Raw genomic sequence first — 57,671 nt, forward strand, 5'->3', positions numbered from 1 at the left:
CCGCAAGGCGCCTGCGCTTCTGATTTTGCATCTATCGTCGGTAAAGAAAATGCTATTTGTTTTTGGGAAAATATCGAACTCGGTCAGCAAAAACGTATCCAACAGGCTATAGCTTCTGGAAATTCACCCAGTTGTATTGTCTATCCCCGCAGCCAAGAACAGCTAGCCGCAGTCATTACCACGGCTCACACAAATAACTGGCGCGTCCTTCCTTGTGGTAGTGGTAGTAAACTCACTTGGGGCGGTTTAGTTAAAGGCATTGATGTTGTAGTTAGTACAGAACGCATTAACCAACTGATTGAACACGCTGTTGGCGATTTGACTATCACCGTAGAAGCTGGGATGAAGTTTTCCGATCTCAAAGCACTTTTGGCAAAGTCGCGGCAATTTCTTGCCCTTGACCCCACAGCACCAGAGTCAGCAACCGTTGGTGGTATTGTTGCCACAGGTGATACAGGTTCTTTGCGGCAACGCTATGGTAGTGTACGCGACCAGTTACTAGGTATTACCTTTGTCCGCGCTGATGGACAAGTCGCCAAAGCTGGAGGAAGAGTAGTTAAAAATGTCGCCGGATATGACTTGATGAAGTTGTTTACTGGGTCTTATGGCACATTAGGAGTTATTAGTCAAGTAACTTTTCGCGTGTATCCGCTACCAGAGGCATCGGCGACGGTGGTACTAACTGGCAGTGCAGAGGCTGTATCCCAAGCGGCTGATATTCTTAGAGGTTCGGCGTTAACACCAGTCCAAGCTGATTTGCTATCAACTAAACTGGTGTCTAGCTTAGGTTTGGGTGAAGGACTGGGATTAATTGCCCGCTTTCAAAGTATTAGTGAGAGTGTTAAGGAACAGTCAAATCGAGTTTTGGAAGTAGGGGAAAAGTTGGGTTTAGATGGGGCAATTTTTGCAGATAGTGATGAAGCCAGTCTATGGCAGAGATTGCAAAAACGAATACATTTTACTGCCACAGATTCTGTAATTACCTGCAAAATAGGAGTATTACCTACTGCTGCTGTAGAGATTTTAACTCAAGTGGAGTTAGGTTTGATTCATATTGGTAGTGGTTTAGGTTTGTTACAATTAGAGGATAAAAATCAGGTTTTGGAAGTGCGCGATAGGCTAGGTTTTACTGGGGGTGATGCCTACGGCGGGCTGCGTCTACGCACTCAAGCTAATAAAGGTTTTTTAACAATTTTGTCAGCACCAAAGGCGGTTAAAGAACAAATAGATGTTTGGGGGTATACGGGGAATGCTTTGCCGTTGATGCGCCGTATTAAGGAACAGTTTGATAGTAAAAACATTTTAAGTCCTGGTCGGTTTGTGGGTGGAATTTAAGAAACAAACCGCAGAGACACAGAGAACGCTGAGATAGAGAGGGGAAAAAGACAAATATGCAAGTTTCAAAAAATTCTGTTAATAATACGGCAAGTTTAAAGAATTTGAATGGCTTTGATGAGGGGCATCCGCCTGACCCGAAGTTGATTGATAGTTGTGTACATTGTGGATTTTGCCTCTCAACTTGTCCCAGTTATCGGGTACTTGGTAAGGAGATGGATTCTCCTAGAGGACGCATTTATTTAATGGATGCGATTAATCAGGGTGAAATTGCTCTCAATACGGCAACAGTAGAACATTTTGATTCTTGTTTAGGGTGTCTTGCTTGTGTGAGTACCTGTCCTTCTGGTGTGCAGTACGACAAATTAATTTCTGCAACTCGTCATCAAGTTGAACGGAATTATCCCCGCAGTTTACCAGACCAATTTTTTCGTCAACTGATATTTTCTTTATTTCCCTATCCCAATCTTTTACGAGTTTTATTAGTTCCGTTGTTGGTTTATCAAAAGTTGGGGTTAGCTAAATTCCTTAGGGCTACGGGTTTACTCAATAAAATATCCCCCCGTTTGGCAGCAATGGAATCAATTCTGCCAAAAATTACTCTCAAATCTTTTCAAGATAATTTGCCGACTGTGATTCCTGCTAAAGGTGAAAAACGGTATCGCGTTGGGGTGATTTTGGGTTGCGTCCAACGGCTGTTTTTCTCACCCGTGAATGAAGCGACAGTTCGCGTTTTAACAGCGAATGGTTGTGAAGTTGTGATTCCCAAATCTCAAGGTTGTTGTGCAGCACTTCCCGAACACCAAGGACAAACAGAACAGGCGAAATCTTTAGCAAGACAAATGATTGATAGTTTTGCCAAGACAGATGTAGATTTTGTAATTATTAATGCTGCTGGTTGCGGTCATACTTTAAAAGAGTACGGTCATATTTTAGAAGATGACTTAGAATATCGGGAAAAGGCAAAGGATTTTGCAGCTAAGGTTAAAGATGCTCAAGAGTTTTTAGCAACTGTTGGATTAACAACGAAACTTTCACCGCTAACTAATAAACCATTGAATTTAGTTTATCAAGATGCTTGTCATTTATTGCACGGACAAAAGATTAGTGTCCAACCGCGTCAGGTGTTGCGACAAATTCCAGGAGTAAAGTTGAGAGAACCAATAGATGCAGCTTTGTGTTGTGGCAGTGCCGGGGTTTATAATATGCTGCAACCAGAAGTTTCTGAAGAATTGGGTCAGCAAAAAGTGCAGAATCTGTTGAATACTGGTGCTGAGTTAATTGCTTCTGCTAATCCTGGGTGTACTTTGCAAATTACTAAACATTTGCAGTTGCAAGGTAAGAAGATGTTAGTTATTCACCCGATGGAGTTGTTAGATTATTCGATTCGCGGTGAAAAGTTGAAATTGTAGACATTTTTTGTGGGTTGAACATTTTGTCATTGATTTTAAAGCAAAGAGTCAAAGCTACGTTTTTACTCCCCTTATTGCTTGCCTACAGTGTACACACAAGTCCTCAAAACCTAGCTTGATAAGACTTTTCTGGTTCCTCGTTCCCAGTCTGAGACTGGGAATGCATTCATTGAGTCAGAGACTCAATGTCTGACTAAAGGCAGCACTCCAGAAGATTAAGTAATGTTTTACTTAGTAGGCATAGAGACTTCCCAAATTCCTTGATTTCCACCATATTCTAGAACATAAATCTTATTGTCAATAATCTCAGCATCAATGGGATTACTAAAACCTATGACAAGGCGCGTAGCGTTAAGTTTATAGTTAGTATTTCCTACTTTAGTTAACTTTAAATGCAATAGATCTTGGCTAGCATCTTTAAAAGGGCCTGTTAGTGTTTCGCCAGTGGGGTCGCCTGGTGTCCAACTCAACATAAATCCATCTCTGCTGAATTCTCGACTCATTACTCCTTGTGTATCAAAAACTAATCCTAAAGGAGAACGATGTGTTGTAAAAGTGCTAATACTTTGTCCAAGAACACTGGCATCTTTGATTTTTCCATCTACAGGATCGCGGTAATTATCTGCGTCCGGGCCAAGATTAGGAATTGGTTCAATCAAATTTTCAGTAGGTCGAATAGGAAAGGTTGGATCGTTACGATAGTAACCCTTTTTGATGGCGTTAAATTGAGGGCTTAACAATTGATCAGTAGTAGGATTATAATTGGGAAATTGTTGGGGATTGTCTGTCCCACCAATACGCCAAGGAAAGCCGTAATTACCACCTAAACGTAGCCAATTTAATTCTTCTGACATGTCGCGATCTGGACCATTTTCTGTGCCAAACAAATCCCCATTGGGCGCAAAAGCCATATCGAAAGTATTACGTGTTCCTTCTGCAAAAATATAGCCAGATGTCTTTAAAGTTGCTCGATTGTTTGCCAGAAAGAGATTATTGCTATTACTAGGAAGACGGAGTATACAGGCGGTTAACCCAACTTCGCGAGTATTGGGATATAGACCATTAACAGACTGAACCTCACCATGATCGGTACGAGAACCGCTATTCACATAGATAAATTTACCATCCAGGCTAACAACTATACCGTTGAACCGATGGTCATAAGCTGTTTTGCTTTTAGGATAGTCTGCACTCTGAGCTAAAATAGACCAGATACGCTTTCTTGTACTCGAATTAATTACACCTTTAACAATAATTGCTTTAGTCTGGTTATTCACAACGTCTGCATTGCCAACTAAATAAATTGTGCCGTTAGGGCCAATGGCCATACCTTGAGTTTCACTTAAATTATGATTACTAGAATTGTACACAAGTGTTTTAGTAGAAGAATCTAAATCGACTCGATAAATCTCACCATTTTGTTTGAGGTAATAGAGGGTATTGTTTCGTGGATCTTTTACAATCCGAACAGAAGGAGAGACTGATAATGTATTAATAATATTGCGAACCTTAATATCAGGACGTAGGGATTGTGGGACAATATTTACTCCAGTAGTACTATGATTTAATAAAATTATTGTAAACAATAGTGTTATTGTAAATAATAGCGTTTTAGTAGCAAACTTACCGATAAATCTGCCTTTCATGTAGTTATATAATTTAGTATTATTCATGATTTTATTGATAAAATAGTCAGTTAATTTTGTTGCAAAATTCTCTTGAGCAGGGAAAAATTTTTAGATATTACGGGTGAAATAAACAATGGGTACTATTCTTATGCCAAACTGACTTCTAGCGTATATAGATTATCGTTACCAGCCACACCATTAAGGGTGTCGTTACCGGAAAGACTATTGGCGTTACCACTATTAGTTCAACTATATATCGTGTCATCTCCCGAAGTCCCATTTATTATATCAGGAGATGTAGTACCATAAATAATTTCCATATTTATTATTTTTCCTGAATTTCTAACTAATGCCTAAGTTCGGACTCAGTCAAAGAACTCTTCATAAATAAGTTCAATATTGATTAATTACAACCGTAAGTTTAAATACAGATGCCTTTGCTAGCCTAATTAATATCAATATACTGAGAAAATATTAGTTATTGATTTGGTTAGTTGATTATGCGAATGATAAGTAATTGGTTCAAAATTAATTTACTTTAATTACTCATTTTCCCCAGGCTTTTTGATTTTTAACTCTCTTATAATTATTTATTATCATGAGTGAAAGGTAACGTCAAATCCTTTACCAAATCTTAAAAATGCAAATTCTTTAATTTTTAGTACTATTAAAAAAAAATGTAACCTTTAATTAAGCTTTGTGAAAATATACTATTTTTTTGGTAAAGATTATAAGATTTTTTAGCTTAATTACGACATTTTTGTTAAGTTAGGTTTCAATATCAATTTTTGTTTGGAAAAAAATACTTTTTCTATTAAAGAAATACATCTGAAAATATATAAGTTAACGTGGCGCTACTGGTGCTCGCATTGTAGAAATCTTGCGGCTCCAGAGCCTCTCTGTAAAAGCTATGGTTCACCGCAAGGACAAGCGGAGTTTACTCCTGGAACAGATGGGAGCAGAAGTTGTTGAGGGAGACTTTCACAACTATCCTCACTTGCCAATGCTCTTTGCGGTGCGACCCGTTGGCTAAAAACTAGTCTCAAAAACTAGGGGATTAGCGCAAGTAAAAACAATCAGTTCAAATTAGGAGCTTGCCATGAAAGCATCCAAAGGATCAGCCATTGTCACCGGAGCTGGTGAAGCGCAAGAAGGCTTCATAGAGATTAGGCACTCAGTGATTCCGGTTCTGTGCGTGATATTTCCAAAACTCGCTGTAACCAATATGAAGTTTGAAGAGATGCAGATTGCTTTTGTTGGGCATCAAACCAGATGCCGTCCCAATCAAACAACCAATTAGTCAGCAAACGAACTAAGTCAACTAACTCACAGGCTCGGTCAATATCGTCTGCTTTTACCATGTCGGGTACAATCCACTCAATAAAGTACCGACTTTCTTTTACCAAAGGCAACATCAAATCCCTTGATGAGTCTCCAACCCACATAGACTGAATTTGCGATAGATGATTTGCCAAGTGATGCAACCGAGTGGGAACATCATCTTGTGTAAAATTTTTCTGCTCTGGTGTCATTTCGATCATAAGTTTCCCAGGAACTCCATTAGAAGTTGAGCAACCCTTTCTCTAATATTAGGGTCTAAAATCTCTATTGACCTATTTTGCCGAGGACGAAGATTAACCATTGATTCAAAAATCATCCTTCCAGTTATTGGCATAAAACTGGCAGCCCAAATATCTTTTTGCCTACTACCGTCTTTCAATAGCTCTTTTTCGCAATCAGCGTGCAGTTCGCCACCACCAACCAGTACCCTTTTTTCGATATCAACTGCGGTTTTGATGTAGAACTTGTGTTCTTCCAACATTTGTTCAAGTTGAAGAGGGATAGCGCGATTACGTAATAGCAAAATCATTCAAATCATAACCTCTATTAAGGAAAGGGATTTTAATTATGAAACCCAATCAAGTACAAGTAATTACTGTAAGTCTCACTGGCACATTAGCGGCCATATCTATCGGGTATTTAGGAACTCAAATATGAAGGCAGAAATGCAATGTACATAATTGCTACGAATTTGAAATGTTACTGTGAAAACTGTGAAATATAGTTATATTGCGATCGCCTTCGGTGGGCGGTTACGCCATCGCTAAATTATTGGCAATTCTTCGTTATGTCTATATTTGAGTTTAATTTCTCGCTTGTAAGGCTGAACGCCACATATTCGCAGACAGTTACGCCAAGTTCGAGGGGAAATATTTTTACCTAAAACGTGTTCGCAAGCTGTTTTTACCCAAGCAAGATTGTACATATTTTGATACATATAGGACTCATATCTGATTTTTGAACAAGATTTTAGATAAAACCCTGATAAAACAGGCTTTTCAGTCTCAGTATGTTTTCATAAATCAAATCGGAGTCCTATATAAGCGTTACGAGTTAGCAATATTGCATCCGTCAGTTCAAAAGTTGCGTCATGCGCTCTACCTAAAAGGCTGTACGCCGCACGGGCGTAATTCTTCTAGTAAGGCACGTTTCATATTCAACTTGCTGATCATCCGTTTGGAGGTTAGTAACTTTTACTCAGCATTGGCTCAACGCCGTGCTACCGCTAACAGCACTCTAGAACACTGTTTGGCGCAGTTCTGGAAATACTTTGGAGACTTTATTCAGAAGATAATCGCCATAAGTCCCGCGAAATTCGTGGACACTAGCTTTATCCCAGCGATCGCTTTGATCGTCATTCACTACTATGCCGTTGAGTTCAATGGGTTTGACTTCAATGTTGAAATTGGGATCAAAGAAGAATGGAAATGATAAGCGACTACTTGTTGATCGGTTCTGAACGCGGTGGGGTGTTGAGCGATACAGTCCTCGTGTCATACGATCGAGCATATCCCCAATGTTACATACGAATGAACCAGGAATAGGAGGTGCATCTATCCAACCAGACTTTAATTTGACTTGTAATCCCCCGACATTATCTTGTTTTAGTATAGTTAATACTCCATAATCTGTATGTTCGCCAACGCCCCATTTAGATTCAGATAATGATGAATTAGGAGGGTAATTGAAAATCCGAAATAATATCAATGGGTTTTTTGTATAACGGTCTGCAAAGTAGGACTTTTCTAACCCCAAACTTAGAGCAATACCAGCCATTAGAGTGTGTCCAAGTCTGGTCATTGAGTCTATATAATTCAGCACTGTTTCCCGAAATTGGGGAATATTGGATGGAAAAAGATTTCGACCGTGCATTGGTATACCAATTTTCACAAGTGGGTGGTCTTCTTTTAGTTCTGTGCCGAAGTAAATACCTTCTTTTAAGTCCGGTCTACCTGATGTCAACTCATTACCTACAGGGAAATATCCTCGCCATGCTTTACCACCAAGAGCCATACGAATCTTCAGTTTTGTTTCTACATCCTGCGCGAAAAACTGTTGGCTAAGATGTTCTAACTGCTTTTGTAATTGCTCATCAACTCCATGTCCGACGATATAGAAGAAACCGTAATTATGGAGAGCTTGTCTAATTTGGTCTGCAATTACATCAGAATAGTTGTTAGTTTGAGAGACCAATGTACTAATATCAATGACGGGAACTTTTGAAAACTCTTTATCCACAACTTGTAAGATTGTCATACTCTGTTTTTTTAGTCGTGCGTAGACTAATAACTAGACTACATAATAAATAGTATGTAATTGAACTGGTATGCGATATTTCGCCGCGACTAACGCCCTTTTCTACCTTGTGTCACCTTCGATTCTTCTTGCTTACTAGAGTTAACCATTTGCATCAAGTGTTGGTTTAGATAGCTTTGCGCCGAGATATACAAACTTTCCCAAATTTCTTGATTGCGGCTGATTTTTGTACCGACTGTATTTCCTGCTGTTTTCTCCGACACCAAATATTTGCGGAAATAGTTAGTACACAGGTGCTGGAGAAAGTCTTCGGCAAATTCATTAAATGGCAGAATCCATTTATAGTCTTTATCCAAAAATACTCGATAGGACGCAATTATCGGTAGGTTTTCTTAACAATATGGTCTCCGTCATCAATAAAACATGGATAAACTGGATAACCATCCGTGACATAAAAATAACTTTTCCAGCATCTTATAATTCTCCATAGTTTTTCAAATGTCTTAGCACTACGGTCTCCCAAAACCCAGGCTAAAATCCCTGGATAGCTTTTATTCACGGCTGTCCACAGCCATATTTTGTTTTTTTTTTGAGCAATAAAAGTTTTTAGTTCATCTACTTGGGTTATTTCGGGAATTTCTGAATGCTCAGGTGCATCTGCTAATGGTTGAACCGCCTTTTTAACCCACTGTATGATCGTGTTATGGTTAACTCCCGTTTGCCGTTCTATGGCACGAAATCCCGTACCGTTAACGTACATTGTTAAACATTGTTTTTTGATTTCATCTGAATAACCACGCGAGTAAATATGATTCTATAAATTGGCGTTAGCGTACCCCTCCGGGGAAGCAAGCTACGCGTAGCGTCTCGTAGAGAAGCGGGGCGGAACGCACGTCGCATGATACGCAAATGTAATTTTGCTTACCACGTCGATGCCCGTTCTTACGAATATGGGTGGATGCACAATGAGGACAGTTCATCCCTTTATTATGCAACGCCAAATCTGGCGATGAAATTAATTGGTTAACGTTACTGTATCTGTTATCGTTGTTTCATTGTGGCATTGTTGCTCTGGTTAACCAAATGGCTGCCCCCAACGCCACCAGTTTTCGGTAGTTGAAAGGTGTGAGCCATTTCAAAATCAAGTTCAACTCTAACTTTTGCCGTAGGCGCTGCTCAATCGGTATATCCAACCAAAATGTTGCATTCACTGCTTTCTTCAACCCATAATGGCAAAACTCATTTTAATTCGTCACGGTCAAAGTACTTGGAATGCAGCCAACCGATTTAGCGGCTGGGTTGATGTCCCCCTGAGTCATCTAGGTCGCCTTGAGGCGATTGCGGCGGCAAAAAAAATAAGAAATTATCGAATTGACGTGTGTTTCACTAGCCTACTGGTTCGTGCCATTGAGACAAGTGCTATTTGTCTAACTGAATGTGAAAAAACTTGCGCTGGTAAAAGCCCTGTATTCAAACATAACGCCTCAGATCACGATTGGCATGGTTGGGATAATTATGAAGGAGATAAAAGTCAGGAAATTCCCATTTTCATGTGTGCAAAACTTGATGAACGCTATTACGGTAATTTACAGGGATTAAACAAAGCTCAAACGACAGAAAAGTTCGGTGAAGACATGGTGCATGAATGGCGGCGTTCATTTATCAAACGACCACCAGGAGGAGAAAGTCTTGAAGACACTGCCAAAAGGACGATTCCATTTTTTCAAAATCGAATCTTTCCCCATATAAAAGATGGAGATAACGTCCTGGTTTCTGCCCACGGCAATTCTCTACGGTCAATCATCATGTATATAGATAATCTTAGTATTGAAGAAATACCCAACCTTGAACTTGCGACTAGTGTTCCAATTGTCTATGAGATTAATCAGCAAGGAAAAGTAATAAGTTCTGTAATCATCTAGCTCATCAAAAATTGAGATTCTAGTATTATGTCTGTGAAAGTTTAATATTTTGTGGGTTTCATCAGGAAAATTGTTGATCAAATTTAATTTCTAAATCTACAAAAAAAGCACGAGCAATTGTTGTGCAACGACTAAATGAGTTTGAACTTGAGGGCAAAGGTACTCACATCTTGATATTTAATTTTAAATGGAGTTCCACAGCTTGATTACAGAACTCAAAATTCTTCTGCCCATTTCAGTGGCGATAACATTGGGACATTAACTACTGTTTAACACCAGCTGTCTCTGACAAATTAGTTACAGCAATCATCGTACGTTGTATAATAAGGCACGAATTATCTAGGCAGAAATTTTGGCTTTATCCCAGACGATAGTGGGGTAAGTGTACTACTTAATTAGCTGTCGCAAATAATCTTCCACGACTCGAAATGCTTTAGGACTTTTACCATTACCCGGATTACTTCTTAAAAATACTTTTTTCTCTTGATTGTTTAAACATACTGAAATAGAATAAGGATAGTACCTTTGATTAGTCGCTGCACCATACTCTGCTGCTAAATCCATAAAGCCACTTGATTGAATCAGTTTTTTAAGTTGATTAAACTGATAGTTATTAAGTTTTTTGTTTTTTATATGAGTTGTGACTTGACTAGGCGTTGCAGATATGGGATTTTTGTATGATTCGATTCTTTCACTCCAAATTAGTGACAACTTTTTAACTGTAATTGAAATAGTAGGTGCAGAATATTTGACTACAAAATTTTCGGCTTGGTTCTCGCACTCAATCTCAGGTGAACTTTTGCTAATTATTAAAACAGTGGGAATAGAATCAAAACTTTGCACAACTAATGTCTGTGCCATATAACAGAACTGAAAAATGATTGCTAGGGGAAATAAGAAGAATTTCATATCGATATATAATATACAAAAAATTCCTATATATGTTATGTCCTTTGACCCAAAAACAGCCGCTAAGTCCCTTTGCACAATGGAGTTAAAGCCGGATTAAAGATAAATGTCAAGTTCAGTACACGACTGTAGCAGCAGTAACTACATCAACTAAAGCTTTCAACAATCGTAAGGAGGATTGCTTTTCTTTGAACGTACAATTATGTAATTATAGTTGATCTAACGAAGTGTAATCGCTTGACCTGCTGTAATCATAACCGTCTTACAAACAGAAGCGATACGAAACATTTCCATCCTCATTTACTTCAAAACTAGCGCTGAGTTCTTTAGCTTTCTCATCTAGATATTCCTTAGCCGACCGAGTTGGTATTTGGGCATTTCTTGCCAGTTGCAATACTGTTATTGTTCCAGAGTTGTTTTCAATTAGCGGGACTTAAACAAAAATTAAGCCCAAATGTAACCCAAACTAGCTTTATAAGCAGCAAACAGTTCACGATTGAGGGTCAACCAATCGAAAAATCGATAAGACATAGCTGTTCTAAACGCCTCTAAAGCTTCGGTAAAAGTGTTTAGAGGTTTGTTAGCCCACCTTCGCCTTAAACCCCCAGTCAACTGATGCCAAAGAATAAAAGTGTAAGCACAAAAAACTAAAATAAAATGTCGAAGTAAACTTCTTTGCTCTCGAACTTGATATTCTTTTAACCCTAACCAACCTTTGGCTTCCCTATAGAAAACTTCTGTTAAGTTAAATTGATAGATTATCCAAAACATTTTGAGCTTAATAACAGTTAAACTTTACATAAATTTTATATAGTTATTGTGGGAAGAAATACCTCAAAAAATGAATCTAAACGTTAATTACTTGTTCTTGTAAACTAATGTTGTGTTGAAGTGTTAGGCATAATTGCTTCTTGAAGATTTACGCCCCTGAGGTTAGCTCCCCGAATGTCGGCTCCTCTAAGGTTAGTTCCTCTAAGATTCGCCCCTGCCAGATTTGCACCTCTAAGGTTAGTCCAACTTAAGTTAGCTTGACTCAAGTCAGCTTCACTTAGGTTAGCTCGCAATAGGTATGCACCACTGAGGTGAGCCTTGGTCAGGTTAGCTTTGTATAGATCAGCTTTGTAAAGATAAGCCCCTAAAACTTCTGCTTCGTATAAACTCGCCTCACTGAGGTCAGCCGCAATCAAGTTAGCTTCAATCAGGTTGGCAAAAGAGAGGTTAGCGCGAATCAACTTCGCTGCACCTAAATCGGCATCTTTCAAGTTAGCGCCTCTTAAGTCAGTGCCAATTAGATTAGCAGATGCGATCGCAGCACCTCTAAGATCCACCTGACTTAAGTCAGCTCCAATCAAATTAGCATGACTCAAATCTGCCTGCGTAAGTACAGCGCCACTCAAGTTAGCAACACTGAAGTTAGCCGCACTCAAGTTAGCTTCATTCAGGAAGGCTTTATAGAGGTTGGCACTACTGAGGTCAGCACCACTGAGGTTTGCTCGCACAAGTAAAGCATTACCCAAATCAACTCTTCTCAAGTTTACCCCTTGGAGGTTTGCGCCTCTGAGGTTATCGCCTTGCAAATCAGCGGCGCTGAGGTCTGGTTCAATCTGGGGATTTTTCTTTCTCCACTCAATCCATGTAACTGCACCTGCTTTGAGTAAAGTTAGATGCTCACGATTTGCCATTTTCTCTTTTTTACTCCTGACGCCCACCCAGAGAATTTACCCGACCAGCAACACTTTCAATGGCCGTTAATGCTCCCGCTGCTCCTGCTAGAATATCCTGTTCTTGTCCACCTAAGTAAAGCCGTCCAAAACTACCTACAGCTTGAACTTCAAGAATGTTAATCCTCGCTGCTTTCTCCGCTTCATTGGCAGCCAGTGCAGCGTAGGCAGCGGGCTCTACTTCTAATACATACAGCGTTTGACCTGCTAGTAGTAACTGTCCTCGGCGCGTGCGATTAATCAGTTGTGTTTGATAAGCATCGATATTGCGGATAATCTGACTAGAAATAACCCGCGGTTTCAGACATTCTTCTCTTCGGACTCCCAGTGCCGCCAAAATAGCTTGACCAGCAGCTCTGGTTTCGCCTTGGGAGCTAGAATGAACTTCTAATAGTCCGTATAGTCGTTCAACTACCAGTACTGCCGGACGGACAGAGGCAGATTTCAGGGCTATATCCGTAATTTTATTAATTTCGATACCAGGAGAGATTTCAATCCACAGTGATGTATCTCCTGGTAATGGTAAGAAGCCTTGGGCTACTGTTCCCATATATGCTGCATGTTGAGGTTGCAGGCTGTCGAGAAATACGAAACTGCGTAATTCTATGCCCAAGATTTTGCTCTCCAGTCGTGAGGGTAAAAGTTATCTATATACAAGATATAAGCGCCTAACTTGACAATATAGGGTATAAGGGAGCGCAAAATCCGTTAAACGGATCTACACCCGTGTGTCAAATCGCAATTATAGAAGCTAATGCTTATTTAGAAGACCATCGTCGTCTTGGGATAATATCTACTTTGCTCGGACGACATAATTTTTGTTTAACACAGCTGCTTTGTAAACATCTTGACCCTTTTAGATTACCTCAGTTTTACCTCAAATATTTCCCCAACATCTCCCAAATGAATATGGCTCTTTCTAGCTCAACTTGTTTTTCCTAAAGTATTTTCACAAACGTCCGTAACTTCCTCTCCCTATCCCTCCAATCAAGCAAATAAGCCTCTCCAAAAGCACTTAAACAGCTTGCCGTGCTTGGGAGAGGCTTGACGGACTTTTTTGACGCAATCGCCAATGTTCGAGAAAAGAGGCGATCGCGATTTTTCTGGTTGATTTATCAGGTACTGGGCAAGTCCCCTTCAGGTAAGATATTATCTATGCTGAGTACCCACGGTATACCTTTGTCAATTGGAGAACTGACAGTAATTTTAGCTCTATTGGCAAACTGTTTTAAGTAGTTAGCAAATTGGGGAACAGTTTTCATGATATTGCGATAACTTTCCATATTATTACAAATCACGATCAACGTCAAAACGCCACTATTGATTTGGAAATACCAATGACAACTCGATAACAAAATCCGTGTCATGCGATCGCACGTTAGGAAAAAGCTTTTTTTGGTTGCTTCTTCAAGCTGTCTGAATAGTATTTCACTCACCTTGATTGTTTTAGGTGAAGGCAAATCATCTGGATGTAAGCATGGTTGATTCATAAGATTTTGGCAGACTTCAAAAGTAACGAAGCTGCGGTGAAGATTGGTACTTTTGATTTTTTGGATGGAGATTGAATCTTGCAGAAAAATCAGGTTTACTAGTACCGCAAGGCGTAAATAAACATACCATTCAAAATGACGCGAAAGCCCGGAATACAATACTTTTGACTTTTGACTTCCGCGCAGCGGTACTAGGTTATTGTTCTTGAGTGACAATCCACAACAAGTCTAACCACAACTGGGGATAAGCTTGCTTAAGAGTTGAGAGGGGATCGCGCATCAAGTTATTGGCATTTAAGCAAACGACTTCAACTAGCCCCAAGTATTCTGCTACTTCTTTAAGTAGGTTTTTTTGTTCTACTACAGCACTAATTAGTCTATCAGGGCAATAAATACCAATGTATTTTGACTGACGGACGCATATTTTTATATTTACTCTTGTTAAGTGAGGATGAGGATTGATTATCTTCACATAACATTGGCTTAACAATTTCCATACCCGTGGGTGAGTGTGTTCAATAATTACATTAAATTGCTGAGCTAAGTCTTCTTCGGTAATCATTACTCTCTCCATTACTTTGTTGCCATCTATTGCATACTTTGGTAAATACCTAATTGATTGTGCAAAAAATCAAACAGCAATTATTCGCTGATGCTATGTGCATATTTACTTTAGTCAAATAGGTAATTTTTTGTCAGGGCAAAATTTACCCCAAAATGCGAAATTGCTTCGTATGTTTTCTACTGTTTGTATTACTCGCCTATCAAGCATCAAAGCTGAAACTAATCTCTAAAACTGTATTAAATATTACTATTTACCAATTAAATTGGTAAACTTTGATTGCTAGACAAATGCTCTGTTTATTGGAATTTGGGGCTTTTAAGCCAAGATAGCAGGTAAAAAGCAAACACCCGCAAAAATAATTTGCGTTTGGCAAGCAAATTGGCAATTTCTGTGATAGTCTTTTTATATGGGGAATCAAAACAGCGAAAGCACAAAAAGTCTTTAAAGAGAAATGATATAAACTCAAAGACAAGACTTTCGCCTTGGCAGATGTTTTGTTAAATCCGCTACGGCTTTTTAAAACTAAGAGACAAAGCCAATGAAGCAGGATAGTGACCTCCGTAATAACTTGAAGTCGATTAGAACTCGTTTAGGCATGAGCCAACAAGATTTGGCCAACATCGCTAATGTGACTCGTCAGACTATTAGTGGTGTAGAGTCGGGACAATATGCTCCCTCAGTAGCCATAACACTTCGTTTGGCCAAAGCGCTTGGCTGTCAAGTTGAGGATCTATTCTGGTTAGAGCGGGATTTACTTGAAATTGAAGCTGTTCTTGCCAAACCTGTTCCTAATGGTCAGCAACTGCGAGTTAGCATGGCTCGTGTGGGAGGAAAATGGATAGCTTATCCCTTGATTGGTAAGGATGCTTTTCGCCAAGATATGATTCCGGCTGATGGTGAGGGTGAGACTTGCACAGGTACAAATAAAATTCGAGTCCGTCTTTTAGACGATAATCTCGACACACTCCACAATACCGTTGTGATTGCTGGTTGTGCCCCTGTGATTTCACTATGGGCAAGAGCCACTGAACGCTGGCATCCCCAATTGCGAGTCCAATATAACTTCGCCAATAGCATGGCTGCATTGCACAGTCTATGCAAAGGTGAAGCGCACATCGCTGGGATGCATCTGTACGATCCTGAAACTAGTGAGTATAATACTCCCTTTGTTCGAGATGTTCTGGCTGGCAGGGAAGCAGTTTTGATTACCCTTGGTGTCTGGGAGGAGGGACTTTTATTGAAGTCAGGAAACCCAATGGGAATTAGAACAGTTACTGACTTAGTGGCTGGGGGAGCGACTATTGTCAACCGCGAAATAGGTTCCGGTAGTCGAATGCTTTTGGAACAAACACTCCAAAAAGAGCAGATACCGTTCGATGCTGTTCAGGGCTTTGATAATATACTCAAAACTCACCAAGATGTTGCCCAAGCTGTAGTCGAAGGAGTTGCTGATGCTGGTATGAGTACGGGATCTGTAGCTACCGCTTTTGGGCTGGGATTTATTCCTTTAAATCAGTCACGATATGATTTGGTGATTCTCAAGGAATATTTGGAAGAAGCATCTGTACAGCAGTTACTCAATACTTTGGGACATCGAATGGTTCACTCCCAATTTGAAATTCTCGGCGGTTACGATATCAGCAAAATCGGGGAAGTTGTCGCGACTGTTTAGAGTGGATTGCAATGGTTGGTTGTGTGGTTAAAGGAAAATTTGGCGTAAATTTAAATCCTGCTGCAACCACTCTTGAGGTATGAGCAACCTTCAGGGGATTACAACAACTGATAATGCTGAATTCATAATTCGGGTTGAATTTGAGTTTCCGGCTTGGAATCTGTAGCTTTCTTTTTTCCAATTGGTATAATACCAATTCAATTCATGACTGCAACATATCCTTAGGTAAGAAGCGATGAATTGCGTCTCTACAAATGGTCTATTTGTCGCTTTCTTTTTTCCAATTGGTATTACTACCGCTAGAAAAATCATTTGAGTGAGTGTCTGATAATACTTGCAATATTCCTTAAGTGATGTCTTATCGCTCTAGCCATTAGTCAGAAAAAACAATGACTAATGGCCAATGAAAACTGACCAAAACTTGAATATGTTCTTTCTTCGGACTCTTTTTGGTGTAGAACGAGCACCTCCAACAACGTTCTACATAAGGTCGTTGCTGTAATTTCACAGCGCGAGTACCTCCGGCACAATGTGTCAACGCCTGATCAACTGACAGACCCACCAAACAAACAATTGCAGGATAAATTATCATGTCCGACGAAAAAATTAGACAGATTGCTTTTTACGGTAAAGGTGGTATTGGTAAATCTACCACCTCCCAAAATACCCTAGCCGCTATGGCAGAAGTGGGTCAACGGATCTTGATTGTCGGATGTGACCCGAAAGCTGATTCCACCCGTTTGATTCTGCACTGTAAAGCTCAAACTACCGTGCTGCATTTAGCTGCTGAACGGGGCGCTGTAGAAGATATCGAACTTGAAGAAGTGGTGATTACTGGTTTCCGCGATATCAGATGCGTAGAGTCAGGTGGGCCAGAACCAGGTGTAGGTTGCGCCGGTCGGGGTATCATCACCGCTATTAACTTCCTTGAAGAAAACGGCGCTTATTCAGACGTAGATTTCGTATCCTACGACGTATTGGGCGACGTTGTGTGTGGTGGTTTTGCAATGCCAATTCGTGAAGGTAAAGCCCAAGAAATCTACATTGTTACTTCTGGTGAAATGATGGCGATGTTTGCAGCTAACAACATCGCTCGTGGGGTTCTCAAATATGCTCACACTGGTGGTGTACGTTTGGGTGGGCTAATTTGTAACAGCCGGAAAACTGACCGAGAAGACGAACTGATTAGCACTCTAGCAGCTAGATTAAGTACTCAGATGATTCACTTCGTCCCCCGTGACAATATTGTGCAACACGCCGAATTGCGTCGGATGACTGTAAACGAGTACGCACCCGACAGCAACCAAGCTAATCAATACCGTACACTAGCAGACAAGATTATCAACAATACAAATCTCGCTGTTCCTACACCCATCGAAATGGACGAGTTAGAAGAGTTGTTGATTGAGTTTGGTATTCTCGAAAGTGAAGAAAATGCTGCAAAAATGATTGCCACAGCTAATGCTCAAGAAGAAGCTACTAAAAAGCAAGAAGACGCTCAAGGTGAAGCATTAGAAGCATTGAAAAAAGGAAACGTAGAAATAGTTTCCGGTAGCGAGAAGAAATAAGGTTCTTGTTTAGACTTAAGTGCTAAACACAGAGTAAATATCAGGTGGGCAAAAATAGCCCACCCTCTCACCGAAATAGTGCTGTTAGCGGAAGCGGGGCGTTTAGCCCGTGCTGAGTAAAAAGTAAAATTAGACCGACTAAGCATCAAATTAGTTTTGAGTAGCGAATACCTCGGCTAAGAGTAGGAAGATTCATTAATACTACTTATTCATTACTTCTTACTCAGAACTCAACACTCATCACTCCTGAAAAATCCTTTAAAATGGAGGTAATCGAATAGCCAATCTTAACTTTTGTTTGTTTCAACTTCACCGTGCTAACACTATTTTCTCAAAGTCTACACAGCAACATTAATACTTTAATAGTCTAGTTAGTGTTTTTGTTTTCTCCTTCTCTAACCTAGTTGGTGTTTATGTTTTAGGGAATGGGAAATTCTTTTTCTCATTCCCTTTTATTTCATCCTTTAGATACACGATTAATAAATAAAAACCTATGAAAGCTTTTGGAAATTCTCTTAACATCTGATAACTTCTACCTATTGTCACCAAACCAATGAATCCCACCCCAGGAAAAATCAACGATTCGCTCAGTAACTCCAATTCTGAAGATGCTCCTCAGCAGCAGAAACAAAAGAAAAAAAAGTCCTCCACCCAATTACCCCAACCTGGAACTACTCAAGGGAGTTGTGCTTTTGATAGTGCAATGATTACCCTAGTACCAATCACCGATGCTGCTCATGTAGTTCACGGGCCAAGTGGCTGTGCTACCAGTATTTGGGGAAGTTACAACAGTCTCTCCTCTGGTTCGATGCTATACAAAATACGCTTTACCAGCGATATAGATGAGAACGATATCATCTTCGGTGGAGCTAAAAAGCTGTACAAAGGCATTTTAGAATTAACAAGACGGTACAAACCGACGGCGGTATTTGTTTACTCCACTTGCATCACCGCCCTGATTGGGGATGACATTGAGGGAGTTTGCAAAAATGCCACCGAGAAAACAGGAATACCTACTATCCCTGTACATTGTCCTGGATTCATTGGGAACCAAAATTTGGGCAACCGTGTTGCTGGTGAAGCAATGCTAGAACACGTTATTGGAACAGCTGAACCAGAGATTAGTACACCATACAACATCAACCTAATTGGTGAACATAATATCGCAGGTGCAATATGGAATGTTCTACCATTATTCGAGAAATTAGGTATCAAAGTTTTGGCAAAAATTACTGGCGATGCTGTCTACAAAGAAGTTTGCTATGCTCATCGTGCCCAACTTAACGTCATATTCTCCTCCAAAGCACTAATCAACGTGGCAAAAGGGATGGAAAAAAAATATGGCATTCCCTATATTGAAGAGTCTATCTATGGTATAGAATCAATCAATCAATGTTTAAGGAATATTGCGACAAAGTTAGGTAATTGTGATTTGCAGGAACGTACAGAAAAGTTAATTGTAGAAGAAACTGCTGCAATAGATGAAAAACTCGCTTTGTATATTACCCGATTACAAGGTAAGCGCATTATCCTTTCTATTGGAAGTTTTAAGAGTTGGTTGATTATCTTTGCTGCTAAGAAATTGGGGATGGAAGTTATTGCTATTAGTACTAAGGATAATACTGAGGAGGATAAAATTAGAGTCAAAAGTTTGTTGGCTCGAGATGGCATAATTTTAGAACAAAATACTCCTGAAGAAATTTTACAGATAATTAATGAAAATCAGGCTGATATGTTAATTGCTGATAAACGCCATCAAGATACCTCTCTCACAGCTAAAATTCCATTCCTAGATATTAATCAAGAACGCAACCATCCTTATGCAGGGTATATAGGAATCTTAGAGGTAGCACAAGAACTGTATGCCGCTTTTTACAACCCTGTGTGGGAGCAAGTATACCAGCCAGCCCCGTGGTCAGCAGAAAATTCTTCTGAGGAGAACATTTGATGGCAATTATTAGCGTTACAAGTACATCTGTTGCAGTTAATCCCCTAAAGCAAAGCCAAACTGTGGGTGCAGTATTAGCCTTTTTGGGGTTAAAGGGAATCATGCCTTTATTACACGGTTCTCAAGGTTGTACTGCTTTGACTAAGGCGGTATTGGTACAGCACTTCCGTCAGACGATTCCCCTTTCCAGTACAGCAATGACAGAAGTTGCAACCATTTTGGGTGGTGAGGAAAGAGTTGAACAAGCAATCTTGACTTTAGTGCAGAGATCCAAACCAGAAATTATTGGTCTTTGTAGCACTGGACTGGTGGAAACCAGAGGTGATGACATGGTACGTTTTGTCAAAGAGATTCGCCACCGTCATCCAGAACTAGATTATCTACCAATTGTGTTTGTCTCTACACCAGATTTCAAAGGTACATTACAGGATGGCTTTGCTGGTGCAGTTGAGAGTATAGTTAGGGAAATTCCTCAAAAAAGCTGCAAACAAGACGCTTGTCCTACACAAATTACTATTTTAGCTAGTTCTGCCTTCACACCAGGGGATATACAGGAAATCAAAGATATTGTCACCTCTTTTGGACTCGTACCTATTGTTGTACCTGACCTTTCTAGCTCACTAGATGCTCATATAGAAGATTCTTCTAGTGCTATTACAGCTAATGGTACGACTTTGGCACAGTTGCGCTCAATTGGCAATTCTGTATTCACTTTGGCACTAGGTGATAGTATGCGGGCTGCGGCGCAAATTTTGGAGCAAAGATTCAATATACCTTATGAAGTATTTGGTGAATTGACGGGGCTAACAGCAGTAGATAAATTTCTGCAAGCATTGGCGGATATTAGTGGTGTCAGAATACCAGAGAAATACCGCCGTCAACGCCGTCAGTTACAATATGTAATGTTGGAGAATCATTTTTACTTTGGTTGCAAGCGAGTTTCTTTGGCACTGGAACCAGATTTACTTTGGTCAACAGTTTCTTTTTTGCGATCGCTAGGAGTTGAGATTCACTCCGCAGTGACAACAACACGCTTTCCTCTGCTCGAAAAACTTCCGATTCCTAGCGTCACTATCGGCGATTTAGAAGACTTTGAGCAATTGGCGGTTGGGTCTGATTTACTAATTACCAACTCTCATGGAGTAGCGATCGCTCAACGCTTAAAAATTCCTCTTTACCGTCAAGGGATTCCCATTTTTGACTGCTTAGATCATTGTCAGTTCAGCAAAGTTGGCTATCGAGGTACTATGCAACTTTTATTTGATATAGGCAATCTGTTTTTAGAGCAGGAAACAAAGGTTAAGCATTAATATTAGTTATCATGCCTATGTTACCTTGAGTGACACAGACATTTTAAATAAAGATGAAAAGGTTTGTAAAGTGGTGTGTTGAGTTTTCTTGTTGGTGGAATATTCGCCAAAGTCGAAAGTCTCTTTTGTTTGTCGTTATGCTTACCTTAAGCACGATCGCTACGGTAATGTTGTCGTTCCCATTGAACGCCCAAATTAATCTGCCGTCAAAGCCAGCATCTGAATTAAGGGGAGTGTGGTTAACAAATATTGATAGTGATGTGTTATTTGAGCGCGATCGTTTGAAGAATGCCTTACAAACTCTTGATGAATTAAACTTTAACACCGTCTATCCTACGGTGTGGAATTGGGGTTATACACTTTATCCTAGTAAAGTTGCAGCCAAAGTTATTGGGCGATCGCTCGATCCCACACCTGGACTGCAAGGGCGAGATATGCTCAAAGAAATTGTCAGTGAGGGACATAAAAAAGGGTTAACCGTGATTCCCTGGTTTGAATTTGGCTTCATGGCTCCTGCTGATTCGCTTTTAGCTAAAAATCGTCCCCAATGGCTTACCAATCGCAGCAACGGTACACGGATTGTCAAAGAAGGCACACATGACAGGGTTTGGCTAAATCCCTTTCGCCCAGATGTGCAACAATTCATCCAAAATTTAATAGTTGAAATCGTCAAAAACTACGATATTGACGGCATTCAATTTGACGACCATTTTGGCTTGCCATCAGAATTAGGTTACGATGCCTACACAGTAGCGTTATACAAAAAAGAACACCGTGGTAAAGCTCCCTCTGTGAACCCTAAAGACCCGGAATGGGTACGTTGGAGAGCTAACAAAATTACCGACTTTATGAAGCGGGTATTTACAGCCATCAAAGCCACTAAAAAAGACTGTCTTGTTTCCGTTTCACCTAATCCTCAACGTCTTTCTTATGAATTCCTTTTAGCAGACTGGCAGAAATGGGAGCGGATGGGACTGATTGAAGAGTTGGTATTACAGGTATATAGTAAGGACTTGAATTTCTTTATCAGTGAATTAGAGTATCCAGAAGTCAAAGCAGCACAAACTCACATCCCTGTGAGTATCGGCATTTTAGCTGGTTTAAAAAACAGAGCAATACCCATACAACAGATTCAGACACGAGTGCAAAAAGTACGCAATCGCAACTTTGCCGGAGTTTCCTTCTTTTTCTATGAAACCCTATGGAACCTGAGCCAAGAAACAGCTATCAAGCGTCGGTCTGGCTTCCAGGAAATCTTCACCACACCAACGGCTTACCCGAATTTGCTCACAGGTTGGAAACCCTCTAGTTGATTTTTTTAACAACTAGAACTTACGCACCGCAATCAAATTGTGTCATTGCGATCGCGTAGCGTGCCTGAAAGGCATACGCAGCGATAGCTAAGAGTAGCAATCTTACGTTCTAAGTGCGTAAGTCCTAACAACTTGTCCATAAACACATCGCTTCACTAACTTAGCCAATTTGTCTTACCATCGCTCCTCCTTCCCCATTCAAACAGTAGACTTTGAATGGTTAGGTTCCTTTGAGGAGAGCTAGGAAAGATCAGAACTCCCACGAAATCGTACCCTGCACAGTGAATGGCTGACCGGGGAAAACACGCAGATTGTCACGGGTAGCCTCAAAGTAGTCCACATTAAATAAATTTTTAAAATTGATCTGTGTGCGTAACTGCCCTCGTTTATAGAAAATGGCAGCATCCGTAGTGACATAGCTGGGCACTTTAAAGGTATTTTCCAAATCACCCTGTCTGTCTCCTACAAAGAAAAATCCCACACCAAACCCTAAGCCTTGCATAGAACCTTTTTGAATTTCATAGCTTGTCCACAGGTTAATGGCATTCTCCGGCGTATTGTACAATCGATTACCTACTGGAAGGTTATTATCCTCTGTAATTCGGGCATCGGTGTAGGCATAGCCCGCAAAGATATTCCATCCTGGCAAAATCTCACCTGCCAGATTGAGTTCAATGCCTCGGCTACGCTGTTCTCCAATCTGAATCGAAAATTCACCTGGGGGTACACCGGGTCTAATGTCCTCTGTTAAGATATTGGATTTGGTCAGGTTGTAAAAGGCAAGGGTTGCAGAAAGTTTGTCACTGATATCTGCTTTGATTCCTACTTCGTATTGAGTCCCGCGTTCTGGTTGGAATAGATTGCCCTCAAAATCCGTTCCACTGTTTGGGGTAAAGGAGCGGCTGTAGCTAGCATAGAGGGAAATCGGCTCTATGGGTTGATAGACAATGCCAACACGAGGAGTGAAGGCATCATCCGCTTGACTGGATTCTGTGTTGGCAAGCTCATCTCGACTTGTAGAGGTGGAGATGTCAAACCGTCCACCCAGTAGTAACTTCAAATTATCAGTCAACGTCACCTGATCCTGAACATAAACCCCTAGTGCATCGGTTACAGAAGTACTACTAAATTTCTGGTCGAGAGGATCTAACGGTTGACCATACACTGGATTGAATAGGTCAAGCGATGGCGCAGTGCCAGAAACTCCACTCGAATCAATGACATCCGAGCGACTGAGATCGACTCCAAATAGTAATTGATGTTTAATTGAGCCAGTTGAGAATTTACCAATTATTATCATCAAATAACTCAACTGTAGGCAAGGCTTTCTCACCCATCACCGTCACTCGCACAGTATTCGCATCAATATTAGTAACTGTTATTTCACGAAGATCCGCTATTGGCTTGTCAGAGCGGAATGTGTATGACTTACCATTAGGCAAGCGCAATTGCGCGTTGGGAATATCAACAATAAAATTATTGCCAGTACTGCGATTTACCAGTTGCAACTGTTGCCCAAGGGAAGTTTGTAAAATCACCTCCACACCCTTATCGGTGGGATTTGCCTTGACTCCCGTAACTTGAACTATCTCTGCTGGTTGATTATTTCCAGATTCACTCTGAGACAGCCATTCTTTAACCGTCATCGCCGGACGTTGAAGGTTATGCACACGACGAATCGTAGCAATTGGTAACTCATTGCTTGCTGTTGAAACCTGATTAACGACTTCTGCCAATGTGGGTGGAACACCAAAAACGGAAACCACGCTTACGAGAAAGGATAGCGATCGCAGCCACAATTTCAACATCACTCACACAAAAACTGAGAAGAATTGTCAAAAACAGTACAGCATAATCTGGTGTGATTTCAAGGCGTTTTAGAGGCTAGACGGATTTTTTTTGAACGCTAGACGGATTTTTTCTGCTGGATCTGATATTCCTTGGGGGGTAAACCAAATTTTTTTCTAAAGGCTGCGGCAAAGTAACTTTGGTTAACAAACCCAACGGCTTTAGCGACCTCTGATACTTTCATGTTTTTTGTCTTTAAGAGGTGATGTGCTTGTTCTAGGCGATAGTGATGCAGGTAGCTAAATGCTGTTGTGCCAAAACAGGCACGAAATCCCTGCTTGAGGAGATAGTCATTTAAACCTACCTGTCGTGCTAATTCTATTAACGAAGGTGGATTATCTAACTGTTGCAATAAAATTTCTCTGGCAAGGTGAATTCTGTCTACCACATCTGGTTTCAGGGGGAGAGGGTTGCTGTTGCCATTTTGGATTTCAACTTCCTGTGCAACCAAGATTCCCATCAACTCCAAAACTTTGCCTTCTAGATACATCCGTTTAGCAGTACCCCTATAGGGACATTGCAAGATTTGTCTTGCTACAGTCTGCATGGCTTGTGTAGCAGTTCCAGAACGGCAGCAATACTCCTGATCAGACTGTCGAATCAACGATTGTAATTCTGACGGTGATTCCCCGTCTGGGTCGCCAACAAAGGAGCGCAGTAGTTGATTCGATACTTCAGGTTCTATTTCAAAACCCACACCTAGAGCGGGCTGTATACCACAATCTATTGTCTCTTTAGGAGCTAAACCACTCCCATAAAAAATGTATTGTCCATCACTGATCGCAGCAAGTTTATTCTGGGATTGTCCGGTAAAATTAAAGTTCCACTCAAAACCATGTTCGCGTTCAGGGGCTTGGATGATTAGGCGATCGCTCAGTTGTAAGTTGAGGATGCTCAATATCAAGCCCTCTCGCAACTCAATTTGTCGCAAATAACCCTGTCCCAAAGGTTGCGGGTATTTATAAACCACATCCATTGCATCATCAGGATCTGGGTGTTGAGAACGTTCGATTGTCTCCTGAAATAGTTCCCAATAGGCTTGCCATGAAATAGTGATAGTCATGCTGGCACTTCAATGCAGATAAAAAGCTTCAACTCTTAATAAAAAATTATCTTATTAAGCTCTCTTCATCTGATTTTAGTGCCATTCGACTCAGAACATTATCCTATTCCCAAACGCCCAGCCAAGGCGGGAGTTAGGGGTAGAAGCGTGGTAATCATCAAAAATAGAGCCAAAAGCCCCAAAGCGGCTCTAGCATCATCAGGTTCAGTGATTTCATTCAAACTGGGGCGTTCTTGATCCCGTTGCAATAAGAAAATGACGATCGCCCAGTACATGGCAATCATATTACCGAGAGACACTAGTGCCAGTAAAATTAAAGTTGCGATCGTTGCCCGTCGTGCGGTTTTGCGTCCATAAATCGCCTGCATAATCCGTCCACCATCTAGTTGTCCTGCGGGCATTAAGTTCAAAGCGGTGATAATTAACCCCAGCCAACCAATTATCACTAGGGGATGAACACTTACCAGGGATGATTGCAACGCCGAACCAAGGACAACTCGCGCCAAACTTCCCACCAAAATCGACCCTTGGAAAAACTGATTTGGCAATTGAAATAAACTACCTGGGTGCGAAAGCAGCAAGCCCGTTACCAGCATTACCAAAGAGACAATACCACCTGCGGCTGGCCCGGCTAAGGCAATATCAAATAATACTTTGCGGTTGGGCAATAGAGACTCAAAGCGAGTAATTGCACCAAAGGAGCCAATTTGCACTGCCGGTAGAAAGAAGGGCCAGCTAAGGCGAATTTGGTGACGCTGGGCAAGTAACCAATGACCGATTTCGTGAGCTACTAAAATCGAAAATATTCCAGTGCCTATGGGCAAAGCTTCTTGAAACCGACCTGGATTGCCAAAAAAATCAAAATTCAGCAGTAATCCCGCAGCTTCTAAATTAGTAGCAATAGTTGCTATCAACAGAATACCTGCAAAGACTTTTTGCGATAACAACATCGGCCGGGGATCGTTACGGCTTGGTAGGACAATTACCACAGGTCTGCCATCTGCATTTTCCACTAAAAACAGACGATAGCGATCGCCAAGGCGTTGCCGTAAACTTGCAGTTAGACGGTTGTGAGTTTCTTCTGGTTCTCCTCGCAAATTGCCTTTGAAAATAGCTCCATCTTGGTAGGCGATGGTTTCTGTGGCAAAAAATGTATCGATACCAAAAATGCCTTTAATTGCATTCAAGTCATCTTCCGGTATTGGTGGAATCTCCGCTTTCAGTTCTGCGACTGCTAATTGTGGAGAATTTGCTTCAGGTGAGTCAGCAGCAGCCAGTCTTTCGGTTGCGCGTTGCTTGAGGATGGCATCTTGCCCAGCTGCGCGTAACTGTCTGCTCAAATAGACGTACAATCCGGCGGATGTCACCACTAAGAACAATATACCCGCTATATTGATGTAAATCCCTACGGCAAACAATCCGAAAAACAAGAGCCAAGGAGTCATCAACACCACCGACTGTAACCAGGCTAAGATTCCCAGCTTACCAAAAGGTCTGGCGCGATAAAAGCCCCAGCCCAAAATGCCTAAAGCTACCAGTAGGATTGCTGCCAGAATAGAAGTTTCTGATAAAGTGAACATCTCCAAACCTTTGCTATTGAGACTAAGCCAGAACAAGTCCGGTATTGCAGATACACTTATTAATTTATAACGCCGCCTGTCGTCTGCCCAAATTATCCCGCTTAGCGTAGTGATAAAGCACAAAGTTTTGTAACAATTATGGTTGGTTTGTGTAAAAGTCGCGATCAATACATGAGATATAGATGAATTTGCAACTTAGTACGTTCTGATTCGAGGTCTTTTATGAGTAATAACTGGAGAAAACAACTAGATGAACAACTTAAAGACTTAGCGATCGCAGCCCAACAATACACACACCTAACTAAGGAAAAGCGAATAGCCTTAACACGTTTGATTAATGCTATTTGGCAATCAGGTAAGCTTGTTCGTCCTTATAAAGGTCAATTTCAACTACTTTATCAAGATATCTATGATGAAGCAGTACAAAATTTATTTTTCTATCTTTGTCAAGATAACAATATTAATAAGTATGACCCAGAACGTGGTGAAGTGATGATTTGGATAAATATGCTATTAACTAAACGTTTTTTTCCAGAGGCTATACCCAAAATTATCGGCAAAGAAAATGAAATAAATATCGAAAACTCTCATTTGGAAAATATACCCTCCTCTCAATCTATATCTTTATTTGAACAAGTAAGAGAATGTATAGAAACTGACCCAGAATTAATTTTTTGCAAGGAACATATCAAAGGTCATCCAGAGGCAAATTTTCAAGCTATAGCAAAAAGAAGGTGTTCTGGCATTTCCTGGAAAGAGATTTCGGCAGAATGGGGTATTGGAATCACATCTCTTCATAGTTTTTACCAACGTTGTTTAAAAAAATTTGCTACTAAATTTCATGAATATTTATATGTTTAATGTTTCATATCATCTAATCAGCTAGGCAAAAATATGAGCAAAATCATCAACGTTTTAACATTTTCAGCACCAATACCTGTGGATGGAAGACATCGAGCAGAAGAGTTACGCAGACAACAAGCCACGCAAGCAAAAGGCGAACAAGTTTATCTCAATACTTTGTCTGTGTCTTTCGTAAATTATTATCTATGTTGCATGGGATTTGAGACAGACTTGAATAAAAGTGATAGTTGGAATGTCATCCAACAGACACTTATGGATATTGCTGATTTGTCGCTAAAAAACTTAGGCTTATTAGAATGTCGTCCAGTATTGTCAGATGCACAATTTGTTTATGTGCCGCCGGAAGTACAGTCAAATCGAATTGGCTATGTAGCTGTGCAAATTGGCAAATCATTTAGAGAAGCAACGCTGCTGGGATTTGTCAAGCAAGTACAAACTGATTTATTACCCATTAACCAATTACAACCTTTAGACAATCTCTTGGAGTATTTAGAAGAACTTTCTCAATTACAGGTTGCTGAAATAGCCGATAATTCACTGGACTATAATCATAATTTAGTTAATTTGAAGCAATGGTTGGAGAATATTTTTGAAGCTGGTTGGCAAGAGGTTGAGACTCTTTTGGGCACTCAAAGTGTCAATTCAGCTTGGAGTCTAAGAAGTAGCAATGGTGCTTTTCTTAGTCGGGGTAAGTTGATTGATTTAGGAGAGTTGTTGAGCAAACGTGCAGTGGTTTTAGTCGTTACCTTACCTCCAGATAACGAGGAAGAAATAGACATTATCGTAGAATTACATCCGACAAATGGACAAGATTATCTGCCACCAAATCTTCATCTAATGGTGCTAGATTTTGAAGGAGCATCTGTAATAGAAGCTCAAACAAGAAGCAGCAATAAAAATATTCAATTGGAATTTAGTTGTGAAGTGGGAGAACGTTTCAGCGTTAAACTTGTTCTGGGAGATATCAGCATCACAGAAAATTTTGTCATTTGTTAAGAAAAACAGCAGGGGTACTGCCAATGAGAAAGTTAGTTGTGCTGAAGCTAGATGGCGATTTGCACTTAGGCGTGCAGGTAACGCTGGAGATTGGAGAAGAGGGCAAACGCCCGACTACAGAAATTACTGGCAAGCTACCCTCCAATCTAGATATGGCAACAGCAATTGACCAATGGCAATCCACATATCGCAGCTTGTGGAAATTTACCCGCATCAAAGCCAAAAAAATTATTTACGATGGTTCTATTTCCCAGCGACGTCAGGAGTGCAATACAAAAGCTAGTGAGGTGCGGGAGCATCTGAATAACTGGTTGTTATCAGAATCTTTTCGTCCCGTGCGGGAAAAATGGCTCAAACACTTGATGCCAGATGAAGAAGTGCGGGTGTTGATTCGCACTCATTGTTTGCAACTCAAAAAACTTCCCTGGCATTTGTGGGATTTGATAGATCGAGATTACCCGAAAGCTGAAGTTGTTCTCAGTGTTCCAGAATCAGAACCAGTAACAGCCACATTGCAGACATCCATAAGCAGAAATAAAATTAGAATTTTGGCACTTTTAGGCAATAGTGACGGTATTGATGTAGAGCAAGACCGCCAGTTATTAGAGAAATTACCTGGTGTGACTACAACTTTTTTAGTAGAACCTGAATATTCAGACATCGACGACAAATTGTGGAAACAACCTTGGAATATCTTATTTTTTGCAGGTCATAGCAACAGTGAGGGTGAAGCTGGTTGCATTTATATTAATAAAACAGATAAATTAACAATTGATGAACTCAGATATGCCCTGAGAAATGCTGTTGCCAACGGGTTACAATTGGCAATTTTCAACTCTTGTGATGGATTAGGATTAGCGCGAGAACTACAAGATTTACAGATTCCCCAAATTATTGTCATGCGGGAACCAGTACCAGATAAGGTAGCTCAAAAATTTTTAAAGCATTTTCTAGAGGTTTTTTCATCAGGACAATCTATATATGCTGCGGTTCGCACTGCTAGACAAAGGCTCAAAGGAATAGAAAAGGAATATCCCGGTGCAAGTTGGTTGCCAGTAATTAGCGAACATCATACTGTAGTACCAATGACTTGGGCAAAGCCGCGAATTCCCAACATTCGCCGCCTTGGAAGCTTGCTACTGTTGAGCTTACTGATAACTGTTGGTGTACTGGGGGTAAGACATCAAGGAGGATTGCAAACATGGGAGTTGCTCTTATATGACAAATTTATGCGATCGCGTCCACAGGAAAAGCAAGATTCACGCCTATTGATCGTCACTGTAACTGAAGACGATCTTGACCTCCCAGAGCAGAAGCAAAGAAGTGGCTCACTGTCAAATCTTGCACTGGCGCGACTGTTAGATAAACTTGCACAGTACAAAGCGCGAACCATTGGCTTGGATATTTATCGTGATGAACCGGTACAACCCAACCAGTCCTCTTTAACCACTCGTTGGAAAACTGATGACAATTTCTTTGCAATTTGCAAAGTTAGCGATCGCACCCAAAACTATCCTGGAGTTTCACCCCCAAAAGGAGTTCCACCAGAACGCCAAGGATTTAGTGATATTGTTCTAGACTCAGACAATGTTTTGCGTCGTCATTTATTGGCAATAGGGCCAGCTGACCCAACGTCTCCTTGTACTACACAGTATGCCCTGAATGCCCAACTGGCATTTCACTATTTGAAGAAGAAAAAAGGGATTATTGCGAAATATCCCCAAGGAGATTTGCAGCTAGGTAACATCGTTTTCAAACGGTTGCGATCGCAGATGGGAGGTTATCAAAAAGTGGATATAGGGGGCTATCAAATATTGCTTAACTACCGCTCTTACCAAGGTTCACCTTTAGAAATTGCCCCTAAAGTCACACTCACAGATGTTCTTAGAGGAAAAGTCAACCCCGAACAAGTCAAAGACCGAATTGTTCTCATTGGTACTACTGCCCAAAGCTTCCGTGATTATAGTCCTACCCCCTACATGACCGAACAGGGTTTTTCTCAGGAAGTACCAGGAGTGATTCTACAAGCGCAAATGGTGAGTCAGATCGTGAGTGCTGCGCTTGATGGCCGACCTTTGATATCAGTTTTACCTGTTTGGGTTGAAGTGTTATGGATTTGGAGTTGGTCTGTAGTTGGAAGTGCGTTCGGCGCAGCCGTGTCGCAGACACTCGGCTACGCTGTATCGCAGTCAATCACTTGGCGCTATCGATCAAGACTATATCTATTAGTAACGGCAGGAGGCGTACTTGGAGGCTTATACATTCTTTGCTTAATTTTCTTTGATCAGGGCATTTGGGTTCCTTTAGTTCCGTCAACCTTAGTTTTAGTGCTTACTGGTAGCACAGTAGTGATTTACCTATCTACACAACAAGGTCAGCGACAACTGATTTCTACAACTTGAGGCATAAAATAAATGAAATTATCTGTGCAAAAGATTCAACTTTTCCTCGCCATTAGTTTATCACTCCTTAGCTGTATGCAAGTGCAGGCACAGCCTGAAAACCCCAAAGGACAAATAAATCAATCACTGATTTTCGCTGCGCCGCCCCCACCACCAGACATCGGCGAACCAGGGAAGCGAGGAGAAGCAGGTAGCCGTGGCTGTAGTCAGGATATAAATAAGCCCATGACTTCTTCTCAAAAGCGGCTCACAGCTTTAGTACCTATTTATTCAAACTCAGAATTGGTGTTTGGAACAACGATCGCAGAGCATCCTAGTTTCTTATTCTATGTTCCTTATGCATCCGACTTTGCAACTGGAGAGTTTGTGCTAGAAGATGAAGCAGAACATCAGACTACTTACAAAACTTCTTTAACGGGGACACCAGGAGTTGTTAGCTTTCGTTTGCCCTCAAAAGCAGCACCTTTAGAGATAGGTAAGCGGTATCGTTGGTATTTTAACATCTACTGTCAGAAGGATAACCAACCTTTTGCTTATGTTGAAGGCTATGTAAAACGGGAGCAACTAAAGCCTACTTTGAAAACTCAATTGGAAAAAGCAACACCACGCCAGCAAGTAAACCTTTATGCGGCTAATGGTATTTGGTATGATGCGTTGAGCGTTGCTAGTGAATTGCGTCGCCCCAATTCGCAAAATACTTCTTGGACGGCGTTGTTGCAAGCTGTTGGTTTAAATGATTTTGCAACTGAACCAAAAGTAGAGTGCTGCAATTTAGAGAATTAGGGCGTTGCATAGTTGCGAGATAAATCCTGCAACTATGCAACGCCAGAATTAGCAGTAAAGAGCGATCGCCTTTCGAGAAAAGTCAGCGATGCTCTATGCTTACTTAATGGTTAAGTTGATTAACTTGCAGCCGCAACTGACTTTTTACGGTTAGAACGCTTGCGCTCTGATTTTTTCTTTAGTCCAACTGCTTGAGCTTGATCGCTGTCTGACCCATACTGCCCGCGCACAACTTCTTTCATCGCTAATACAGCATTGTGAAATTCCCATTCTGCTAATCGCGCAGCATCAGAGGCAGCACGGTATAAAGTTAGTTTCTCGATTTCGGCTTGTTGAAAACTCAACATAGTTTGATAAGCTTGCTGTAAGTTTGCAGCAGAGGCATCAGCACGGGTTGTATTGTATGTGCTGATGGTTTGAAAACCGTGCAATGAAGTAATATCTTGACTAATTGATTGAGGAGGCAAACGGCGTGTTGTATCTTGGGTAGGCATAGATGTATACCGTAATAAAGTATACATTTAATATGCCCATTACAACTCTAAAGCTAACAGGAGGCTTTTACAGCTATTTTCGGGTAAATGTACCACATCTTTTTTATCTCACGCAAAGCCGCTCCAAGCGCACAGAGGAATCAAGAGTGTGGTCTAAAAACATGAAAACTGCTGTAAATTATGCAAGCCGATGCAATGGCATTGTCAGGCGATACAATCGCATTGTAAATCGATGCAATGGCATTGTCAGGCGATGCGATCGCATTGTAAATTGATACAATCGCATTGTAAATCGATGCAATGGCGTTGTCAGCCGCAACAATGGCATTGTCAGTTGATGCAATGGCATTGTAGTCCGATGAAAAAAACCCAGATTACAATCTGACGAATCTTAAATTACGAATTACGTTAGCGTAGCAGGACGTAGCCCATTACGAATTACGAATTGCTCTGCAAGATGCAGGCCTCAACCAAGGAGTATGAGGCGTAGTGCTGGGAAGATTTGCTGTCAGTACGACTTCCCCTTTTTCGTTTAGCGCCAAACTAGTAGCTTCTATGATCGGTTCTGGTGCAGGAGTAGTTATTTTGCTGGGAACGAAGGAGCGATCGCCGCGATCGCCTTTTGGATTGAGACTCACCAAATCTACTTTCACTGCATCAGCGTTAAGAGGTTCACCTGGATTAGGTGGCAAGCCGCCGCGTCCAGTGATTGTAAAACTGCTTTTAGCTAAATTTCCACCAGCTTGACAAGTCTGTGCTACTTGGGTATCAACTGGTACAGATGGTAAGTTGATTAAGCCACTGTTGGGGTTTACATCTGGCGTGTTAAGTTCTACAGTGCCACTTACACCAAACTCAGAACTAGCGGTGATGTCCGAAAGAGAAGTTGGGTTAGGGCGGGGTTGAATGCCATAGATACCAATGGCTCGAATATCTACTCTGCCACCACTGCCTGTGTAAGCATTAGCAGTGATGTCGCTATTTTCGCTTGGGACAGCAACAATGAAGCCCGATGGGGTATTGATGGTGATGTTGCCACCATTACCACCAGCTTGGTCTGTGCCTGCGGAGGTGGAAATGGAAGCGCCACGACGCAGAAGGAGTAAATCAGTTTCTAACTTGATGTCGCCACCGTTACCCGATGCAGATTGGGCGTTGAGTGTGCCACTGTTGTCTAGGGTAACTCTAGGTGAGGTGACGAGAATATCTCCAGCAGTACCCGTCGGACTTTGGGAGTCAACGAACAAGCCACTGTTAAAGTTAGAACTGTTGCCAGAAATGGTGAAAAAATCAGCAGCATTGACTTTAATTGTGCCTGCATTCCCAAGTCCCGAAGTTGAGGCAGCAAGTTGAGCGCCATTTTGTAATGAGAATGAACCAGAATCGATAGTAATGTTACCCCCATTACCTTGTGTCCCCGTTTGCACCAAGCTGCCAATCGCACTGAAAAGATCGTTTTTCTCCCCAGCAATGTTAACAGCGCCAGTAACATTAACATTGACATTCCCCGCATCTCCCCGTCCTGCTGGCTGGGTATCAAATGCACCACGGGTAAGGGTTTGCAGTTGAGCGCCATCAATTAGTGATAATGTTGCAGCATTGATGTCAATATTGCCACCTTTCCCAACACCCCCTGCTGACACCGTGCTGAAGATGTAAGCAATATCTGCAAGGGAAACAGCATCTCGTGCCCGCACTGTTACATTCCCCGCATTTCCTTGTCCACGGGTTGAGGCTTCAAGTTGAGCGCGATCGCGTAACGAGAAAGAACCAGAATCGATAGTAATGTTACCTCCATTGCCAACTGTCCCCGCTTGCACCAAGCTGCCAATCCCACTTTTATTCCCAGCAATGTCAACAACGCCAGTAACTTTAACATTGACATTCCCCGCATCCCCCCGTCCTGCTGGCTGGTTATCAAATGCACCACGGATAAGGGTTTGCAGGGTAGCGCCATCAATTAGTGATAGTGTTGCAGCATTGATGTCGATATTGCCACCTTTACCTACACCTCCGGCTTCCACTGTGCTGAAGATGCCAGCATTATCTGCAAGAGAAACAGCATCACGTGCCCGTACTGTTACATTCCCTGCATTCCCTTGTCCACCGGTTGAGGCAGAAAGTTGAGCGCCATCTTGTAACGAGAAAGAACCAGAATCGATAGTAATATTACTCCCATTACTTTCTGTCCCTGTTTCCACACTGCTGTAAATCCCACTGGCAATATCTTTTTTCACCCCAGCAATGTCAACAGCGCCAGTAACATTCACATTGACATTCCCCGCATCCCCCCGTCCTGCTGGCGCTGTTGTAGATGCTTTACTAGTTAGGGTTAAGAGTTGAGCGCTATCAATTAATGATAGTGTTGCAGCATTGATGTCGATATTGCCTCCTTTACCTACACCTCCGGCTGCCACTGTGCTGAAGATGTAAGCATCTGCAAGAGAAACAGCATCAAGTGCGCGCAATGTTACATTTCCCGCGTTTCCTTGTCCAAATGTTGAAGTTTGTAATTGAGCACCATCTCGTAATGTGAAAGAACCAGAATCGATAGTAATGTTACCCCCATTGCCAACTGTCCCCGTTTCCGTCCGGCTAAAAATCGTACTGGGAAAATTCTTTTTTGCCCCAGCAATATCAACAGCGCCAGTAACTTTAACATTGACATTCCCCGCATTCCCCCGTCCTGCTGGCTGGGTAGCAGATGCGCCACGAGTACTGGTTACCAGTTGAGCGCCATCTTTTAGCGAGAGGGTTGCAGTATTAATGTCGATATTGCCTCCCTTACCTACACCCCCAGATTCCACCGTGCTGAAGATGGTAGTTTGTCCACCTGCAAGAGAAACAGCATCTCGTGCTCGCACTGTCACATTCCCCGCATTCCCTTGTCCAAATGTTGAGGCTACAAGTTGAGCGCCATCTTGTAACGAGAAAGAACCAGAATCGATAGTAATGTTACCCCCATTGCCAACTGTCCCCGCTTCTACCAAGCTGACAATCTCACTGATAAAACCGTTTTTATTCTTCCCAGCAATGTCAACAGTGCCAGTAACATTAACATTGATGTTCCCCGCATCCCTCCGTCCTGCTGGCTGGTTATCAGATGCACCACCAGTAAGGGTTTGCAGGCTAGCGCCATCAATTAGTGATAGTGTTGCAGCATTGATGTCGATATTGCCACCTTTACCTACACCTCCGGCTTCCAAGATGCCAGCATTATCTGCAAGAGAAACAGCATCACGTGCCCGCACTGTTACATTACCCGCATTCCCTTGTCCAAATGTTAAGGCAGAAAGTCGAGCGCGATCTTGTAATGAGAAAGAACCAGAATCGATAGTAATATTACCCCCATTACCTTTTGACCCCAAACGCACTTCATTGCGAACACTACTCCCAGTGCCAACAACTTTGATTTCCCCGGTAGCATTCAGCGTTATATCTCCTGCAACAGTTTCAGGTGTCCCCAAACCTTGCCCAATACCACCGCTTAAAATACTTCCTTCTAAAATATTTAGATTCCTAGCATTCACTGCAATATTACCGTCACCAGCGCCTTCTACATATATCGCAGCTTGATTAGTAAGGGATACCGAAGTTTTCGCAACATTCTCAGGAAATTTCAAACTTAGATTATCATCATCTACACCCAGCGCTACACTACCAGGTTCGCCTAATCCTCCTAATTCAACTCGTCCACCATAAGCATTTAATTCTCCCCCATCCATGCTGACATTTCCACCTACCAGCAGTAAACTTTTTCCATCTGGTACTCGTAAACCAAATGCATCAAAGCCTGCTGGATTTGTTCCGGCAAATGCAATTGAGTTATTTTGAATCGCTGCGTTTTGATTAATCTGATTAAACAACAATGCTGAAGGATTAATAGTCAACAACGGTGAAGGGATATTTTTCTCAGTAGCGCTAAAAAATCCGATATTTCCAAATTGCAGTGCATTCGCACTAGTCGCCACAAAGGAACCACCAACATTTAATTGAGCATTCTGACCAAATACAATTCCATTGGGATTAATTAGAAACAGGTTAGCCGTAGGATTAGTGCGGATTATCCCATCAATATCAGAACGTGACCCACCCGTTACCCGACTAATAATATTTTGAATATCCGCAGCATTATTAAAGAAAGCAGTGCTGCCATTTAAAACAGAAAACTCCTGAAAACTGTGGAACAAGTTGCTTCCTGCTTGAGTTCCTCCAGTGATATTGAAGATGTTCCCATTCTTTGTAACATTAGAGTTATTAGGTAAAGTCCCATCTGGGATAATTTGGGCAAAAGCACAATTTGTACTCCAAATGCTTGAACCAGATATTGCAATTCCTAAAAACCAGCCCCAACGAATACTCATTTTGGACATTGTACCCCTCTAAGCAAACAGCGATCGCTAAACTTTTGGTTATGTCACACCATTAATTAATGTGGGTTTACAGTGGTTGAAGTCATCTCTGGATAATTCTCAGTTGCGATCGCATTAGTTTTACGCAAAACTTGCTAATTTCTTTACATAAATTTATACAACATAATTCATCAATCGATGCGATCGCATTGTTAGTCGAAACAATGGCATTGTCACCCAGTACAATCGAATTGTTAGTCGATGCAATCACATTGTCAGCCGATACAATCGCATTGTCAGCCGATACAATCGAATTGTTAGTCGATACAATGGCATTGTTAGTCGATACAATGGCATTATTTGTCGATGCGATCGCATTGTCAGTTGATGCGATCGCATCTGCGTAAGTAAATAAACAAAAAGTTAACTCCAATTTCTAGCTTGAATCTTACCACTTAAAGTGGTGAGAGTGGTTCAAAGCCAGTTGCCTAGCAGAACATAAGGGGCCCAAAACAAGGGACGTTTGTATCTGGAATTTTGCAAAAGAGCGAGCTGGGCGCGACGGAGTACTTCAGCTTTAGTCAGGTTTTTGTTGGCTAACTCTTGGTAAAATTTACTCATCAACAAAGCAGTAGACTCATCATCCAAGTTCCACAAAGAAGCGATGGTGCTGCGTGCTCCTGCCTGAAAAGCGACACCAGCAATTCCCAGTGCAGCTTGTTTGTCCCCGGCAGCTGTTTGACAAGCACTAAGAATGAGTAATTCAATTGCTTCGGGTCTATTTTGCTCTAGCGTTCGCACTAACTCATTTAACTTTTTGACATAAATACGCTCATCCCAAGCGACAATAAATGTCTCCTCAGCCTTAGAGCTAAACTGACCATGAGTTGCAAGATGAACAATAGGGAAAGATAAAGAATTAATCCGGTTTTGCAAAGTTTTGCTGGTAAATTCTTGATTCAGAAGGATGGTGCTAGGGACTTGAGAGCGGATTTCTTCTAATTCGCGTTTGACGTTGGGTAGTGCAGAAAATCCCGAACTTGCTTCAGTCAATCCTGCGGCTATTGCTTTTAATCCTTTCTCCAATGGTTTGAGTTCAATCAGTTGCAGACTGGGGGTGAGTGCAATGTTATACTTCTCAACTAAATACTGTTTGCCATCATAGAGAACTGCCATCGGAATATTCCGCAACCAACCATCTAGCACAAACACCAAGGTAGGAATTTTACTTTCAGCCAAGGCAGCTTCAGCAGGTTGAATCACCCATTTGTAAACCTTCTGAGATAAAGATTGAACCTGTCGCAGCGTCTGTGGTTTGGGTAGATTTTCCTGTAGTTGCGCTAAAGTAGTTTCCACTTCTTTTTCAACTACAGGGGTAGTGTAGTGCAACCAACGTTGTTGAGGCAACTCAACGATCACCTCTAGTCGGTCTGGCAAAATAAATGGATAAATAATTGCTGCTGTTGGATCTTTTTTTGGATTACGGATTTGAGCATTCAAACAGTTGTTGCGAAAGAAGTTTTCTAGTTCTGCTATTTGGAGTAATTCGATTGTATTGCTAGCTTTTGCGAGATTTTCTGAGCTAACTTCAGAGTTACTCTGAGATTGCAAAAGTAAATCAACTAACTCTCGATAAACTGGTTCAACTACCTCTCGAAAGGAAAATTTCACCGCAGAATTGACAGCAACTAAATCACTACGGAGGGCTTGGAGGTCATTAACTGCTTCTGTGTAAGCTGCTACTGCTCCTTTGATATCTCCCTTAACTTTAAGCAAACGTCCTAGTTGCCATTGCCATTGATAGCCAATGTCTTTAGCATCGATAGCTTGAGCAATGAGCAAGGCTTGTTGGGTAAGCTTTTGGGCATCAGACCACTGTTGAGTTGCTTCGTACACTCGCCCTAAAACACCAATAGCATAAGATTCTGTGCGTCTATCTTGCAAACTTTTTGCTTGCTCAATAGCAGTTGCCAGTAATTGGGCAATGTCCAACCATGAGGGAGAGTCTGCGGCGGTTTTTTTTCGGAATTGCATTAGACTTTGGGCAAAGTTAATCCGGGCAGAAATTGTTGCCCGACTAAGGGGTAAGTCGTGAAGCTGAGTTTTAATTTGCGAGGATAATGCTTGGAAAGCTGATAATTGCTCAGTTTGCAGCAGTAGTCTTAGTTGATTGGCTTGAGCTTGGATGCGTGTAGTGGGTGAGGTTGCAGTTTTGATAGTTTGTTGATAATATTTTATCGCTGTTTGCGTGTCTTGCTGAACACGGGCTGTGTTACCCAGACTGAGGAGAATATCAGCGATCGCTTCTTTATCTGGCAACGATGAAGCTATTTCTAAACTTTGCTGCAATATCCGCCGAGATGTTTCTAAATCACCTGTAACTTGCACGACATTGCCGAGACTATGCAGGGCTGCAACTTTAACAGGTGAGTTGGGTTGACTTTGGAGAATTTGGGTACTTTCTCTTAAGGTCTTCTCGGCTTGACGATAAAACCCTAAAGCTTGCAAAGCTTGTGCTTGGTTAATCCGATTTTGAATAACCGCCCTCTTGTTGCCGATTTTGGTATAAATGTCAAGTGATACTCGCCAAGTATTCAGGGCATCTTCAGCTTTGCCTTGAGCCAATTGCAGGCGACCTTTGATATCTAAGATTTGGGCTATAATTTGCTCTTTAGTATCTATATTTTTTTGATGAGCAGTTTGTAATAAGTTGAGACTTTGAGCGATCGCAGTTTCTGCCTCTGACCACTGTCCCATTTGTTGATAAGCTAATGAGAGATTACCTAGTGCGATCGCTTGCCTCAGTTCATCTTCATTAGCTTTGAATGCAGAGATAGACTGTTGCCAAGAAGTAGCAGCTTCAGCAAACCGTTCAGCTTCATAAAATTTACTGCCCTGTTCCAGCAAACTTTGGGCATAGGACAACTTTTGAACAATGGAGTTTTCCGCAGTTACATGTGCGAAAGTCGGGGGCAACAATCCCGCGCCTAAGAACATAGTCAAAAGCAGCAGTATACTTAAAAAGCCTTTGATTTTCCGTAATCTAATTTTTTTTATTGCCATGTTTTTGCCCCCACTGCACCGCGTTTTTACTAAAAATAGACAGTGTAAGTTGCTCAACCTCCATAGTGTTGATTCAACGCACGACAATCGGCTGTCCTCTGCCAGGAAGGATGAGGCGTGACGGTGGGTGCACTAGTAAGAATTACATCGCCATTAGCAGCAATTACCCAACCAGTAGCTTCTACTATGCGATCTGGTGTTGGGTTAATGAGATTTGTGGAAACTGCTGGAGTAGAAGGTTTACCTCCTTCTGGCTTGAGACTCACCAAATCTACCTGCACTGCGTCAGCGCTGAGGGCTTCACCTGGATTAGGTGGTAAGCCGCCGCGTCCAGTAATTGTAAAACTGCTCTTAACTACAGCGCTACCTGCGGTACAGCCCTGTGCTACTCGGGTATCAACTGGTACGGTTGGCAAGTTGACTAAGCCACTGTTGGGGTCTACATCAGGTGTGTTAATTTCTACAGTGCCGTTTACACCAAACTGAGAGGTGGCAGTGATGTCACTCAAAGAAGTTGGGTTAGAGCGGGGCCGGATACCAAAAAGACCCTTAGCTGTAATGTCAACTCTGCCACCTCTACCTGTGAAAGCATTAGCGCTAATGTCGCTATTTTCCGCAGAGGCGGCAACAATGAAGCCGTTGGGGATATTAACTTCAATATTTCCGCCATTTCCGCCCTGTTGTCGAGTACCCGCAGTGGTAGAAATTTCACTGTTTTGACGCATCAGCAGTAAGTCTGCAACACTCAACCCTAGATTGCCACCATTACCAGAGAAAGTTTGTGCGCTAATCGTTCCATTGTTGAGTTCCACAGATTTAGCAGTGATGTCGAGGTTGCCTGCTACTCCTCCTGCAAAGCTGCTGACAGTAGCTTCTGCACCGTCAGATATCAGTAATTGCTGTGTATTGATTTTCAGATCTCCTGCCTTTCCTGTTCCTTGAGTTTGAGCAGACAAGACACTAACAGCCTGACCATCAGCTGAAGTACCAATTACTTGTACTCTTTTAGAGGCATTAATATTTAAACTTCCCCCCTCAGCTGAACCCAAGGTACTAGCATCAACGTGTCCTCCATTAAGGACAAATAACTCCGGAGAGTTAATTGTCAAAGAACCTGCCTTTCCTGTACCTTCAGTTCTGGTAGTCAAGACACTAGCAGACTGACTATTGGCTGAGATGCCACTTACTTGCACCGATTGTGAGGCATTGATATTCAAACTTCCTCCCTCACCAGCGCCAAAGGTACTAGCATCGACCTGTCCCCCATTTAAGACTAGTAATTCAGGAGTATTTATCGTTAATGTCCCTGCCTTGCCTGTTGCTGTGTGGTTAGCTTGAGTAGACAAAATGCTGACAGCCCGACCACTAGCTGATTCTCCAATCACTAAAACTGATTTGGAAGCATCAATATTTAAACTACCTCCCTCACCTAAACTTCGGGTAGCAGCTGAGATTAATCCTCCATTAGAGACAAGTAACTCAGGAGTATTAATCGTCAAAGAACCCGCCTGTCCTGTACCTTTAGTTTCAGTGAATAAGCCGCTGGGAGACCTATCATTGATTGAGGTGCCAATTACTTTCACCGACTCTGAGGCATTAATATTCAAACTTCCCCCCTCGCCTGCACCTTCGGTACTAGCATCAATCTGTCCTCCATCAAAGACAAACAAATTGGGAGTGTTTATGGTTAAGGAACCTGCCTTTCCCGTGGCTGTCTTTCCAGCTTGAGTAGTCAAGGTGCTGACAGCCCTACCATTAGCTGATTCTCCAAACACCAGTACCGATTCTGAGGCATTGATATTTAAATTCCCTCCTTCACCTGAACCTAAAGTACCGGCATCAACCTGTGCGCCATCATAGATAGACAATTCAGGAGTGGTAATTGTTAAAGAACCTGCTTTGCCTGCACCTTCGGTTCTAGTAAATAAGCCACTATTAGCTTGACCATTGGCTGAAGAAGTGCCATACAGTTGCACCCATTGTGAGGCATTGATATTCAAACTTCCCCCCTCACCTATACCAACAGTACTAGCGTCAATCTGCGCTCCATCAGCGAGGAGTAGTACAGGAGTGTTAATTGTTAAAGAACCTGCTTTTCCTGTCCCCGTAGTTCTACTAGACAAGCCAGTGGTGGAATTACTATCAGAGGAGATGCCATACATCAGCACAGATTCAGAGGCGTTAACATTCAAACTTCCTCCTTCACCAGCGCCAAGAGTACCAGTAGTAACCTGTGCCCCATCAGAGAGGAATAAAACGGGAGTGTTTATTGTTAAGGAACCTGCCTTGCCTATACCCGCAGTTCCGGTAGACAAGCCGCTGACGTGTTTATCTGAACTGACTCCAAAGATATCAACCAACTCAGAAGCATTAATTTGAATAGTTCCTCCCTGTCCGCTTCCAGTGGGAAGATTGTTACGTGAATTCTCAACATTTGCCCGGATTTGCGACCCATCTCGCAATCGGAGCGATCGCGTTTGAATATTAATATTTCCCCCATCTCCTGTAGATCCTGGTGCTACGGAGCTGGTAATCTGGCTATTGTTTGCGAGAGTCAAAAAGTCATTAATTTGCAAAGATATATCTCCAGCATTTCCTTTTCCACTGGTGGCAGCAGCAAAAAGGCCATCATCTAAAGCAAGAAAATCAGCAATAATACTGATATTACCTCCTTTACCTTCTGCTTCCGTTTCTCCGATACCTGGAGAATTTAAGCTAGTAGTAGCACTCAAGATATTACTACCACTAGCAAAGGAAACAGAATCATTGGCACGGATAAATACGTTACCTGCATCTCCCTGACCATAAGTACTGCTACTTAGGCTAGATTCATCACTTAAGGAAAGCGAGCCAGTGAGAATATTAATATCTCCTGCCTTGCCTGCTAATTCTCCTATATTATTGTTGAAGATTTCGCCGTCACTATCACTAGCAATGTTACTGTTTACAAGCGAAATTGAGTCATTTGCTTGAATTAATACGTTGCCAGCATCTCCTTCTCCATCTGTGGCAGTACTCAATCCAGAGTCATACAAAGATAGCGAGTTGGCTTTAATTTCAATATTGCCCCCTTTTCCCACTGCTGTTGGTAGCAAGTCGCTACTAATCGAGCTATTAAATAGTAAAACTGAGTCATTCGTTTGCACAGAGATACTACCAGCATTTCCTCTGCCAACAGAACTAGTACTGAGTCCAGCGCTGTCTAAATCAAGGTCATTTGTCCATAATAAGGATGTGGCTTGAATATTTATATCACCTCCATTGCCAATGGCTGGCTGTGTCATACTGCTAGAAATAAAGCTACTTTCACCACTAACCAAGTCACTCGTTTTGATAAAAATACTGCCAGCATTTCCCCGTCCCGAAATGTCAGCATTTAATGAAGCATTGTCTGTCAAAAACAATGACGTGGCTTGGATATTTATGTCTCCTCCATTACCTACAGCTTCCTTTCTCACATCGCTATTGATCAAGCTATTAGTTAGAAACACAGAGTCTCTGGCTTGCACAGAGACCTTACCGCCGTCTCCTCGTCCATCAGTACTAGTATCCAGTTGTGCTTCATTGTCTAAGGAAAGTGACCCAGTTTGGATATTGATATCACCGCTTTTTCGCACTGCTTGCTCTACTACAGCGGGAAAGTCGCTCAAAATTACGCTATTAACGCTACTATCAAAAAGTGCAACCGAATCATCGGTCTGAATCAATACGTTACCACCATTTCCCTGTCCGACAGAAAAGGTATCAATAGAAGCTTTATCATTCAAAAAGAGTGATCTAGCTTTGATTTCGATGTTACCGCCATTACCTACTGCTTGCTCCAATACACTGGTGGTCAACGAGCTATTGGTGAGGGAAATTGCATCATTAACTTGTATGGACATACCGCCAGCATTCCCCTTTCCGGCAGTTAAACTACCCAGTGTAGTGTTATTGAGGGAGAGCGATCCAGCTTTAATGTTGATGTCGCCGCCTTTACCTACTGCATTTTCCAATACACTAGTGGTGAATGAGCTATTAGCGATCGCTACCGAGTCGTCAACCTGTATAGAAATAGTACCTGCATTTCCCAAACCATTAGTAAAGGTACTCATTCTAGTATTATCAAAGGAGAGTGACTCAGCTTTGATTTTGATGTCGCCGCCTTTGCCTACTGCATTCTCATCTAAAACGTTAAAAATCTGACTAAAAAAGTTTTCGCTACTACTAGCAACTGTCATGGTTCCTGTGGCATTGAGTGTAATATCTCCTGCTTGAGTATTCACTGATCCTCGGTCTGAATCGATTCCAGCAAGCAGAGAACCTCCCAAAATATCTAAATTCCGGGCGTTGATGGCAATACTACCACCGTCCCCAGATACATTAATAAAAGCTGGATTTGTGAGGGCAACATCAGCTAATGTTACGCCATCAGGAAAACTTAAGCTTAGACTATTGCCCTCTACATTTAACCCAACCGTTCCTGCTGCGGTTAATCCTCCAATTTCAACTCGTCCACTGGGAGCAAATAGAGAGCCTTCATTTAATATTGCTCCAGTCGCAGTTAGAGTTGGGGAGATTTTGCCCCCTATTAGTAACAGGCTTTGACTATCACCAACTGAGAGAAATCCTCGATTCTCAATAGAACGAACTGGCTGAGATGTAATTTGATTGAACAAAAAAGCTGAAGGATTGACTGTCAGCAACGGTGGAGAATTCGGGTTAGAAGCACTGAAAAAACCTTGATTGTCAAATTGCAGTGCATTAGCTGTTGTCCCAATAAAAGAACCACCAATATTTAATTGAGCATTCTGACCAAAAATAATCCCATTAGGATTAATTAGAAACAGGTTAGCTGTTCCATTAACGCGAATTAACCCATCAATATTAGAAGCTGACCCACCCGTTACCCGACTGATGATATTTTGAATATCCGCAGCATTATTAAAGAAAGCAGTGCCGCCAGTGGGGACAGAAAACTCCCCAAAACTGTGGAACAAGTTTCTTCCAGCTTGGGTTCCCCCTTCAATGGTACTGATATTGTTTTGTGTTGTAACACGAGAATTATTGGGTAAAGTGCTATCGGGGGTAATTTGGGCAAAAGCGCAATTAAAAGAGAAAGCAAATGTCTGCAATACAGCTTCGCCAATCGCACTACCCATCACCAACCAACTTATCAGTGCGAATTTCCAGCGCCAACGCGGTCTGCATTGGGTCATTTTACTAACTTGCTTTGAGAGAGGTGTGTCTTTTTTTGTTTCATGCAACAAAGCCATGTTTGTAACAAAAATAATGAATTTAGTAACCATTTCCGTAGGTCATGGCAATCATCCCTAAGTCTTTCTTCGGTATGATTACCACTGGCGGCATATTTAGCAACTGCTGCTTGTGGCGAGTTCCAAACTTGAAGTTTTGTGTTTCCAGCTTGAAACTCGGTGTGTTAAACGAACTACGCTTGCAACACAAAATCAGATGCCGCCAGAGTTGGCGCACCAGTTAAAGTTGCAAATACACCACCATTACCAAAACCAGTCGCGCTGCCATTAGGGTTGTAGAACAACTGTCCACTCACAGGATCGTACACAATTTTCGCCGTGCTAGTGCCTGCTAAATTAGTGATTTGAAAATCACTGGCGTTGCTAAAACCATTTCCCGCAACAGAGGTAATGGCACTAAAGGTAGTCTTATCCAGTACAATCTTGTCACATTCAGAACTATTGAAGTCAGCGATCGCATCTACACCAACAGCAGTCAGGGCAAAGGCTGCATCGGTGTTGTAAAGGAATCTGTCAGCACCCGCACCACCAACAAGGATATCATTGCTTGCACCGCCTACAAGAATATCATTACCTTCTCCACCGATGAGAATATCATCGCCTGACCCGCCCCGCAACAAGTCATTGCCACTCAAGCCATTAATAATGTCGTTACCCCCTTGACCATTAATCACATCATTGGAGTTGTCGAAACCAGCGATGTTATTGTTTAAGTCATTCAGGAAAGTGACAGTATTTTTATTGAAAATGTTAGTTTGAGTCGAGTCGGCATTAATCACATCAAAGCTGTCGGTGATGCTGCTTTGTCCATCAAATAGGATATTGCCTAGTGCAGGTCTTGAAGAAGTTGCTAGCAGGTCATCCAGGTTTTCTAACTGAAAGTTTTGCAGAGTGACTTTGGTATTAGCAACATTTTCAAAAGTGACTTCTAAGTTGTTGGAATTTTGAGTTAGTTGCAGATTTCGGGCAGTTAAGCTATTACCTGTAAATTGCAGTGTATCAACATTGGCAATGACTGCTGGTGATGGGTTTGAGCCTTTACCTACGCCAGCAAAATCGGTGATGATGTCATTGTCATCGCCAGGGCGATATACAAATTTATCTTGACCGCCGTTGCCTGTTAGGGTATCGTTAGCAGTTAACCCATCGATGTTGTTGCTAGGTGTGCCAAAAAAGGTATCTGCACCAGAAGTTCCAGTCAAGTTGCCAGGGGTGCCGCCACTGCTCAGATTCGTCCCCCCAAACACTACATAGCTTCGCCCAGCTAGATCTTTGCCGTTGGGGTTGGCAAACCCTGCCCCAATAATCAGGTCGTCAATGCCATCGTTGTTGATGTCCCCCCCATTGCTGACTGAGTTGCCTGAAAAGTCAGATGTTGTGCCGTTAATTATTAAGCCATTAGTGCCATTTAAATCAGAGAGGTTGAGGGTACCGCCACTGCCCAGATTTGTCCCCCCAAACACTACATAGCTTTGCCCAGCATTCTCTTTGCCGTTGGGGGAGGCAAAATATGCCCCAATAATCAGGTCGTCAATGCCATCGTTGTTGATGTCCCCCCCATTGCTGACTGAGCTGCCTGAAAGGTCATCTGCTGCAATGCCGTTAATTATAAAGCCATTAGTGCCATTCAAATCAGAGAGGTTGAGGGTGCCGCCACTGCCCAGATTTGTCCCCCCAAACACTACATAGCTTTGCCCAGTCCTAAAGTTGGGGTCGGCAGTTGGTGCGCCAATAATCAGGTCGTCAATGCCATCGTTGTTGATGTCCCCCGCATTGCTGACTGAGCGGCCTAATCCGTCAAAATTTCCAATGCCGTTAATTATAAAGCCATTAGTGCCATTCAAATCAGAGACGTTGAGGGTGCCGCCACTGCCTAGATTCGTCCCCCCAAACACTACATAGCTTTGCCCAGTATAAGGGGGGATGCCGCTGTTGGGGGAGGCCTGATATGCCCCAATAATCAGGTCGTCAATGCCATCGTTGTTGATGTCCCCTGCATTGCTGACTGAGCCGCCTGATGAGTCAAGTTTTCCAATGCCGTTAATTATAAAGCCATTAGTGCCATTCAAATCAGAGAGGTTGAGGGTGCCGCTACTGCCCAGATTTGTCCCCCCAAACACTACATAGCTTTGCCCAGCCCTAAAGTTGCCGTTGAGGGAGGCACTATCTGCCCCAATAATCAGGTCGTCAATGCCATCGTTGTTGATGTCCCCTGCATTGTTGACTGAGCCGCCTGAGAAGTCAAGTTTTCCAATGCCGTTAATTATAAAGCCATTAGTGCCATTCAAATCAGAGAGGTTGAGGGTGCCGCCACTGCCCAGATTCGTCCTTCCAAACACTACATAGCTTTGCCCAGCATTCTCTTTGCCGTTGAGGTCGGCAGTTGGTGCCCCAATAATCAGGTCGTCAATGCCATCGTTGTTGATGTCCCCTGCATTGCTGACTGAGCTGCCTAAGCCGTCATATTCTGCAATGCCGTCAATTATAAAGCCATTAGTACCATTTAAGTCAGACAGGTTAATGAAATTGAATGATAAATTAGCCATGATTTTCTCATATATTGGTAGTGATTGAGCATTCGTCAGCCTTGGTCAATAGAATTCGCGCGCCAGTTGCTCATGGGGAGCCACTCCATTGCGGGGGTTCCCCGCGTTGTAGAAAGTGGCGTGGAAACCCCCTGTTCTGAGTACTGGCAAGGCTAGACAAACACCAAAAAGCCTGTGCAAACTTACAAGAAATTCCCTATTTAAACCTGCGATCGCTCAGTGTCGCGTTTGTAATTCGTAATTCGTAATTAAGAAATTTAATCACGAGTTACAAGGCTTACAATTACCAGTTGTATTGATCGCGGTTTTTTAGTGTCAGCTAGTCAACAGATTTAACTAACCTCTAAACAAAAATTACTTTGATAACCGTTAAATCATTAAAATATTCTGATAACATCTAAGCATTGTCAATAGGCTAGATGAAATTATGGTAAAGTTAGAGTTAATTTTATGATGTGCCAAGTAAAGTTTTTGTTGCAGCTACGCCCGTCAAAGACATGGCGCTATTTTTATACATTGTATTGAGGAACGAAGCCTAATATTTGTGCGTTTGTTGGCTCAAGGACGACGTTCAACACAACTTAAACCACAGCGTTAGTAACGAAAATAACGACTTTAGTAACTAAAATGATTATGTTGTAACGAAAATTCTGATGTTTGTAACGAAAACAACGACTTTAGTAACCAAAATGGTTATTTTATAACAAAAGTTTTAATGTTTGTAACAAAAATAATGATTTTAGTAACCAAGATGATTATTTTGTAACGAAAATAACTATTTTCGTTACAAAAATGGTATGTTGTAACTAAATATCAGGGCTAATGTTCAGAGAATATCGCGCTTTGCCAGATATTGGTACATTTGCCAACGTGTATCTACTTCAGCTTGGGCTTGTTCTAATAAGTGTTTAGCAACGTCGGGTTTACTCTTGGTGAGCATCTTGAAGCGATTTTCTTGATACATCGAATGTTCTACAGATTGCTGAGGCGATCGCATATCCAATTGCAATGGATTTTTTCCCTGGTTAAGCAACTCTGGATTATGCCGATACAGCAACCAACGACCCGATTCTACCAAAGTTTTCTGATGATTCATCCCTGTGGTCATATTGATGCCGTGGGCGATGCAATGGCTGTAAGCAATAATTATTGATGGGCCATCATAAGCTTCTGCTTCCAAAAATGCTTTCAGGGTATGTTCATCTCTAGCACCAAGAGCTACACTCGCTACGTAGACATTCCCGTAGGTCATGGCAATCATCCCTAAGTCTTTTTTTGGTGCTGGCTTACCACTGGCGGCATATTTAGCAACTGCGGCTCGTGGCGTGGCTTTAGAAGATTGACCGCCTGTATTAGAATACACTTCTGTATCCATGATCAAGATGTTGACATTTCGACCACTAGCAATTACATGATCGATACCGCCAAAGTCAATATCATAAGCCCAACCGTCACCGCCAACAATCCAGACGCTTTTTCTCACCAAGTAATTTGCAAGGGATTTGAGATTTTGGATTTTGGATTTGAGATTAGGATCGAAAGTGACAATTTCATCTAACCTTTGCTGCAACAATTCTATCCTTTCGCGCTGTTCCCAAATGTCAGCTTCAGATTTTTGTTCAGCTTTCAGGATGGAGTAGACAAGGTTTTCATCTATTTCACTCCCCAATTCTTGCAACAATTCTGCCGCAAACTCAGCTTGTTTGTCGAGGGAAAGGCGAAAGCCATAACCGAATTCGGCGTTATCTTCAAATAAATTATTAGACCACGCCGGGCCGCGTCCTTCGGCGTTGGTTGTCCAAGGTGTTGTGGGGAGATTACCACCATAAATTGAAGAACAACCTGTAGCATTGGCGATGACAGCGCGATCGCCAAACAATTGTGTTAATAATTTCAAATAAGGTGTTTCACCACAACCTGCACAAGCACCAGAGAATTCAAATAATGGTTCTTGCAGTTGTTGTTGGCGAATCTGGTTTAATTTTAGCGATCGCCTGTCAGGATTAGGTAAACTCAAAAAGAAGTCCCAGTTTTTCCGCTCTTGCTCTTGCAATGGCAACTGCTGTGCCATATTAATCGCTTTCAGCGATGGCTGAGATTTATCTTTAGCAGGACAAATATTTACACAAATCGTGCATCCGGTGCAATCTTCTGGAGCAACTTGAATAGTAAATTTTTGATTGGCAAAGTCTTTATCTTTGGCAACAGTTGACTTAAAGGTTTCTGGTGCATTAACTAACTCATCGGCTTGATAAGCCTTTGCACGGATGGCACTGTGGGGACAAACCATGACACACTTACCACATTGTACGCAGACATCCGGCTCCCACACAGGTATCTCTTGGGCAACGTTACGTTTTTCCCACTTGGCAGTACCTACGGGAAAAGTGCCATCAACTGGTAGTGTGCTAACAGGTAAATCATCACCTTCCCATACCATGATTTTGCCCAGAACTTCCCGCACAAATTCGGGAGCGGAATTAGAAGAGACGCGATTAATCGCGTCTGTACAAGAGTGAGGATTTTGGATTGTCTGTGGGATATCTACTTTATGTAAGTTGTCTAAGGTGTTGTCTACAGCTTGCAAGTTCATGCGGACAACTTCTGCACCTTTTTTACCGTAAGTCTTATCAATCGCTTGTTTGATTTTAGCGATCGCTTCTTCCTGCGGCAAGACACCTGCTAAGGCAAAGAAGCATACCTGCATAATCGTGTTAATTCTGCCACCCATACCACTTTCGCGGGCAACTTGGCTAGCATTGATTACATATAACTTCAAATGCTTGGCGATAATTTGCTGCTGCACCTTCAACGGTAGATATTCCCAGACGGTATCTTCATTATATGGACTGTTAAGCAGTAAAGTCGCCCCAGGAATAGCAGCCTTCAAAACATCTATGCGTTCCAGAAATCCCCAGTGATGACAACCAATAAAGTTGGCTTGGTCAATTAGATAAGTGGAGCGAATTGGCTCTTTACCGAAGCGTAGGTGAGAGACGGTCATTGAGCCAGATTTCTTAGAATCGTAGACAAAGTAGCCTTGGGCGTAATTGTCGGTTTCTTCACCAATAATCTTGATGGAGTTTTTGTTAGCGCCAACAGTGCCATCAGCACCCAACCCATAGAACATTGCCCGAACAACATTATCCGATTCTGTAGAGAAATTAGGGTCAAAGCTCAAAGAAGTATGACTAACGTCGTCATTAATCCCAATCGTAAAGTGATTTTTTGGTTTAGCTTGAGCAAGATTATCAAAAATACCCTTGACCATCGCCGGCGTAAATTCTTTAGAAGAAAGACCGTAACGACCACCAATAATTTTAGGAGATGAGGAAGTATTTTCTCCCCCTGCCTCCCCTGCTCCCCCTGCTCTCTTATCTTCCCACGCCTCATGGATAGCAGCCACAACATCCAAATACAACGGTTCCCCGGCGCTACCTGCTTCTTTGGTGCGGTCGAGAACTGCAATCGCTTTTACACTAGTTGGTAATACTGCAACAAACCTTTGAACATCAAAGGGGCGGTAAAGTCGCACTTTCACTACACCAAGTTTTTCACCACGGGCGTTAAGATAATCTACTGTTTCATGGACGGTTTCACAGCCTGAACCCATAAGAACGATAACGCGATCGGCATCGTTAGCACCGTAATATTCATAGATTTGATAATGCCTTCCTGTGCGTTCTCCAAATTCATCCATGAGCCGCTGGACAATATCTGGACAAGCGTTGTAGTAAGGGTTAGCGCCTTCACGCCCTTGAAAGTAAACATCGGGGTTTTGGGCAGTACCGCGCAACACTGGGCGATCTGGGGTCAGCGCACGGCTGCGGTGGGTGAGTATTAAGTTATCGTGGATGAGCGATCGCAAATCATCATCTGAGAGCAATTTGACTTTCTGCACTTCATGGGAGGTACGGAAGCCGTCAAAGAAATGCATAAAGGAGACTCGCGCCTCTAGGGTAGCAGCATGGGCGATAAGAGCAAAATCCTGACTTTCCTGCACGGAAGCGGAACACAGCAGGGCGAAACCAGTCGCCCGAGCTGCCATCACATCGCTATGGTCGCCAAAAATTGATAAAGCATGGGTAGCCAAGGAACGGGCGGCAACGTGAACTACAGCGCTAGTCAACTCACCAGCAATTTTGTAGAAGTTGGGTATCATTAACAATAATCCCTGAGATGCCGTAAAGGTGGTACTCAGAGAACCTGTTTGCAAAGCCCCATGTACAGCACCAGCCGCTCCTCCTTCGCTCTGCATCTGCACGACGCTGGGAATAGTACCCCAGAGGTTAGGACGACCTTCTGCTGACCAAGCATCAGCCCATTCACCCATTGCTGAAGAGGGGGTGATAGGATAAATGGCAATCACTTCATTTAATTTGTAAGCAACACGGGCAACAGCCTCATTCCCATCGATGGTTGCAAAAGTTTTGTTCATAATATGATTTTTGCCTCCGCCTCTAAGCTGCATTATCAGAACACGTGAATATAAGAATCAGAAATAGCCAGTACTAGAAAGTAAGTGTATTATCTGCATTAAAGATTTAGCGGTAGGATTTACTCCGTGTTAAAGGATAGTTTGTTGATAGCTTTAGGCTCTTAAGTTAACTTTCAACAAATATTGCATCTATTAATATCTCATCTGCAATCCTGCATCTATTAATATCTATTAATAATGTACTCAATGACCAAAGTCTTTATTTGATAACACTTTAAAACAATTTATTCTTTTTTGTGGGGTATAGGGTCGGGAACAATACTACTCGGTTAAGAAAATTTATAGGTTAGTTAAAGGTGATAAAACCCAACAAAGTTCTGAAAATGTTGCGTCTAAGTTCCTCAACCAACCTACGCTGAAGTTATTTTTTAAGCAAAAACTACGCAGTTTTGGAACTATTTTGTACGATGGTCAAATATCACTTTCAATCCCATAGCAACAGAAGCAAGATGGCAATAAAAATTACATTGCTAATCGCCGATTTCCATACCATTGACTCAAATCATTCTCAATCGCCTCAATAATCGCGATCGCCTCAGTTATTGATTTTGCGTCGGCAGCTAAAAGTGCAAACGCTTGCTCAACCCGTTGTTGATAGTCTTGCGGGCAAATAGCAAACCTATTAGCAACTGCGATTGCCCCTTTTTCATTCAACAGGTAATCTTGATTAAGCGCAAATAAAACCTGATTAATACATGCCACACTGCGGAAACAACAACCTGCTGCGTAAACAACATCATTGCGTGCGTTGGCGCAGCCCGCCGCAGGCATCGCCTTTTTTGCCACCAGCAGCGAGAAACTTATTTCCCAGGCGAAAGTATCAATAGTTGCCTGTTTCAGCTCAACTGGATAGGGCTTTGTTTTTACCTTCAAAGCTTCTAAAACACCATCGGGGTCGTAAAGTGCCTGACAAATAGCAATTTCCCCCATATAAATAGAGGAAACAAAGCCATGAGGGTGTCCTGGTTGATAATCAATAGTAATCCGTCCTATATGGCAATCATCAATGATACGATTGACCTTCGCCAAATCGCGATAGAGGAAATCTACACCTACACCTTCTACCACAAGCCAACCGCCGCCGTTAATCCATTTTCCCCATTCACCAGTGGCAGTAATCAAATTTACCCGATGCTTATCATCAAGCTCACAAGCGAGGTGATTTAGAGCAATTAAATCGGGCGGGTTTTCTGGATTATAATAAATCCCCAAATCCACATCTGACTTTAGGGTATGGTTGCCCCGTGCCCGTGAACCACCCAGTGCGATCGCTGTAATTCCCTCAATTGACCGCAAACTTGAAACAATATGGTTGATGAATTGAGGCGATTCTTTATTTATAGATTTTTGCATTGCTGTCATAAAGTTTAACCAAAGGTAAACCTCTATGGGGAATACTACTAAGAAAAAGTTGTTTAATATCGTTCGACTTATATGATAATAAAGAACTCAAGACTGCAATGATGGTTGATATCAATACCAAACTTAGGTGAACACCTGTCAAGATAAAAACCAATGTTAAGAGTGCAAATATCAAAGTGCAAATATTAGAAAATCTTTGTACCTTTTCTATAATAACCAGAGAATTACGACAACTTGGACAATGCTTTGTATGTCTATGCCATCGGTCATATAGTTGTTCATCATTCAATTGTTTAAAACTGCCTTCTACACACCCTTGCCATGAAGGACTACCTCCAGCAAATTCGTCTAGCCATTTTCTGAAAGTTATAATACCCACGTCAGCCGGAGAAGGCATAAAGTATGTCTTTTGCCATTTTGTATCTAACAATGACTGATTCACTTCCTGAGAATGCATAGCTGATAAATCTTGATCACTTAGCTTATATGTAGATAAGTGCTGTAACCCAATTTGTAAATCCTTTGGGAGAATCTCAAGCCAAAAATTTCTTTTAACTAAACTTCCATCAGAAATAAACTTGCCAATGTACCTACAGTAACCTGGTTGTGTAGGAACAAAATACAACTGAAAAATATTAGTTTTGCCGTTGGGGTAACGATATATCGTAGTATTACAAGAGGGTGGAGTAAACTTCCGCATCGCCTCCATATCTTTGTTGAAGAGATTGTAGCCTTGATGTTTGAGAGTAAAACCTTCTTGAGCAGATATTTCTCCAACAGATTCAAAATGTTTCATAGGCACAGCTGTTTTAGGTGAAAAAATACCTATTCCTTCATGAAGAAATTCTGCATGAGAAGGATCAAAAGTACTTTCAACAGACACAGTATAACCAACAGGAACTTCTGTCATATGCCAGGAGGTGGAAGATATATCTAGTTCAGACTCAGGTATGATCGCTGGCTGCTTGGAGTTACAATCCTCAAAAGCTGTTGAACTATCATCTGGCCATACCCAAAGCAATTCTTGGGTAACTTGTGTAGGATATGTTATAACTCTTGACCTGAAACTATCACAAGCAGTTATTTCTGCTTGGCTACCAGCCAACATGGGAATATGAGTGCATTTACCTTCACCATCAAAACACCAACCGTGATGTCTACACATTAAGTTTCCATCTTCAGTGATGCTTCCCATAGATAGTCGCGCCAACTTATGAGGACAAACATCATCCATTACGATCCACTTTTGATTTTTGTCTCTCCAAATCACCAGTTTTTTCCCTAGAAGAGTTATAGGAGTGGGATTCAAAACATCTAAGTAGTTTAAAGGAATAATAGGATACCACTGTTTAGTCCAGGAAAACTGAGTTGTCATAAAAAGAGTTAGAAACCTAATTTATAAAACTATAACAAAAAGTTAATTTGGCAATATAACAACTCAAAATTTGGTATTAATTGCTGACTGTGACAACATCTACACTATCAGTTTTCAGTTGACTATGTTCCATATAGATGTGATCGGCAATATCGAGGATGCGGTTGTCGTGAGTAACTAGCGAAATCGTACAGCCTTGTTCTTTAGCTACCTTCTGCATTATTTCTAAGACATCGCTCACGCCCAGATTTTTTGTCGAGTGCAGCAGTGTGGGTTCATCTGCTAAAACAATCTTAGGATGGCTGACTAAAGCACGAGCGATAACTACCCGTTGTCCACGATCGCACTTTTCCGTATCGGTATCTGGTTTAAGCTTAATTAATCCAACTTCGATGCGATCAAGTTTACGTTCTGGGAATAGCTAGAGAAAAATAGAGTCACTAGCGATCGCATTACTATCGACAGCAAAAAAAGCACGATCAGCAAACATCAGAATTTCGCCACTATCCGGTGCTAATGTAGACAGAATTAACTATTTTTTATCGAATGAATCGTTATATATTAGGGTAGTATGTTTTCCAATAATATATAAAAGCGCAGTTAATTGATGTAAATCGAACACGCATTAAGGTTTAACAATTTTTATCTTGTGTAATGACTGTGTGAATTATCACGAAACCTTACAAAGTATCAAAATTTATTTTGTAATATAATCTTATGTGTTTTTTATTAAATATAATTTATGCCTTATCGGAGAATTTTTTTAAGAAGAGCAGGATATACCACCCTTTCTGCCTTATTAACTATGGGTTTTTTACAAAAGGATAACCAAAAAGAAAATCAAGGCACGAATGCTATTGCAGGAAATTATACAGGTAAAAATTTAAATTCTTCTCTTCGGCAATTAGCTGCTGCCAAAGGAAAGCGTTATGGTGCAGCAATTTCTAATGAATTTTTGCAAACAGAGAAAGATTACGCTAACCTGATGGCTCGTGAATGTTCCATTGTGACACCGAATGGTGAATTAAAATGGGACGCTACTGAACCACAGCCAGGAAAATTTACCTTTGAATCAGCAGATGCGATCGCTGATTTCTGCCAAAAACATAAGATAGAATTGCACGGACATACCCTTTTCTGGCACATGGGAAAACCAGACTGGGTTCCTTACCCCCCTACACCTAAGATGATCGAACGCCATGTTAAAGGAGTCATGGGGCATTATCGTAATAGTCCCGTTTTAAAGTCTTGGGATATTGCCAATGAAATCATCGCTGATAGTGAAAATGAAACTGATAACTCTACTTACGGTTTGCGTAAAGGAGTAAAACCAGAATTGATTCGAGACTTGTTTTTAATTGCCGCTTCAGTTGATAGCAGCAAGAAATTTTACCTAAACGATTTTGGCATCGAAGGCACCACATGGAAATCAGAATGTTTTTTAAAAATGGTCGAATATCTGAAGAATAGTGGTGTTAAAATTGACGGCGCAGGTATCCAATCACATCTATGGTTTTCTACTGCATATCCTTTTGACAAAAAAGGATTTAATTCGGTTTTAAAACGGCTTAACAATCTTGAAGTGAAACCAATAATTACGGAATTAGATATTATCATTGATACCCCACTACCCGATAGTATCAAAAGCCTAGACCAAATGGTAGCTGATAGTTACAAGCGATATCTTGACATGTGCTTTGAGAATCAAGTCGATACTGTGATTACATGGGGACTTACAGACCGTCATACCTGGATACGTCATCCCGAGTGGATGCCAAGAAAAACCTTTAGAAACAATCCAAGTCTATGGAAATTTCTGCGCCCGCTTCCCTTCGATGAGAACCTGCAATCTAAACCAGCTCGCAATGCTATAGCCCAGGCTTTTCAGGAATCAACTTAATACTTCACCAAGGCGTAAATATAGCGTTTCCTAAGCAACTGAGGTACATCCAAATCTTGTTTACCAAGGTTAGTAGCTTTGAAAATGTACCTCACTATGCCAGTAACTGGTATAGCACTTTTAAGTATTATTATAAGCAAAATAATTGGAGATATTTTTTGCTATTCACGATTATGAAAGTTGAATAAGACTTACTGACTAATTAATCATTAAACCTTAGTACAACATTTCATAAATTCGTGACGAATTGAGCAATCTACTGATAAGACTTTGAGAAACTAGATCAAGCTACAAGCTTGTGAAATTTTGTACTTAGAAATACCAGCAGGTTATTTTTTTTTCGTTTACTTGAAATACTCCAAATTTCTCGTAAAAATAATGTGCCAACAAACCAAGGCTCAAGTAAGTAACGTCTCCAAAGCCTTTTCGGTTCAGATAACAAGCGATACAACCATTCTAACCCCACCTTTCCCATCCAGCGAGGAGGAGTAGGTATTGCTCCTGCTATATAGTCCATACAGGCTCCACTAGTCAAAATGGTGTTGGTATGAAGATGTTCAAGATTTTCATAAACCCAATACTCTTGGCGTGGCATACCCATTCCCACCATTAATATATGGGGTTTGTAAGCATTAATTGTAGCTACAGTGGCAAGATTTTCTTGACTATCTTTATTTATATCAATATAGCCATGAGCGCAAGCAATCTGTAAACCAGGAAATTTCTGGCATAAAATATTTGCTGCTTTTTGAGCAACTCCTGGCTTTGAACCTAAATAGAATACACGCCAGCCTTTAGTAGCAGCTTCTGCCATCAGAGGCCATACCCAGTCAGCATAGGTTACTCTTTGTTCGCGTTTAATTGGAAAACCCAACAGCCTTCCAATAAATACTAAAGGCA

General features: G+C 41.7%; 40 protein-coding genes and 5 pseudogenes (2 of these 45 cut by a window edge). 15 read left to right on the plus strand and 30 right to left on the minus strand.

All coding sequences use genetic code 11. From position 1 onward, the window contains the following. Nucleotides 1–1,335: the 3' portion of an FAD-binding oxidoreductase gene (locus tag V7K56_RS26135; protein ID WP_334915083.1), read on the plus strand. Its footprint begins 24 nt before the window's first position; the window shows 1,335 of its 1,359 coding nt (coding positions 25–1,359); the start codon falls outside the window, past its left edge; its stop codon occupies nucleotides 1,333–1,335. Between the two features lie 56 nt (nucleotides 1,336–1,391). Beyond that, the gene (locus V7K56_RS26140) at nucleotides 1,392–2,747 is read left to right on the plus strand and encodes a (Fe-S)-binding protein (RefSeq protein WP_334915085.1); all 1,356 of its coding nucleotides are present in this window, start codon (nucleotides 1,392–1,394) and stop codon (nucleotides 2,745–2,747) included. A 227-nt stretch (nucleotides 2,748–2,974) separates the two neighbouring features. Here V7K56_RS26140 and V7K56_RS26145 read toward each other — a convergent pair whose 3' ends face one another. Together V7K56_RS26145 and V7K56_RS37245 are read right to left on the minus strand one after the other, a co-directional pair. Beyond that, nucleotides 2,975–4,420 (minus strand): PQQ-dependent sugar dehydrogenase, encoded by a 1,446-nt coding sequence (locus V7K56_RS26145; protein WP_334915087.1) that lies wholly within the window; start codon nucleotides 4,418–4,420, stop codon nucleotides 2,975–2,977. A gap of 200 nt (nucleotides 4,421–4,620) precedes the next feature. Beyond that, complete coding sequence (locus V7K56_RS37245) at nucleotides 4,621–4,695, minus strand: hypothetical protein (protein WP_442940188.1); 75 nt, start codon at nucleotides 4,693–4,695, stop codon at nucleotides 4,621–4,623. 590 nt (nucleotides 4,696–5,285) lie between these two features. On the opposite strand from V7K56_RS37245, the gene V7K56_RS26150 reads away from it, so the two are divergent. Further along, on the plus strand, nucleotides 5,286–5,408 hold the full coding sequence (locus tag V7K56_RS26150) for a hypothetical protein (RefSeq protein ID WP_334915089.1): 123 nt from the start codon (nucleotides 5,286–5,288) through the stop codon (nucleotides 5,406–5,408). Nucleotides 5,409–5,541: 133 nt separating this feature from the next. Here V7K56_RS26150 and V7K56_RS26155 read toward each other — a convergent pair whose 3' ends face one another. The 7 genes and pseudogenes from V7K56_RS26155 to V7K56_RS26185 form a co-directional block, all read right to left on the minus strand. Then, complete coding sequence (locus V7K56_RS26155; RefSeq protein ID WP_334915091.1) at nucleotides 5,542–5,916, minus strand: hypothetical protein; 375 nt, start codon at nucleotides 5,914–5,916, stop codon at nucleotides 5,542–5,544. Further along, nucleotides 5,913–6,245, minus strand: a complete 333-nt coding sequence (locus tag V7K56_RS26160; RefSeq protein WP_334915093.1) for a DUF5674 family protein — start codon at nucleotides 6,243–6,245, stop codon at nucleotides 5,913–5,915. The genes V7K56_RS26155 and V7K56_RS26160 overlap by 4 nt, the downstream gene beginning before the upstream one ends. 234 nt (nucleotides 6,246–6,479) lie before the next feature. Next, entirely contained in the window at nucleotides 6,480–6,653 is a 174-nt protein-coding gene (locus tag V7K56_RS26165) for a hypothetical protein (RefSeq protein WP_334915096.1), read from the minus strand. A 299-nt stretch (nucleotides 6,654–6,952) separates the two neighbouring features. Continuing rightward, a complete protein-coding gene (locus tag V7K56_RS26170) occupies nucleotides 6,953–7,972 on the minus strand; it encodes an isopenicillin N synthase family dioxygenase (RefSeq protein ID WP_334915098.1) in 1,020 nt (339 codons plus the stop codon). Nucleotides 7,973–8,061: 89 nt separating this feature from the next. Next, nucleotides 8,062–8,358, minus strand: a pseudogene (locus V7K56_RS26175) (AIPR family protein); the annotation flags it as partial. Next, nucleotides 8,355–8,952: pseudogene (locus V7K56_RS26180) on the minus strand (IS1 family transposase); the annotation flags it as partial. The pseudogenes V7K56_RS26175 and V7K56_RS26180, both read right to left, overlap by 4 nt. 72 nt (nucleotides 8,953–9,024) lie before the next feature. Continuing rightward, nucleotides 9,025–9,183 carry a hypothetical protein gene (locus V7K56_RS26185; RefSeq protein WP_334915100.1) on the minus strand — a complete coding sequence of 53 codons (159 nt, stop codon included), beginning with the start codon at nucleotides 9,181–9,183 and terminating at the stop codon, nucleotides 9,025–9,027. Between the two features lie 18 nt (nucleotides 9,184–9,201). Between V7K56_RS26185 and V7K56_RS26190 the strand changes: the two genes are divergently transcribed. After that, nucleotides 9,202–9,894, plus strand: a complete 693-nt coding sequence (locus V7K56_RS26190; protein WP_334915102.1) for a 2,3-bisphosphoglycerate-dependent phosphoglycerate mutase — start codon at nucleotides 9,202–9,204, stop codon at nucleotides 9,892–9,894. A 387-nt stretch (nucleotides 9,895–10,281) separates the two neighbouring features. On the opposite strand, the gene V7K56_RS26195 is transcribed toward V7K56_RS26190, so the two are convergent. From V7K56_RS26195 to V7K56_RS26220, 6 genes and pseudogenes are all read right to left on the minus strand, one after another. Further along, a complete protein-coding gene (locus V7K56_RS26195) occupies nucleotides 10,282–10,755 on the minus strand; it encodes a hypothetical protein (RefSeq protein WP_334915104.1) in 474 nt (157 codons plus the stop codon). A gap of 492 nt (nucleotides 10,756–11,247) precedes the next feature. Next, nucleotides 11,248–11,550 (minus strand): annotated as a pseudogene (locus tag V7K56_RS26200) (IS701 family transposase); the annotation flags it as partial. Nucleotides 11,551–11,678: 128 nt separating this feature from the next. After that, complete coding sequence (locus tag V7K56_RS26205; RefSeq protein ID WP_334915106.1) at nucleotides 11,679–12,485, minus strand: pentapeptide repeat-containing protein; 807 nt, start codon at nucleotides 12,483–12,485, stop codon at nucleotides 11,679–11,681. Nucleotides 12,486–12,495: 10 nt separating this feature from the next. Further along, a complete protein-coding gene (locus tag V7K56_RS26210) occupies nucleotides 12,496–13,137 on the minus strand; it encodes a hypothetical protein (protein ID WP_334915109.1) in 642 nt (213 codons plus the stop codon). Nucleotides 13,138–13,639: 502 nt separating this feature from the next. Then, nucleotides 13,640–14,014 (minus strand): hypothetical protein, encoded by a 375-nt coding sequence (locus V7K56_RS26215; RefSeq protein WP_334915111.1) that lies wholly within the window; start codon nucleotides 14,012–14,014, stop codon nucleotides 13,640–13,642. 196 nt (nucleotides 14,015–14,210) lie between these two features. After that, on the minus strand, nucleotides 14,211–14,576 hold the full coding sequence (locus V7K56_RS26220) for a hypothetical protein (protein WP_334915113.1): 366 nt from the start codon (nucleotides 14,574–14,576) through the stop codon (nucleotides 14,211–14,213). Nucleotides 14,577–15,117: 541 nt separating this feature from the next. On the opposite strand from V7K56_RS26220, the gene V7K56_RS26225 reads away from it, so the two are divergent. From V7K56_RS26225 to V7K56_RS26245, 5 genes are all read left to right on the plus strand, one after another. Beyond that, complete coding sequence (locus V7K56_RS26225) at nucleotides 15,118–16,251, plus strand: substrate-binding domain-containing protein (RefSeq protein WP_334915115.1); 1,134 nt, start codon at nucleotides 15,118–15,120, stop codon at nucleotides 16,249–16,251. Between the two features lie 590 nt (nucleotides 16,252–16,841). Continuing rightward, a complete protein-coding gene (nifH, locus tag V7K56_RS26230; protein ID WP_334915117.1) occupies nucleotides 16,842–17,819 on the plus strand; it encodes a nitrogenase iron protein in 978 nt (325 codons plus the stop codon). A gap of 553 nt (nucleotides 17,820–18,372) precedes the next feature. Continuing rightward, nucleotides 18,373–19,767: a nitrogenase iron-molybdenum cofactor biosynthesis protein NifE gene (gene nifE / locus V7K56_RS26235; protein WP_334915119.1), complete on the plus strand. Its 1,395-nt coding sequence runs from the start codon at nucleotides 18,373–18,375 to the stop codon at nucleotides 19,765–19,767. Next, complete coding sequence (gene nifN, locus V7K56_RS26240) at nucleotides 19,767–21,077, plus strand: nitrogenase iron-molybdenum cofactor biosynthesis protein NifN (protein WP_334915122.1); 1,311 nt, start codon at nucleotides 19,767–19,769, stop codon at nucleotides 21,075–21,077. The genes nifE and nifN overlap by 1 nt, the downstream gene beginning before the upstream one ends. A 53-nt stretch (nucleotides 21,078–21,130) precedes the next feature. Then, the gene (locus V7K56_RS26245; RefSeq protein WP_334915124.1) at nucleotides 21,131–22,390 is read left to right on the plus strand and encodes a glycoside hydrolase family 10 protein; all 1,260 of its coding nucleotides are present in this window, start codon (nucleotides 21,131–21,133) and stop codon (nucleotides 22,388–22,390) included. A gap of 250 nt (nucleotides 22,391–22,640) precedes the next feature. Here the strand turns inward: V7K56_RS26245 and V7K56_RS26250 are convergent. From V7K56_RS26250 to V7K56_RS26260, 4 genes and pseudogenes are all read right to left on the minus strand, one after another. Beyond that, nucleotides 22,641–23,684, minus strand: a pseudogene (locus tag V7K56_RS26250) (TonB-dependent siderophore receptor); the annotation flags it as partial. Beyond that, complete coding sequence (locus V7K56_RS37250) at nucleotides 23,674–24,198, minus strand: AMIN domain-containing protein (protein WP_442940183.1); 525 nt, start codon at nucleotides 24,196–24,198, stop codon at nucleotides 23,674–23,676. The gene V7K56_RS37250 and the pseudogene V7K56_RS26250, both read right to left, overlap by 11 nt. A gap of 98 nt (nucleotides 24,199–24,296) precedes the next feature. After that, complete coding sequence (locus V7K56_RS26255; RefSeq protein WP_334915126.1) at nucleotides 24,297–25,301, minus strand: helix-turn-helix domain-containing protein; 1,005 nt, start codon at nucleotides 25,299–25,301, stop codon at nucleotides 24,297–24,299. A gap of 98 nt (nucleotides 25,302–25,399) precedes the next feature. After that, nucleotides 25,400–26,881 carry a site-2 protease family protein gene (locus V7K56_RS26260; RefSeq protein WP_334915128.1) on the minus strand — a complete coding sequence of 494 codons (1,482 nt, stop codon included), beginning with the start codon at nucleotides 26,879–26,881 and terminating at the stop codon, nucleotides 25,400–25,402. A 222-nt stretch (nucleotides 26,882–27,103) separates the two neighbouring features. On the opposite strand from V7K56_RS26260, the gene V7K56_RS26265 reads away from it, so the two are divergent. Genes V7K56_RS26265 through V7K56_RS26280 form a run of 4 tightly spaced genes read left to right on the plus strand, consistent with a single transcriptional unit; the run spans nucleotide 27,104 to nucleotide 31,926 of the window. Next, nucleotides 27,104–27,742 carry a sigma-70 family RNA polymerase sigma factor gene (locus tag V7K56_RS26265; protein ID WP_334915130.1) on the plus strand — a complete coding sequence of 213 codons (639 nt, stop codon included), beginning with the start codon at nucleotides 27,104–27,106 and terminating at the stop codon, nucleotides 27,740–27,742. A 33-nt stretch (nucleotides 27,743–27,775) separates the two neighbouring features. Continuing rightward, nucleotides 27,776–28,741, plus strand: coding sequence for a DUF1822 family protein (locus V7K56_RS26270; protein WP_334915132.1), 966 nt, complete (start codon nucleotides 27,776–27,778; stop codon nucleotides 28,739–28,741). Nucleotides 28,742–28,764: 23 nt separating this feature from the next. Continuing rightward, the gene (locus V7K56_RS26275) at nucleotides 28,765–31,143 is read left to right on the plus strand and encodes a CHASE2 domain-containing protein (protein ID WP_334915134.1); all 2,379 of its coding nucleotides are present in this window, start codon (nucleotides 28,765–28,767) and stop codon (nucleotides 31,141–31,143) included. A gap of 12 nt (nucleotides 31,144–31,155) precedes the next feature. Continuing rightward, on the plus strand, nucleotides 31,156–31,926 hold the full coding sequence (locus V7K56_RS26280) for a DUF928 domain-containing protein (protein ID WP_334915136.1): 771 nt from the start codon (nucleotides 31,156–31,158) through the stop codon (nucleotides 31,924–31,926). A gap of 119 nt (nucleotides 31,927–32,045) precedes the next feature. On the opposite strand, the gene V7K56_RS26285 is transcribed toward V7K56_RS26280, so the two are convergent. From V7K56_RS26285 to V7K56_RS26295, 3 genes are all read right to left on the minus strand, one after another. After that, nucleotides 32,046–32,420, minus strand: a complete 375-nt coding sequence (locus V7K56_RS26285) for a hypothetical protein (RefSeq protein WP_334915138.1) — start codon at nucleotides 32,418–32,420, stop codon at nucleotides 32,046–32,048. A 178-nt stretch (nucleotides 32,421–32,598) separates the two neighbouring features. Beyond that, entirely contained in the window at nucleotides 32,599–32,769 is a 171-nt protein-coding gene (locus V7K56_RS26290; protein WP_334915141.1) for a hypothetical protein, read from the minus strand. 82 nt (nucleotides 32,770–32,851) lie between these two features. Next, on the minus strand, nucleotides 32,852–36,784 hold the full coding sequence (locus V7K56_RS26295; RefSeq protein ID WP_334915143.1) for a two-partner secretion domain-containing protein: 3,933 nt from the start codon (nucleotides 36,782–36,784) through the stop codon (nucleotides 32,852–32,854). 140 nt (nucleotides 36,785–36,924) lie between these two features. Between V7K56_RS26295 and V7K56_RS26300 the strand changes: the two genes are divergently transcribed. Beyond that, complete coding sequence (locus V7K56_RS26300) at nucleotides 36,925–37,179, plus strand: hypothetical protein (RefSeq protein WP_334915145.1); 255 nt, start codon at nucleotides 36,925–36,927, stop codon at nucleotides 37,177–37,179. A 67-nt stretch (nucleotides 37,180–37,246) separates the two neighbouring features. Here V7K56_RS26300 and V7K56_RS26305 read toward each other — a convergent pair whose 3' ends face one another. The 7 genes and pseudogenes from V7K56_RS26305 to V7K56_RS26335 form a co-directional block, all read right to left on the minus strand. Next, nucleotides 37,247–39,835, minus strand: a complete 2,589-nt coding sequence (locus V7K56_RS26305) for a CHAT domain-containing protein (protein WP_334915147.1) — start codon at nucleotides 39,833–39,835, stop codon at nucleotides 37,247–37,249. Nucleotides 39,836–39,888: 53 nt separating this feature from the next. Continuing rightward, nucleotides 39,889–45,033: a two-partner secretion domain-containing protein gene (locus V7K56_RS26310; protein WP_334915149.1), complete on the minus strand. Its 5,145-nt coding sequence runs from the start codon at nucleotides 45,031–45,033 to the stop codon at nucleotides 39,889–39,891. Between the two features lie 230 nt (nucleotides 45,034–45,263). Then, nucleotides 45,264–47,636 (minus strand): beta strand repeat-containing protein, encoded by a 2,373-nt coding sequence (locus V7K56_RS26315; RefSeq protein WP_334915151.1) that lies wholly within the window; start codon nucleotides 47,634–47,636, stop codon nucleotides 45,264–45,266. A gap of 826 nt (nucleotides 47,637–48,462) precedes the next feature. Beyond that, nucleotides 48,463–52,074, minus strand: coding sequence for a pyruvate:ferredoxin (flavodoxin) oxidoreductase (nifJ, locus tag V7K56_RS26320; RefSeq protein ID WP_334915153.1), 3,612 nt, complete (start codon nucleotides 52,072–52,074; stop codon nucleotides 48,463–48,465). A gap of 522 nt (nucleotides 52,075–52,596) precedes the next feature. Then, on the minus strand, nucleotides 52,597–53,496 hold the full coding sequence (locus tag V7K56_RS26325; protein ID WP_334915155.1) for a nucleotidyltransferase domain-containing protein: 900 nt from the start codon (nucleotides 53,494–53,496) through the stop codon (nucleotides 52,597–52,599). Then, a complete protein-coding gene (locus V7K56_RS26330; RefSeq protein WP_334915158.1) occupies nucleotides 53,468–54,871 on the minus strand; it encodes an aromatic ring-hydroxylating dioxygenase subunit alpha in 1,404 nt (467 codons plus the stop codon). Before V7K56_RS26330 ends, V7K56_RS26325 begins: the two co-directional genes overlap by 29 nt. A gap of 76 nt (nucleotides 54,872–54,947) precedes the next feature. Next, nucleotides 54,948–55,205 (minus strand): annotated as a pseudogene (locus V7K56_RS26335) (ABC transporter ATP-binding protein); the annotation flags it as partial. Between the two features lie 471 nt (nucleotides 55,206–55,676). Between V7K56_RS26335 and V7K56_RS26345 the strand changes: the two are divergent. Next, on the plus strand, nucleotides 55,677–56,771 hold the full coding sequence (locus V7K56_RS26345) for an endo-1,4-beta-xylanase (RefSeq protein WP_334915162.1): 1,095 nt from the start codon (nucleotides 55,677–55,679) through the stop codon (nucleotides 56,769–56,771). Between the two features lie 283 nt (nucleotides 56,772–57,054). On the opposite strand, the gene V7K56_RS26350 is transcribed toward V7K56_RS26345, so the two are convergent. Continuing rightward, nucleotides 57,055–57,671 carry the 3' portion of a WecB/TagA/CpsF family glycosyltransferase gene (locus V7K56_RS26350; RefSeq protein ID WP_334915164.1) on the minus strand. Its footprint extends 208 nt past the window's final position, so 617 of the gene's 825 nt are visible here — the last part of the coding sequence; its start codon lies beyond the right edge, outside the window — the gene reads right to left on this strand; the stop codon is at nucleotides 57,055–57,057.

Source organism: Nostoc sp., from assembly GCF_036917535.1.
GTDB lineage: Bacteria > Cyanobacteriota > Cyanobacteriia > Cyanobacteriales > Nostocaceae > Nostoc.

What these genes read in the sequence shown, in the direction of transcription:
- V7K56_RS26140 (WP_334915085.1), top strand. Translation starts at nt 1,392, where the DNA reads ATGCAAGTTTCAAAAAATTCTGTTAATAATACGGCAAGTTTAAAGAAT.
- V7K56_RS26145 (WP_334915087.1), bottom strand. Translation starts at nt 4,420, where the DNA reads ATGAATAATACTAAATTATATAACTACATGAAAGGCAGATTTATCGGT.
- V7K56_RS26150 (WP_334915089.1), top strand. Translation starts at nt 5,286, where the DNA reads ATGGTTCACCGCAAGGACAAGCGGAGTTTACTCCTGGAACAGATGGGA.
- V7K56_RS26155 (WP_334915091.1), bottom strand. Translation starts at nt 5,916, where the DNA reads ATGATCGAAATGACACCAGAGCAGAAAAATTTTACACAAGATGATGTT.
- V7K56_RS26160 (WP_334915093.1), bottom strand. Translation starts at nt 6,245, where the DNA reads ATGATTTTGCTATTACGTAATCGCGCTATCCCTCTTCAACTTGAACAA.
- V7K56_RS26165 (WP_334915096.1), bottom strand. Translation starts at nt 6,653, where the DNA reads ATGTATCAAAATATGTACAATCTTGCTTGGGTAAAAACAGCTTGCGAA.
- V7K56_RS26170 (WP_334915098.1), bottom strand. Translation starts at nt 7,972, where the DNA reads ATGACAATCTTACAAGTTGTGGATAAAGAGTTTTCAAAAGTTCCCGTC.
- V7K56_RS26190 (WP_334915102.1), top strand. Translation starts at nt 9,202, where the DNA reads ATGGCAAAACTCATTTTAATTCGTCACGGTCAAAGTACTTGGAATGCA.
- V7K56_RS26195 (WP_334915104.1), bottom strand. Translation starts at nt 10,755, where the DNA reads ATGGCACAGACATTAGTTGTGCAAAGTTTTGATTCTATTCCCACTGTT.
- V7K56_RS26205 (WP_334915106.1), bottom strand. Translation starts at nt 12,485, where the DNA reads ATGGCAAATCGTGAGCATCTAACTTTACTCAAAGCAGGTGCAGTTACA.
- V7K56_RS26215 (WP_334915111.1), bottom strand. Translation starts at nt 14,014, where the DNA reads ATGAATCAACCATGCTTACATCCAGATGATTTGCCTTCACCTAAAACA.
- V7K56_RS26220 (WP_334915113.1), bottom strand. Translation starts at nt 14,576, where the DNA reads ATGATTACCGAAGAAGACTTAGCTCAGCAATTTAATGTAATTATTGAA.
- V7K56_RS26225 (WP_334915115.1), top strand. Translation starts at nt 15,118, where the DNA reads ATGAAGCAGGATAGTGACCTCCGTAATAACTTGAAGTCGATTAGAACT.
- nifH (WP_334915117.1), top strand. Translation starts at nt 16,842, where the DNA reads ATGTCCGACGAAAAAATTAGACAGATTGCTTTTTACGGTAAAGGTGGT.
- nifE (WP_334915119.1), top strand. Translation starts at nt 18,373, where the DNA reads ATGAATCCCACCCCAGGAAAAATCAACGATTCGCTCAGTAACTCCAAT.
- nifN (WP_334915122.1), top strand. Translation starts at nt 19,767, where the DNA reads ATGGCAATTATTAGCGTTACAAGTACATCTGTTGCAGTTAATCCCCTA.
- V7K56_RS26245 (WP_334915124.1), top strand. Translation starts at nt 21,131, where the DNA reads ATGAAAAGGTTTGTAAAGTGGTGTGTTGAGTTTTCTTGTTGGTGGAAT.
- V7K56_RS37250 (WP_442940183.1), bottom strand. Translation starts at nt 24,198, where the DNA reads ATGTTGAAATTGTGGCTGCGATCGCTATCCTTTCTCGTAAGCGTGGTT.
- V7K56_RS26255 (WP_334915126.1), bottom strand. Translation starts at nt 25,301, where the DNA reads ATGACTATCACTATTTCATGGCAAGCCTATTGGGAACTATTTCAGGAG.
- V7K56_RS26260 (WP_334915128.1), bottom strand. Translation starts at nt 26,881, where the DNA reads ATGTTCACTTTATCAGAAACTTCTATTCTGGCAGCAATCCTACTGGTA.
- V7K56_RS26265 (WP_334915130.1), top strand. Translation starts at nt 27,104, where the DNA reads ATGAGTAATAACTGGAGAAAACAACTAGATGAACAACTTAAAGACTTA.
- V7K56_RS26270 (WP_334915132.1), top strand. Translation starts at nt 27,776, where the DNA reads ATGAGCAAAATCATCAACGTTTTAACATTTTCAGCACCAATACCTGTG.
- V7K56_RS26275 (WP_334915134.1), top strand. Translation starts at nt 28,765, where the DNA reads ATGAGAAAGTTAGTTGTGCTGAAGCTAGATGGCGATTTGCACTTAGGC.
- V7K56_RS26280 (WP_334915136.1), top strand. Translation starts at nt 31,156, where the DNA reads ATGAAATTATCTGTGCAAAAGATTCAACTTTTCCTCGCCATTAGTTTA.
- V7K56_RS26285 (WP_334915138.1), bottom strand. Translation starts at nt 32,420, where the DNA reads ATGCCTACCCAAGATACAACACGCCGTTTGCCTCCTCAATCAATTAGT.
- V7K56_RS26290 (WP_334915141.1), bottom strand. Translation starts at nt 32,769, where the DNA reads ATGCCATTGCATCAACTGACAATGCCATTGTTGCGGCTGACAACGCCA.
- V7K56_RS26295 (WP_334915143.1), bottom strand. Translation starts at nt 36,784, where the DNA reads ATGAGTATTCGTTGGGGCTGGTTTTTAGGAATTGCAATATCTGGTTCA.
- V7K56_RS26305 (WP_334915147.1), bottom strand. Translation starts at nt 39,835, where the DNA reads ATGGCAATAAAAAAAATTAGATTACGGAAAATCAAAGGCTTTTTAAGT.
- V7K56_RS26310 (WP_334915149.1), bottom strand. Translation starts at nt 45,033, where the DNA reads ATGACCCAATGCAGACCGCGTTGGCGCTGGAAATTCGCACTGATAAGT.
- V7K56_RS26315 (WP_334915151.1), bottom strand. Translation starts at nt 47,636, where the DNA reads ATGGCTAATTTATCATTCAATTTCATTAACCTGTCTGACTTAAATGGT.
- nifJ (WP_334915153.1), bottom strand. Translation starts at nt 52,074, where the DNA reads ATGAACAAAACTTTTGCAACCATCGATGGGAATGAGGCTGTTGCCCGT.
- V7K56_RS26325 (WP_334915155.1), bottom strand. Translation starts at nt 53,496, where the DNA reads ATGACAGCAATGCAAAAATCTATAAATAAAGAATCGCCTCAATTCATC.
- V7K56_RS26330 (WP_334915158.1), bottom strand. Translation starts at nt 54,871, where the DNA reads ATGACAACTCAGTTTTCCTGGACTAAACAGTGGTATCCTATTATTCCT.
- V7K56_RS26345 (WP_334915162.1), top strand. Translation starts at nt 55,677, where the DNA reads ATGGGTTTTTTACAAAAGGATAACCAAAAAGAAAATCAAGGCACGAAT.